This window comes from Fontibacillus phaseoli (assembly GCF_003337355.1).
In the GTDB taxonomy this organism is placed as follows: domain Bacteria; phylum Bacillota; class Bacilli; order Paenibacillales; family Paenibacillaceae; genus Fontibacillus; species Fontibacillus phaseoli.
In genome coordinates this window covers 403,700-461,370 of record NZ_QPJW01000001.1, presented here as the reverse complement: position 1 = coordinate 461,370, position 57,671 = coordinate 403,700, and the positions used below count along the sequence as shown (strand labels likewise).

At 50.3% G+C, this 57,671-nt stretch carries 50 protein-coding genes (2 of these 50 running past the window's edge); 5 read left to right on the top strand and 45 right to left on the bottom strand.

Annotation, left to right across the window (positions count from 1 at the left end):
• The 31 genes from sigG to DFP94_RS01980 all read right to left on the bottom strand — a co-directional run.
• Positions 1 to 196: the start of an RNA polymerase sporulation sigma factor SigG gene (gene sigG / locus DFP94_RS02135; protein ID WP_114494790.1), read on the bottom strand. It extends 587 nt beyond the left edge of the window; 196 of the gene's 783 nt are visible here — the first part of the coding sequence; it begins with the start codon at positions 194 to 196; the stop codon falls past the left edge of the window.
• Between the two features lie 89 nt (positions 197 to 285).
• Entirely contained in the window at positions 286 to 1,008 is a 723-nt protein-coding gene (gene sigE / locus DFP94_RS02130) for an RNA polymerase sporulation sigma factor SigE (protein WP_114494789.1), read from the bottom strand.
• A gap of 42 nt (positions 1,009 to 1,050) precedes the next feature.
• Entirely contained in the window at positions 1,051 to 1,995 is a 945-nt protein-coding gene (spoIIGA, locus tag DFP94_RS02125; RefSeq protein WP_114494788.1) for a sigma-E processing peptidase SpoIIGA, read from the bottom strand.
• 220 nt (positions 1,996 to 2,215) lie between these two features.
• The gene (locus DFP94_RS02120) at positions 2,216 to 6,820 is read right to left on the bottom strand and encodes a pullulanase (protein ID WP_114494787.1); all 4,605 of its coding nucleotides are present in this window, start codon (positions 6,818 to 6,820) and stop codon (positions 2,216 to 2,218) included.
• Positions 6,821 to 7,051: 231 nt separating this feature from the next.
• Positions 7,052 to 7,876 (bottom strand): MerR family transcriptional regulator, encoded by an 825-nt coding sequence (locus DFP94_RS02110; RefSeq protein WP_114494785.1) that lies wholly within the window; start codon positions 7,874 to 7,876, stop codon positions 7,052 to 7,054.
• Positions 7,877 to 8,009: 133 nt separating this feature from the next.
• Positions 8,010 to 9,125 (bottom strand): cell division protein FtsZ, encoded by a 1,116-nt coding sequence (gene ftsZ / locus DFP94_RS02105; protein ID WP_114494784.1) that lies wholly within the window; start codon positions 9,123 to 9,125, stop codon positions 8,010 to 8,012.
• Between the two features lie 57 nt (positions 9,126 to 9,182).
• Positions 9,183 to 10,430, bottom strand: a complete 1,248-nt coding sequence (gene ftsA, locus DFP94_RS02100) for a cell division protein FtsA (RefSeq protein ID WP_114494783.1) — start codon at positions 10,428 to 10,430, stop codon at positions 9,183 to 9,185.
• Positions 10,431 to 10,617: 187 nt separating this feature from the next.
• The gene (locus DFP94_RS02095; RefSeq protein ID WP_114494782.1) at positions 10,618 to 11,385 is read right to left on the bottom strand and encodes a cell division protein FtsQ/DivIB; all 768 of its coding nucleotides are present in this window, start codon (positions 11,383 to 11,385) and stop codon (positions 10,618 to 10,620) included.
• A gap of 90 nt (positions 11,386 to 11,475) precedes the next feature.
• A complete protein-coding gene (gene murA, locus DFP94_RS02090; RefSeq protein ID WP_114495738.1) occupies positions 11,476 to 12,756 on the bottom strand; it encodes a UDP-N-acetylglucosamine 1-carboxyvinyltransferase in 1,281 nt (426 codons plus the stop codon).
• Between the two features lie 16 nt (positions 12,757 to 12,772).
• Positions 12,773 to 13,678 (bottom strand): UDP-N-acetylmuramate dehydrogenase, encoded by a 906-nt coding sequence (murB, locus tag DFP94_RS02085; protein WP_114494781.1) that lies wholly within the window; start codon positions 13,676 to 13,678, stop codon positions 12,773 to 12,775.
• 233 nt (positions 13,679 to 13,911) lie between these two features.
• Entirely contained in the window at positions 13,912 to 15,027 is a 1,116-nt protein-coding gene (murG, locus tag DFP94_RS02080; protein WP_114494780.1) for an undecaprenyldiphospho-muramoylpentapeptide beta-N-acetylglucosaminyltransferase, read from the bottom strand.
• A 4-nt stretch (positions 15,028 to 15,031) separates the two neighbouring features.
• The gene (gene spoVE, locus DFP94_RS02075; RefSeq protein WP_114494779.1) at positions 15,032 to 16,129 is read right to left on the bottom strand and encodes a stage V sporulation protein E; all 1,098 of its coding nucleotides are present in this window, start codon (positions 16,127 to 16,129) and stop codon (positions 15,032 to 15,034) included.
• A gap of 51 nt (positions 16,130 to 16,180) precedes the next feature.
• Positions 16,181 to 17,605: a UDP-N-acetylmuramoyl-L-alanine--D-glutamate ligase gene (murD, locus tag DFP94_RS02070; protein ID WP_114494778.1), complete on the bottom strand. Its 1,425-nt coding sequence runs from the start codon at positions 17,603 to 17,605 to the stop codon at positions 16,181 to 16,183.
• A gap of 2 nt (positions 17,606 to 17,607) precedes the next feature.
• Positions 17,608 to 18,573 carry a phospho-N-acetylmuramoyl-pentapeptide-transferase gene (gene mraY / locus DFP94_RS02065; RefSeq protein ID WP_114494777.1) on the bottom strand — a complete coding sequence of 322 codons (966 nt, stop codon included), beginning with the start codon at positions 18,571 to 18,573 and terminating at the stop codon, positions 17,608 to 17,610.
• Positions 18,574 to 18,597: 24 nt separating this feature from the next.
• On the bottom strand, positions 18,598 to 19,995 hold the full coding sequence (locus tag DFP94_RS02060; RefSeq protein WP_114495737.1) for a UDP-N-acetylmuramoyl-tripeptide--D-alanyl-D-alanine ligase: 1,398 nt from the start codon (positions 19,993 to 19,995) through the stop codon (positions 18,598 to 18,600).
• Complete coding sequence (locus DFP94_RS02055; RefSeq protein ID WP_114494776.1) at positions 19,995 to 21,485, bottom strand: UDP-N-acetylmuramoyl-L-alanyl-D-glutamate--2,6-diaminopimelate ligase; 1,491 nt, start codon at positions 21,483 to 21,485, stop codon at positions 19,995 to 19,997. The genes DFP94_RS02060 and DFP94_RS02055 overlap by 1 nt, the downstream gene beginning before the upstream one ends.
• Before the next feature lie 72 nt (positions 21,486 to 21,557).
• Complete coding sequence (locus DFP94_RS02050) at positions 21,558 to 23,516, bottom strand: stage V sporulation protein D (protein WP_114494775.1); 1,959 nt, start codon at positions 23,514 to 23,516, stop codon at positions 21,558 to 21,560.
• Between the two features lie 78 nt (positions 23,517 to 23,594).
• Positions 23,595 to 25,823, bottom strand: a complete 2,229-nt coding sequence (locus tag DFP94_RS02045; RefSeq protein ID WP_114494774.1) for a penicillin-binding transpeptidase domain-containing protein — start codon at positions 25,821 to 25,823, stop codon at positions 23,595 to 23,597.
• Between the two features lie 20 nt (positions 25,824 to 25,843).
• Positions 25,844 to 26,263, bottom strand: a complete 420-nt coding sequence (locus DFP94_RS02040) for a hypothetical protein (RefSeq protein ID WP_114494773.1) — start codon at positions 26,261 to 26,263, stop codon at positions 25,844 to 25,846.
• A 1-nt stretch (position 26,264) separates the two neighbouring features.
• Positions 26,265 to 27,239: a 16S rRNA (cytosine(1402)-N(4))-methyltransferase RsmH gene (gene rsmH, locus DFP94_RS02035; protein ID WP_114494772.1), complete on the bottom strand. Its 975-nt coding sequence runs from the start codon at positions 27,237 to 27,239 to the stop codon at positions 26,265 to 26,267.
• Positions 27,240 to 27,312: 73 nt separating this feature from the next.
• Positions 27,313 to 27,750 (bottom strand): division/cell wall cluster transcriptional repressor MraZ, encoded by a 438-nt coding sequence (mraZ, locus tag DFP94_RS02030; RefSeq protein ID WP_114494771.1) that lies wholly within the window; start codon positions 27,748 to 27,750, stop codon positions 27,313 to 27,315.
• A 273-nt stretch (positions 27,751 to 28,023) separates the two neighbouring features.
• A complete protein-coding gene (locus DFP94_RS02025) occupies positions 28,024 to 29,289 on the bottom strand; it encodes an adenosylhomocysteinase (RefSeq protein WP_425459223.1) in 1,266 nt (421 codons plus the stop codon).
• 12 nt (positions 29,290 to 29,301) lie between these two features.
• Complete coding sequence (gene bshC, locus DFP94_RS02020; protein WP_114494769.1) at positions 29,302 to 30,939, bottom strand: bacillithiol biosynthesis cysteine-adding enzyme BshC; 1,638 nt, start codon at positions 30,937 to 30,939, stop codon at positions 29,302 to 29,304.
• A 183-nt stretch (positions 30,940 to 31,122) separates the two neighbouring features.
• On the bottom strand, positions 31,123 to 32,061 hold the full coding sequence (locus DFP94_RS02015; RefSeq protein WP_114494768.1) for an ABC transporter ATP-binding protein: 939 nt from the start codon (positions 32,059 to 32,061) through the stop codon (positions 31,123 to 31,125).
• Complete coding sequence (locus DFP94_RS02010; RefSeq protein ID WP_114494767.1) at positions 32,058 to 33,053, bottom strand: ABC transporter ATP-binding protein; 996 nt, start codon at positions 33,051 to 33,053, stop codon at positions 32,058 to 32,060. Before DFP94_RS02010 ends, DFP94_RS02015 begins: the two co-directional genes overlap by 4 nt.
• An 11-nt stretch (positions 33,054 to 33,064) precedes the next feature.
• Positions 33,065 to 34,027 (bottom strand): ABC transporter permease, encoded by a 963-nt coding sequence (locus DFP94_RS02005; RefSeq protein WP_114494766.1) that lies wholly within the window; start codon positions 34,025 to 34,027, stop codon positions 33,065 to 33,067.
• Between the two features lie 3 nt (positions 34,028 to 34,030).
• Positions 34,031 to 34,963: an ABC transporter permease gene (locus DFP94_RS02000; RefSeq protein ID WP_114494765.1), complete on the bottom strand. Its 933-nt coding sequence runs from the start codon at positions 34,961 to 34,963 to the stop codon at positions 34,031 to 34,033.
• A 206-nt stretch (positions 34,964 to 35,169) separates the two neighbouring features.
• The gene (locus tag DFP94_RS01995) at positions 35,170 to 36,879 is read right to left on the bottom strand and encodes a peptide ABC transporter substrate-binding protein (RefSeq protein ID WP_114494764.1); all 1,710 of its coding nucleotides are present in this window, start codon (positions 36,877 to 36,879) and stop codon (positions 35,170 to 35,172) included.
• A gap of 221 nt (positions 36,880 to 37,100) precedes the next feature.
• Positions 37,101 to 37,484, bottom strand: coding sequence for a DUF3397 domain-containing protein (locus tag DFP94_RS01990; protein WP_114494763.1), 384 nt, complete (start codon positions 37,482 to 37,484; stop codon positions 37,101 to 37,103).
• Positions 37,485 to 37,606: 122 nt separating this feature from the next.
• Positions 37,607 to 38,584 carry a ketopantoate reductase family protein gene (locus DFP94_RS01985; RefSeq protein WP_114494762.1) on the bottom strand — a complete coding sequence of 326 codons (978 nt, stop codon included), beginning with the start codon at positions 38,582 to 38,584 and terminating at the stop codon, positions 37,607 to 37,609.
• 159 nt (positions 38,585 to 38,743) lie between these two features.
• On the bottom strand, positions 38,744 to 39,397 hold the full coding sequence (locus DFP94_RS01980; RefSeq protein WP_114494761.1) for an RsfA family transcriptional regulator: 654 nt from the start codon (positions 39,395 to 39,397) through the stop codon (positions 38,744 to 38,746).
• A gap of 346 nt (positions 39,398 to 39,743) precedes the next feature.
• On the opposite strand from DFP94_RS01980, the gene DFP94_RS01975 reads away from it, so the two are divergent.
• Both DFP94_RS01975 and DFP94_RS01970 read left to right on the top strand, forming a co-directional pair.
• Positions 39,744 to 39,980 (top strand): DUF2626 family protein, encoded by a 237-nt coding sequence (locus tag DFP94_RS01975; protein WP_114494760.1) that lies wholly within the window; start codon positions 39,744 to 39,746, stop codon positions 39,978 to 39,980.
• A gap of 141 nt (positions 39,981 to 40,121) precedes the next feature.
• On the top strand, positions 40,122 to 41,207 hold the full coding sequence (locus tag DFP94_RS01970) for a coiled-coil domain-containing protein (RefSeq protein ID WP_245954416.1): 1,086 nt from the start codon (positions 40,122 to 40,124) through the stop codon (positions 41,205 to 41,207).
• A 40-nt stretch (positions 41,208 to 41,247) separates the two neighbouring features.
• Here the strand turns inward: DFP94_RS01970 and DFP94_RS01965 are convergent, their stop codons facing one another.
• Positions 41,248 to 42,501: an extracellular solute-binding protein gene (locus DFP94_RS01965; protein ID WP_114494758.1), complete on the bottom strand. Its 1,254-nt coding sequence runs from the start codon at positions 42,499 to 42,501 to the stop codon at positions 41,248 to 41,250.
• 169 nt (positions 42,502 to 42,670) lie between these two features.
• Positions 42,671 to 44,002 carry a PhoH family protein gene (locus DFP94_RS01960; RefSeq protein ID WP_114494757.1) on the bottom strand — a complete coding sequence of 444 codons (1,332 nt, stop codon included), beginning with the start codon at positions 44,000 to 44,002 and terminating at the stop codon, positions 42,671 to 42,673.
• A 121-nt stretch (positions 44,003 to 44,123) separates the two neighbouring features.
• Here DFP94_RS01960 and DFP94_RS01955 point away from each other — a divergent pair, with 121 nt between their 5' ends.
• Positions 44,124 to 44,789, top strand: coding sequence for a YhcN/YlaJ family sporulation lipoprotein (locus tag DFP94_RS01955; protein WP_114494756.1), 666 nt, complete (start codon positions 44,124 to 44,126; stop codon positions 44,787 to 44,789).
• 39 nt (positions 44,790 to 44,828) lie between these two features.
• Here the strand turns inward: DFP94_RS01955 and DFP94_RS01950 are convergent, their stop codons facing one another.
• The 6 genes from DFP94_RS01950 to DFP94_RS01925 form a co-directional block, all read right to left on the bottom strand.
• Positions 44,829 to 45,281, bottom strand: coding sequence for a pyridoxamine 5'-phosphate oxidase family protein (locus DFP94_RS01950; protein ID WP_114494755.1), 453 nt, complete (start codon positions 45,279 to 45,281; stop codon positions 44,829 to 44,831).
• A 108-nt stretch (positions 45,282 to 45,389) separates the two neighbouring features.
• On the bottom strand, positions 45,390 to 46,469 hold the full coding sequence (locus DFP94_RS01945; RefSeq protein WP_114494754.1) for an LCP family protein: 1,080 nt from the start codon (positions 46,467 to 46,469) through the stop codon (positions 45,390 to 45,392).
• 89 nt (positions 46,470 to 46,558) lie between these two features.
• Positions 46,559 to 46,873: a YlaH-like family protein gene (locus tag DFP94_RS01940; protein ID WP_114494753.1), complete on the bottom strand. Its 315-nt coding sequence runs from the start codon at positions 46,871 to 46,873 to the stop codon at positions 46,559 to 46,561.
• 40 nt (positions 46,874 to 46,913) lie between these two features.
• Positions 46,914 to 48,755, bottom strand: coding sequence for a translational GTPase TypA (typA, locus tag DFP94_RS01935; protein WP_114494752.1), 1,842 nt, complete (start codon positions 48,753 to 48,755; stop codon positions 46,914 to 46,916).
• A gap of 161 nt (positions 48,756 to 48,916) precedes the next feature.
• The gene (locus tag DFP94_RS01930; protein ID WP_342768204.1) at positions 48,917 to 49,414 is read right to left on the bottom strand and encodes a hypothetical protein; all 498 of its coding nucleotides are present in this window, start codon (positions 49,412 to 49,414) and stop codon (positions 48,917 to 48,919) included.
• Between the two features lie 162 nt (positions 49,415 to 49,576).
• A complete protein-coding gene (locus DFP94_RS01925; RefSeq protein WP_114494751.1) occupies positions 49,577 to 50,233 on the bottom strand; it encodes a TerC family protein in 657 nt (218 codons plus the stop codon).
• Between the two features lie 147 nt (positions 50,234 to 50,380).
• Between DFP94_RS01925 and DFP94_RS01920 the strand changes: the two genes are divergently transcribed.
• Positions 50,381 to 51,091 carry a TerC family protein gene (locus DFP94_RS01920; RefSeq protein WP_114494750.1) on the top strand — a complete coding sequence of 237 codons (711 nt, stop codon included), beginning with the start codon at positions 50,381 to 50,383 and terminating at the stop codon, positions 51,089 to 51,091.
• Between the two features lie 88 nt (positions 51,092 to 51,179).
• Here DFP94_RS01920 and thiI read toward each other — a convergent pair whose 3' ends face one another.
• From thiI to DFP94_RS01890, 6 genes are all read right to left on the bottom strand, one after another.
• Positions 51,180 to 52,415, bottom strand: coding sequence for a tRNA uracil 4-sulfurtransferase ThiI (gene thiI / locus DFP94_RS01915; protein ID WP_114494749.1), 1,236 nt, complete (start codon positions 52,413 to 52,415; stop codon positions 51,180 to 51,182).
• On the bottom strand, positions 52,412 to 53,566 hold the full coding sequence (locus DFP94_RS01910) for a cysteine desulfurase family protein (RefSeq protein ID WP_114494748.1): 1,155 nt from the start codon (positions 53,564 to 53,566) through the stop codon (positions 52,412 to 52,414). Before DFP94_RS01910 ends, thiI begins: the two co-directional genes overlap by 4 nt.
• Before the next feature lie 162 nt (positions 53,567 to 53,728).
• Complete coding sequence (locus DFP94_RS01905) at positions 53,729 to 54,460, bottom strand: lytic transglycosylase domain-containing protein (RefSeq protein WP_114494747.1); 732 nt, start codon at positions 54,458 to 54,460, stop codon at positions 53,729 to 53,731.
• Positions 54,461 to 54,631: 171 nt separating this feature from the next.
• Positions 54,632 to 55,027 (bottom strand): hypothetical protein, encoded by a 396-nt coding sequence (locus tag DFP94_RS01900; protein WP_114494746.1) that lies wholly within the window; start codon positions 55,025 to 55,027, stop codon positions 54,632 to 54,634.
• 29 nt (positions 55,028 to 55,056) lie between these two features.
• Positions 55,057 to 55,284: a DUF1540 domain-containing protein gene (locus tag DFP94_RS01895; RefSeq protein WP_114495735.1), complete on the bottom strand. Its 228-nt coding sequence runs from the start codon at positions 55,282 to 55,284 to the stop codon at positions 55,057 to 55,059.
• Between the two features lie 144 nt (positions 55,285 to 55,428).
• The gene (locus DFP94_RS01890; protein ID WP_114494745.1) at positions 55,429 to 55,947 is read right to left on the bottom strand and encodes a DUF3907 family protein; all 519 of its coding nucleotides are present in this window, start codon (positions 55,945 to 55,947) and stop codon (positions 55,429 to 55,431) included.
• Between the two features lie 183 nt (positions 55,948 to 56,130).
• On the opposite strand from DFP94_RS01890, the gene DFP94_RS01885 reads away from it, so the two are divergent.
• Positions 56,131 to 57,671, top strand: partial view of a S8 family peptidase gene (locus tag DFP94_RS01885; RefSeq protein ID WP_114494744.1) — the 5' portion only. The gene runs 337 nt beyond the window's last position; the window shows 1,541 of its 1,878 coding nt (coding positions 1–1,541); the start codon lies at positions 56,131 to 56,133; its stop codon lies off the right edge, out of view.

Below are 57,671 nucleotides of genomic sequence, written 5' to 3'. Positions count from 1 at the left end.
CCACATACTCCCCCCGATTGTTGAATCGCTGGATGACACTCAGTACGAGTCTGAGGTTGCCATTCACTAACTTTTCTCTGGCTGATCTTACGTGGTCCTGCTGCAAAGAGTGGAACAATTCACGCATTTCCGCATTGGTTAGAACGGGCAATTTTGCGGTGTCTACCCCGCAAATCTCGACTTTGTTTCGGGTCATCAAGTCTTACCTCCCAAGGAGAAACATTAATGATCATTATCTCCCGGGACTGTATTTTTATTCCTGAATTTACTCCATGCCCACTCCGCCTACACCATCTTGTTGAATTCCTTACGGAGCCGCTTGATGATCCGTTTTTCCAGCCGCGAAATGTAAGATTGGGAGATCCCGAGAAGATCCGCCACGTCTTTTTGCGTTTTTTCGTCGCCGTCGACGAGGCCGAATCGAAGCTCCATAATCATCCGCTCCCGTTCGCTCAGCTTGTCGAGCGCCTTGTGCAGCAGCTTGCGATCAACCTGCTCCTCGATGTTGCGGTAAATGGTGTCATTCTCTGTGCCGAGCACGTCGGAGAGTAGCAACTCGTTGCCGTCCCAATCGATGTTCAGCGGCTCGTCGAAAGAGACTTCCGTCCGGATTTTGCTGTTCCGGCGCAAATACATCAAGATCTCGTTTTCGATGCAGCGGGACGCATAGGTCGCCAACTTGATTTTTTTCTCCGGATCGAACGTGTTCACGGCCTTGATCAGCCCGATCGTACCGATCGAAACAAGATCCTCGATATTGATCCCCGTATTCTCGAATTTTCGGGCAATATATACAACCAGCCGAAGATTCCGCTCGATCAGCATCGCCCTGATCGCGGCATCCCCGGTAGACAGCCGCTGCAGCAAATATTCTTCTTCCTCACGCGTCAATGGAGGCGGCAGCGCTTCGCTTCCGCCGATATAATAGATTTCTTCGCTTTTCAGTCCGAATAAAAACAATATCCGGTAGTACTGCAGCTGCAGCATCAGTTTCCATTTTACACGCATGGCTTCTTTTTCCTCCCATATTACTTTCCCGTATTTCCGGCCTTAGCCGGCCTGTTGCGCCCCCATGGCATCACCCGTCAATGAAGGGTGTATGATAGCCCGGTAAGCACCCTCCGACGATAATATCCCCCCGTCCAATCCGATGAGCACGCGTGAGGTGCTGATTTCCCGGCTTTCGAGGGTAACGATCACTTCGTCCGGCTTAAGGGCAAGCATAAACTGCGAGCCTTTGTTCACCCCGCGGTAAGGGACGAGCCGCAAACGGTCCCGCCAGGGAAAGGACTCATCCTCCGACCATTCCAGAATAAGGTTGTCCGCCTGATTTCCCGACTCTGACCCGGATGAAGCATCCGGCAAAAACTCATGCCATAACGAGGTCTCCATCACCATTACCGGCAGCCGACTCAGCGGATCGGTTAATTGATTGCCGGTATCGATCAGCCCGGTGCAGCAAATCTCCGCTTCCCCGATCCGGACCTTCACGTCAGCAAGATAAGAAGAGATCAACTCCTGCCTTCTACGCGAAGACATGACCAGTTTGAACCAAATCAATACGGCAAAAAATGCGGCCAATGTAAACAAGGTTCCGATTTGCAGCGAGAACCCCATGCCCCCCGAGGCGGAATACCAGATTCCGTTCCAAAGCTCTCCGGAGTTTTGCAGTAAGTAATGGATTCCCAGAATACCTCCCGCTGCCGCAAAGTTGACGATGTAGAACGCCCCTAAATTCCGCAAATAGTTTTGCAGGCTGCCAAAGCCGAATGCGATCCATAGCATGACGACGGAAAACAGGAACTTGACTAAAAAAGTAAACAAAAATGTAAGTTCCGGCAAAAACATCATTACTACATAAGACGCTCCGACCGCCGCGGAAAGGACCAGCCGCCAAACGACAACTTTCCGCTTCCTCATCCATGCGGTTACAGCCAGAAGGCTTCCATCGATCAGCAGGTTCATTAAAAAAATAAGATCCAGATATACAACCAAGACTCCATCACCCGCCTGAACCCGTTCTCTACTAGAATCTATTTGCCTATGACGTGGAGATGGTTCTCAGTATAAAGACTTCCATATGTAAAGTCTGTCTAAAATTGAAGGCGGGAGTCCACTAATTTTGTCGAGCGCGAAAGATAGAGCGGCGCAAAAGGAAGAACCGGCCCAAGGTTCTCCTTTATCCTTGAGCCGGTTCTCATTCACTTATGCTTTTTTAGAATTGTCCTGTTATTTCCATAAGCATGGTCAACACTTTCGCCATCTGATCCCGGGTCGCTGTATCCTGCGGAGCAAATTTGCCCTCCGGCGTTCCGCTGATCAGTCCGAGTTCCCTTGCCGCTTTCACGAAGCCAAGCGCAAAATTACTGATATCCCCTTCGTCCGCAAAGGATGCGGAAGATGGAGTCGCTATCGGCAGGCCGGCAACATTTTTTTCTTTAGTATATTCGTGAGCTTTCATCACCATGGTAAGCATTTCTTCCCGGGTCACTTTTTGATCCGGCCGGAAGCTGCCGTCTTCATAACCTGCGAGAATCCCGGCCTGCTTCATGGCAGCTATAAAGCCGTGGTAGTAGGCATCGGGGTCCACATCGGTAAAAGTTACGTTCCCCGCGCTTGCTTCGTCGAGCTTCAAAGCCCTGCCCAGGAAGACCGCCATTTGTCCCCTTGTCACCGCCGCTTGCGGGGCAAAGTGCTCCTTATCGATTCCTGTAGTGATGCCTCTGGCCACTGAAATCTCAATATACTCTTTTGCCCAGGTATCCGCAGAATCCTTGAACGTTTTGACTGATTCCATGACGGTATAATAGCCGGTGTCCAAAATTTCAGAGACGAACCCACCGTTCTCGAACTTGCCGCCGCGGAATTGAACGAAGCCGTCATCGTCCATCTGATATAAGCCGGATTTTCTCTTATCGCCGAGACTTTTCATCTCCTCCGCCGTCATCGTCAACGACAGTACTACAGGCCCGTCGAATGCCGTAATTGAATTGCCATTGCCGGAAGCATCAACGGTAAAGCCTGTGAAAGAGATGATCTTTCCGGCCGGCTTCAGAGCCCGATCACCGATTTCCGCGTTTGATAGCAATCTTTGCGATTCCGTCCCGCTAACCGGAGCAAACCCGAGTGTCATCTCCTGCAATTGGGAAAGATCCATTCCGGTCGCTCCCGTGCCTGCGGGAATACTGATCATCGCGTTCGCTGTCCGAACTTTCAGGGCAATTCCGGCGTCCTTCAGCTTCGCAAGGTAAGGACCCGGCAGTGAGAGTTCCACCGTATCCGTCGTCAGTCCCCCGATGTCGATGACCATGCCCGCAGCCGATTTAATGTTATTCAACAACCCGGCATTTCCACCTAAATGTTGCTCTGCCAAATCCAAACCTTTCGTCAGTCGGTCTAATGCGGACTGAAATTCTACCGCTTTCAAGCCTATGATTTTCTTTCCGTCTTTATCGGTTCGCTCGAGGGAAGCAACCGTACCAAGTTTATCAAGCTCTTTCACAATTTTTTCCGCTGCCTCGGCTGTGCCCGAAGGCAATGCGTCAAGTTGCTTCTTTAAGGATTCCAGTGCACTATCCTTTGCCGTCTGTGAAGAAGAAGCAGAGCCTGAGGACGTCGTCCCGGTTCCTCCGCCTCCGTTGCCCGGGTCCGGATTCCCCGGATTGCCGCCCCCGGAATCCTGTTTATTAATCACAACCGCCGTCAGAGGCTCAAGAGTGATGGAGCTCGAGGTAAGCCGGAAACCGGAAGGTTCCGTCACCCCAATGCTACCGGCTTCATCATTATCGACAAGAACTTTACCCTCGGTTAAATTTACCTGCAAGGTCAGCGTTCGTGGCACGCTGTCCGCGTTCACGAATACATAATAGTTTCCGCTGCCGTCAGTGGCTTTGTTTTTGTAGGCGATGATCTTATCGCTCTCAGCAATTTCCGGCGAGTCGATCAGCGTGATATTTTGATCCACAAGACCGGCATTCCCGAGAGTGAAGGCATTCGTTGACTTTCTCAACGAGATCAGGCCGCTGGTATACTCCCGGGTAATATGATTGACAGGGTACGTCTTCGCATCCGTCGCTTTGGCCCAGTCGAACATATTGATCGCATCGGAAGAATCGTAGGAGTCGTGCACGAAATACCCAAAGGAATGTCCTGATTCATCTTTCAGTTCATGATATTTTTGCTCCGGCGCCCCATCGCCTTTCCACTGCTTGGTCCGGCCGTATTCTTGCCCTGCATGAAGGAAAGCACTTCCCTGGGAAGTCATAATCAGCAAATTCCCCAGCCGGATACGCTTGTGGATTTCCAGGTCATTGGCCGGTACCGCCGGATCTTTTTTGATCGACTGAGCGATGACATCATAGAGCGGCAGGTTGTCATGCGCCTCGATATAGGAAACCATATCCCCCGGATCATCCGCCGGCGTATTGGAAGGCTGCGCTTTGATGTTATTGAAGATACTCTCAATCGGTCTTGCTCCGCCCGTAATAAACCGGGGTTCACCTTCAGAGCCGTAGCCGGACTTCAATTCATTGCGAATTTCGTCGGAGAAAACGCCGACGTTATCCGTTTGATTCATCCAGTCCTGGGTGGCGCCATGTCCGTCAAGTGCAGGTTCCGCGATCCCCCCGCTGAACGTCCGCCAGCCTTCCCCAATAAAGAGGGCATCCGGATTGATCTTGGCCGCTTCGTCGTAAGCGTGCTGAACGGCTTCATAAGTAGCATCGCCCATCATATCCCAGCGCATGCCGTCGATTTTATATTCGTCGAACCAATACTTCACGGAATCTACCATTAATTTTTCGGCCATTTTGTGGTTCGTCGCCAGGTTATTCCCAAAGCCCCCCACATTGTTTCCGTTCGCATCTTTCCAAGCGTAATAACCCGGCACAATATCGTTCAGGAAATCGGCTTTGGCCATATGCGTATATACCACATCAAGAATAACGCCCATGCCGGCATCATGTACCGCATCGATTAGCCCTTTCAGTTCTTCGATCCGCAGTTGCGGGTCGGCAGGGTTTTCAGAATAAGCTCCATCCGGAGAAAAATAGTTATGCGGATCATACCCCCAGTTGTATTCGTTCCCTTGAGCCGAATAGTCGAGTTCTCTCTCCCCTATGCTCGTCTCGTCACCGTAATACCATGCCATGACGGGCATCAGCTGGACATGGGTAACTCCCAGGGATTTTAAATAATCCAGTTTATCGCCAAATGCCTTATAGGAGCCCCATCTTCCATTCAGGTCCCCTTCAACCGATGGGTCGGAAGTGAAGTCCCGGACGTGAATTTCCCAGATGACGGCATCCTCCCGCTGCTCATAACCGTCGATTTGTGCGTAGCCGTATTCATCAGGATCGGTACCGTTCAAATTCACAATCGCTGCTTTCCCTACGATATCTCCATCGGAACCAGCTTTCCCGCTCGTATCCACCCGGAATGGAGCCATTGACTTGGCATATGGATCAAGCACGGCTTTTGTTACTCCCTGATTTGTGACATAGTACTGATAAAAGTATCCCTTCAAATCGGAGATCTGAAAGTCGGACGGGACTGCCTCGGCCGTCCATACGCCCTGCTCGCCTAAACTCAGGTCGATGCTGCCTATGTAACGGGTCGCATCGTCTTTGTCATATACGCTTGCCGTAACTGAGCTGGCCGTCGGGGCCCAGAGCTTGAAGGCGACGCCTCCGTCATGATAGGTCGCCCCCAGATCGTTCCCGTCATAATAAAACACCTCATCCAGCATCCGCCAGCCTGTGGTAGCCGCAACCGTTCTGCCGGAGTAGGTCACACTAAGCGGAAGATGAGCAAGCAGGCTGCTGCCGGAAACTTCCACTTCCACCGCGCTGGCGCTGACAATACCCGCCTGCACGGCAGGGATTTCGTTCCCCTGGATGTCCTTGATCGCCAATTCATTTTTCAAGGATTCCGGATCCAAGCCGTCAGTCATCGTAAAGCCCAGCAATAATTTGCTTTCGGACAAGACTTCCGCCGATACGAGCCCCACCGGAACTTCTCCATAAGGAGAGACGTAGACATTGTTGTCGCCCTGCTTAATCCATAGGCGGTTGTAGCGGTCGGCAAGACTGAAAACTTTGTCACCGCCATCCTTCTCGTCTCCGTTATTGCGGTTGACGACCAGGAAACTGATCTTTTTGGCATTCGGTTGAAGCGGAACATCCACATAAGCGCCATATCGGTCGGTTTGCTCTGCCACAAATGGAGTTGCCCCGCCGGGCCAACCATCGGAGGGCATCGCTACATCTCCCCAGAGCCAAAGGCCATAGATATCATAATTCTGGTCATCGCGAGTGTAGTGAATCCTTACAGTGTTCCCCGGCAAATCCACCGGCTCATAAGAAAAAACCTGGTCCGAACCGGACTTAATCCATACCTCGTTCACATCCGGAGATAGCAGCGTCAGATTCTTGTCTCCGCCTTCCTTCTCACCCGTAGTCCGATGCACCACCAGAAAACCGACCTTCTTCGCACCTTCGCCAAGTCGGACGTCAACATAGTGTCCATATAAATCGGCTTGCGCAGGGTCGAAAGCGCTTGCACCGGAAGACCACCCATCCGACGGTTCCGCTACATCCCCCCAGAACCATAACCCCATGCCTTCGATATTCCCATTGTAATGAATGCGCAGAAATCCATCCGCTATCGCGATCCCGTCGTCAGCCGAGGAGCTCTGACTTTGATCTGCGTCGGCAGAGGCCTGTTCCGCGGATAATCCGAATCCAAAGGAACCAAACATCAACGAGATTATCATAAAAAATGAAAATATAGCCTTTCCTTTTAACTTCAATTTCACATTCATACCAACTTGCCTCCCTTGACGTTGCAAATAAAATCGAATTTTAGCGCAAACGATTGCACAAGTGAAAAATATTCTCCTCCTTCCTTAGCAACAATTAATACTTTCCAAGTTCGTAATTCCATGAAACCGTTTGCATTTCTTATACCATATGAACTGAAAATCGTCAATTGCTTCAATCTCGTCCTTCATAAAAAGGCTTCCCTTTTGGGGAAGCCTCGCACTTAATTACTTTTATTTCTCGCCCGGCGTCACCGGAATTTGCACTTCCGTCAGCCATTCGTCCGGATCATTTTTGTTCCAGATTCCGTCGATGTACGATTCTCTCGGCAAACCGGTCACGTCATATCCGTTCCCTTCGATCCATTTGAACAGCGCACCATAAGAGATCCCGATGGTTTCGTACGAACCCTGATGCAAAATACAAGCCGCGGTTTCGACCGCATCGATTTTTTTGAATTTGATCTGTTGTGAATCTTTACCGTATTCGGTTACGGCTTCGCAAATTTCGACATCGATGTCTTGATCCTTGTATTCCCCGTCATGAAAAAGCGTAAAGCAGTAAGCTGGTTCGGCACACTTCACTTTTTGGGAAGTCATATAGGCCCCCATCTCCGGATACAACGAGTTAAATGCCTCGTAGTTCGCCACCGTTCTTCTGAGTGAAGCGACGATGACCTCCGGCAATGCTTTGATAATCACATTATTCATACAGTTATCCTCCTTTTGCAACATAGTTAGGTGGTGCTGAATCCGCCGTATCTTTTGCTGCTCGGCTATCAAAGTCTGAAGCACTTCGGAGCGCTTGTTCTCAAGCAGTGCTACCATTTGCTCGTTAGTCGCCGAAGGTTCCAACGCCTGTTTTATTTCCTGAAGCGATAACCCGACTTCTTTCAAAACCAAAATCTGATGCAGGCGCGGCATTTGATCGGCCGAGTAATACCTATAGCCTGTAAATTCTTCGACATAGGCGGGATGTAACAGCCCCAATTCATCGTAATGACGAAGCGTCTTAATCGAAACCCGGTTCATTTTTGAGAAAACCCCGATTTTGTACACTTCAAATCCTCCTGTGCGCACATTGGATTCTGAACTAAGCATAAATGCTCCCCTAACCGGAGAGTCAAGAGTGAAAAAAGACCTTGCTCCTGGACAGGGGCAAGGTCTTCGGGGAAGACATATGGAACAGCATCTATTCGTTATTTCGGCGGTTCCGGAGAAAAGTCGGGATATCCAGTTGGTCTCCGCTCGGTTGATTACCGAATGGACGGAGCGCAGAAGACGACGTATTGCGATTCTCTTGCGGCTCGGATGTCCCGGCGGCAGGTTTTCTGCCCGGAATCATTGGAGGCGCCTTATGCTCAAATCCGGTCGCAATCACCGTAACCTTAATATCTTCCTTCATGTTCTCGTCAATGATGGCACCGAAGATCATGTTTACTTCCGGATCGGAAGCGGAGATTACGATTTCGGCAGCTTCATTCACTTCATACAACGACAGGTTCGCACCGCCGGTAATATTCATGATTACGCCGCGGGCGCCTTCGATCGACGTTTCAAGCAGAGGACTCATAATCGCCTTACGCGCAGCTTCGGCCGCGCGGTTCTCGCCGGTGGCAAGTCCGATGCCCATGAGTGCGGAACCCCGCTCCGTCATGATGGTTTTCACGTCAGCAAAGTCAAGGTTGATGAGTCCCGGTACGGCGATCAAGTCGGAAATGCCTTGTACAGCCTGACGGAGTACGTTATCCGCTTCACGGAACGCTTCCAGCATCGGCGTTTTCTTATCGACGATTTCCAACAACCGATCGTTTGGAATGACGATGAGGGTATCTACTTTTTCTTTCAGTGCTTCAATGCCCAGGTCGGCTTGCGAAGAACGCTTGCGTCCTTCAAACGTGAACGGACGCGTTACGACTCCGACGGTAAGCGCTCCGCATTCTCTAGCGATTTCCGCGATGACCGGCGCGGCACCGGTACCGGTTCCGCCGCCCATTCCGGCTGTTACGAACACCATATCGGCGCCCTTCAGTGTGTTCGCGATCAGATCACGGGATTCCTCCGCAGCCTTCTTGCCCACATCAGGGTTGGCACCGGCACCGAGGCCGCGCGTCAGTTTATCGCCAATTTGCAGTTTATGTTCGGATTTGGCCAAATGCAGTGCCTGGGCGTCCGTGTTCACCGTAATGAACTCAACCCCCTGAACACCGTTTTCAATCATCCGGTTTACGGCATTGCTTCCGCCACCGCCGCAGCCTATGACTTTAATTTGAGCCAAGCTCTCCATTTCAAAATCAAATTCCAACATACTATTCCATCTCCCCCTCATTATGCATGGATGGCCCGTCCATCGTAATATCCCTGATTATATAAATTCGCTGAATAATTTCTTAAGGCGTTCCATAACGCCTGTCTTCCGTGCCGTTTCCTGTGTTCCCGTTGATTTAGGGCGATTTGCCGTCTTCTTTGGTCCCGCATTGCGGATTCGGATATTTTTGATCACCTTATACAGGATACCTACGCCTCCGGTGAAGCCTGGATCGCGGACGCCAATATAATCGGGAACAGCGACACGAACGGATGCCGCCAGTTCTTCCTGGGCAATTTTCAGCAATCCCGGCATGGAAACGGTGCCTCCCGTAAGTATATAACCCCCAGGCAGTTCATTGTAACCAAGTCGCTTCACTTCCTGCCCGATCAATTGGAAAATTTCCTGTACCCGAGGCTCCGCAATCGCCGCGAGGTCCTCCTGGGTAAATTCCTTGTCCACATTACTGCCAATGCGGGTTACTTTAAAGGTGACGTCTGGCGCCGCATCCTCTATAGATGCGCAGCCATACTTCAACTTCACTTTCTCCGCCTGGTCAGTCAGCGTACGAAGACCATACGCAATATCATTCGTTATAAATTCTCCCCCAATCGGAAGCGTGGATGTAGCTACAATCGTGCCGCTTTCAAATACCGCGATTGTTGTGGAACCGGCGCCAATATCGACCAGCACCGAGCCCATAGTCTTTTCGTCCTTGGACAGGGCCAATTGACCTGCACCTAGAGAAAGGAGCACAAGGTCGCGCACCTTCAGTCCCGACTTTTCCACACAGCGAAGTAAATTATGTATCGCCGTTTTGGTACCGGTAACGATGGTTGCTTCCACTTCCAGGCGGACTCCGATCATACCTCTGGGATCCTGTATCCCTTCTAGTCCGTCAACCACATATTGCTTGGCGACGACGTCTAATATTTCCCGTTCCGGAGGAAGCGCAATTACCTCGGCTGCCTTCATTACCCGATCGATATCGTCTTCCCCGATTTCCCGGTCTTCATTTTGAACGGCTACAACTCCATGGCTCGTTTGGAGTCCGATATGATTTCCCGAAATGCCGACATACACTTCCGATATTTGAATACCCACCATACGTTCCGCGTGATCCACTGCACTTCGGATCGATTGAACGGTCTGGTCAATATCTACAATCGCGCCTTTGCGAATTCCTTCCGAGTCGGCAGATCCAACCCCAATAATATTAAAGGTTCCATTACTAATTTCCCCAATAATAGCACGAACTTTGGATGTACCGATGTCCAAACTAACAATGATGTCATTGTTGCTCAAGCCCCTGGCACCTCCTATTTCCCATAAAAATGTGATGTAGCAGTAAATTTCACTCTCTACATATTCAACGCCGACTAACCTTTCCCTCTTTTTTCTACAAATTTTTTGGTTTCCAAGTTTTGCATTGAAATCAGAAAAAAGAGGTACAAAGGGAACTAGCCCATAAAATGTATTTTATCATTGTTTGTCAATCGTGAGTAGTATCATTTTCATCGTCGGTTTCATCTTCGATTGGCGTATAAGGCACGTAAGTATCAGCTTCGAGCAAAGTCAGCGTCCCCGGATCCTGTGAGTCCATGATCATATTCATATACTCCGCCTTATCGGGCAACACGGAAATCGCTGAAATGATTTCAAAATGCGATCTCGTATACATTTTGATCCGATCCGGGTAGGAAACCGAAGGCGAAGGTGTTATCTCTGAAATCTCCGAGGTTAAGGATTCCGGAATTTTAGCCAGCGTGCCGCATAATTTTTCAAAATAGGGGTCGTCCACGGACCAACCGGTCAATATCGGCTTCTCAATTGGTATCGAGCCGTTCTTCAAAGGAATTTTCGTTCCGTTCGCCAGCAGCCCGTTCAAACGCCCCTCTTCCGTGAGTTCGTAAGCGACCACCGGAAACTCATGTACGGTAATCTCGATGCTTCCGGGAAAAGACTTGTCCACCGTAACTTCCTCTATCGACTTCACACCGGATAATCTACTTTTAATTTTGGAGGCGCTTGTCCCAAAAAACGGGGCTCCCGTCTTCAATCCGCTGATTTCCAGCAGCTCCTTGTCCGACTGATACGTATTGCCTTCAAAAGTAATCACCGAAATTTTGCTCAATGAGGAGCGAAAAAACAACACACAAAGCAAGATCAGTACCAGAAGAAAAAGAACTCCGGCTACTTTGCGGCTGCCTTTCTTTCTCGGCTTAGGCTCTTTAAGAACAGGCACATTTGCTTTTGGCATAATCATTCTCCGATAAAGTGAAAGTCAGTTTTTGAAACTTCCGGCGGTTTACAATAAAGCCTGTGTCCCCTCCATAGGAGGGGACTTAGCTCAGGCCAAATCCAGTTGTTTCAGGGCCGGGTTTTCCCGGTACATGACGCCGCCAAGCCGCTGAAACATCAGTTCAATCCGGTCGTAACCGCGATCAATATGATGAATTTGCTCGACAACCGTCCTCCCCTGTGCAGCCAATCCGGCGATGACGAGCGCGGCTCCTGCCCGCAAATCCGTGGCTTCCACGGTTGCACCGTATAATCTTGGCACCCCGCGGATGAAGGCCGAATTCAGATCCACCGAAATGTCGGCGCCCATCCGAACCAATTCATCCACATGTTTGAATCTGCCTTCAAACACCGTTTCTTTCATTAAACTTAGTCCGTCGGCCAGTGATAGCAGCACCATCACCTGGGACTGCAAATCGGTTGGAAAAGAAGGATACGGAGAAGTCACGATCCGCTCGACGGCCTTCGGACGTCCGCTACTGCTTACGGTTATTATATCATCGCACGTACCGATTTGAACACCGGCCCGGCGCAGCACATGGAACAACGAGGTTAAATGCGCAGGATTGCAGTGGGTCAGCGTTACCGTTCCCCGCGTTGCGGCGGCGGCTATCAGCGCGGTGCCGGCCACGATCCGGTCGGGTATGATTTCGTAGTCGCAAGGTGCCAGCGAATCGACTCCCCGGATCGTGATCGTATCCGTTCCCGCTCCTATGACGTCGGCTCCCATGGCGACCAAAAAGTGCTGCAGGTCCTGAATTTCAGGTTCACGGGCGGCATTAGTAATCACCGTGGTTCCCTCAGCCAGCGCCGCAGCCATCATAATGTTCTCCGTGGCCCCGACGCTGGGAAAATCGAGATGAATGTCGTTTCCCCTCAGTTTCCCCGCCCTGCACCAAATTTGATGATCATTCTCTTCGATCACGGCTCCCAGAGCCTGCAAACCTCTCAGATGCAGATCGATCTTCCGTTCTCCAATCGCGCAGCCGCCGGGCTGGTAAATGCAAACTTCGCCAAACCTAGCCAGAAGAGGACCCATAAGAAAAATCGAAGAACGCATCTGCTTCATCAAGTCTTCCGGAACATGGCTGGAATCCGCCCCTCCCGAATCCACGATAATCGTATCGTCTCTATGGGACGCCGTGCAGCCTAAACGGTTCAGAATGCCTAGCATGACGTCAATATCGAGCAGACGGGGGACATTTCGAAGTTGCATTTTGCCTTCAGCCAGCAGGCTCGCCGCCATGATCGGCAGTGCGGCATTTTTCGCTCCATGGATACGAATGGATCCTGATAGGGGTCTCCCGCCTTCGATCACCAATTTGTCCAATGTATCACCTCCGAGTTTACCGTTCACCCACGAAGAAGACCTCCGGCACCAGTGCGACTTCATATTTGGAAGCGATGGTGGTTTTGACTTGCTCCATGAGCCTAAGAACGTCCTCTGCTGTCGCTTGCCCGGTATTGACGATGAAGTTGGCGTGCAATGTGGATACTTCGGCGCCGCCTACGCTCAGACCTTTTAATCCTGCGGCTTCTATCAATCTGGCCGCATGATCGCCAGACGGATTACGGAATACGCTCCCGGCGCATGGCTGTTGAAGCGGCTGGGTCTTGCGCCGCCGGTCCTTGTAGGCCGCCATGGCTGCCGCAATCTCCAAACGATCGCCCGCCTCAAGCGAAAAATGAGCCAGGGCCACAATTCCGCGCCGCTCGTGCAGCATGGAATGACGGTATGCAAACTCCATATCCTCAGCGCTGCAAGTTACCAATTCACCTGTCTCCAGAACAATTTCAGCGGATTTGAATATGCGTGACACATCGGACCCATGTGCGCCGGCATTCATATACACGGCTCCCCCTACTGTTCCGGGTATTCCGCCGGCAAATTCCAGACCGGTTAACCCCTGTTTTCCGGCCATAATGCTTAATCTTACGAAGGATGCGCCTCCACCGGCCTCAATCTCCGCTCCGTTGAACTCGATCTTCTCCAATTCGTGTCCCAGCTTAATGACGGCGCCGCGAATGCCCTTGTCTGAAACGAGCATATTGGAACCTTTGCCGATCATCATCCATGGAACCTGCTCTTCATTTAGCAGGCGGATGAGGGTTGCCAACTGGATTTTATTCTCGGGAACGATCAAGGCATCAGCGGGACCGCCGATTTTCCATGTTGTATATTTCGACATCGGCTCGTCTGGCATTACCGTTCCGACTTCTTGGTGTGTTAGTTTCGATATCCACTGCTGCATCGCAAAATCCCTCCCTGATAAACATGCCGGATCCATATCCAGCCCGTGAAGGCATGGAAAGTCCGGTAGTGCCGCCCGGCTGAAAGCCGGCGCCCGGGTCCGCGAAAGACCAAGGAAGAAACGCGTCCTTCTTCCCGATCCTCATAAAATTAAGAATGTCACGATTTATAGGGTATCTTATGCCTTCCCTATGGAGAGTGTGACAATCGCCCAGCCCGGAGCTTGCCAGCAGGCTATGAATGAACGGACCCGGCAAGCCGCCGCATTTCCTGAACCATCAGATGAGCGGCTTCCGGTTTGCCGAGCCGTCTTGAAGACTCCGACATGGAGTCATGCCGGGTCTTGTTCTGCATGATTTCTTTTACCGTCTCAAAAAGAATATTTCCGCTCAGATCCGGTTCCAAAATGACTTGGGCCGCACCCGCTTGTTCCATCGTTCTGGCATTCTTCTCCTGGTGGTTGTTCGTCACATTCGGCGACGGGATCAGGATCGATGGAATTCCCAGCGAGGTCATTTCGGCCAAAAACGAAGCGCCCGCACGATTAATGATCAAGGATGTGGCGGCCAGTACTTCCGGCATGTTGTGCACGTAAGGCAGCACCTGCAAATTTCGCGGGATTCCCCCCAGATTGGCGGTGATCGCCTCCAGGGTCGGTGTAAAGTAATTGTCTCCGGTCACATAAACAAAAGAAAGTTGATCCAGTTCCTGCAAATATGGGGCCATTTCAATCATCGCCTCATTGATGGCTTTCGCTCCGCGGCTTCCTCCCACTACAAGTACAATAGAACTGCCTTTAGGCAGTCCAAGGGATTCAAAGCCTTTATTCTTATCCGCTTCGAACACGGTGGTAGCCCGCGGATTGCCCGTATACAAAATATGTTTTGCTTCGGGAAATGCGGCCTCCGATCCTTCAAAACTAACCGCTACCGTCGAGACATATTTGCTTAGAAAACGGTTCGTCAAACCCGGCACCGCATTCTGTTCGTGAATGATGCTTGGAATTCCGAGCTTGGCCGCGGCATAAACCACCGGTCCGCATACATATCCGCCCGTTCCGATCACCACGTCAGGCTTGAATTCGCGAAGCATTTGCTTGGAACTCCGCACGCCTTTCAGGAACCGCATGACGGTTTTCATATTTTCAAATGAAAGCTTCCGCCGGAAGCCGGTAATGTCAATCGCCTTAAAAAGAATGCCCTCTTTCGGAACCAGGGAGCTTTCCAGTCCTCTCTGTCCGCCGATATATAAAACCTCAGTTCCGGGAATTTCCTCGGCACATCTGCTTGCAACGGCCAGCGCGGGATAAATGTGTCCGCCCGTGCCGCCGCCGCTCAGTACGACGCGCATATACTCACCTCGCATAACGGGATAAATTTAGTAGAATACCAAGTGCCGTCAGCATCAAAGTCAGGGAAGAGCCCCCGTAACTGATGAGCGGCAGGGTGATGCCCGTGACAGGCATGAGGCCAATGACAACGCCGATATTGATGACGACTTGAACGCCGACCATGCCGACGATACCGACCGCCAGCAAACTGCCGAACATGTCGTCAACCGTCATCGCTACCCTCATGCCGCGCCACACAAGAATCAAAAACAACATAAGGACTAACAGACCGCCGATAAAGCCAAGCTCTTCCGCCAGTATCGAGAAAATAAAATCCGTTTGCGGCTCCGGCACATAACTGTATTTTTGCCGGCTCATGCCCAATCCCAATCCGGCCAGACCGCCCGGACCGATCGCATACAGCGATTGAATGATTTGATATCCCGCCCCCAACGGATCGGACCAAGGATCAAGAAATGCCGTGATCCGCTGCAGCCGGTATGGTGCAGCCAAGATTAACCCGACAAAACCCAAAGCGCCCACAGCGGCAAGTCCCGCCAAATGCTTGATCTTCGCTCCGGCTGTGAAAACGATCAGCAGCGCCGCTCCGAGCATGACCGTACCCGTACCCAAATCCGGTTGCAGCATGATGAAGCCGAAAGCGGCGCCGATGACGCCAAGCGGTGGCAGCAAGCCTCTCGTAAAATGCGTGATTCTATAATCTTCTTTACTCAGCCAGTAGGATAGAAACAGGATCATGCCCAGTTTCATGAATTCGGAAGGCTGAATGCCGAACGAACTGATGCCGAGCCAGCTTCGGGCACCGCCGCGCACAACGCCGATGCCGGGAATCAGCACGATGACGAGCAAGCCGAAGCAGATCAAAAGCAGAACTTTGGCGTATTTTTTCAGGATCCTGTAATCCACGTTCATCGTAAAAAACATGGCAACGAGGCCCAGTACGGCGAACAGAATCTGGCGTTTTACAAAATAAAACGAATCGCCGTAATCATGGAAGGCGAGTACCGAACCCGCGCTGTAAACCATCACGATTCCGATTGCCAGCAAGCCGAAAATGCTGGCCATTAACCAAAAATCCGGTGCAGAACGGCTCTTGACCATCGTGGAAGCCACCTCTTGAATAAGAAAGTAGGGGCTTTTCCACCCCTCTACTTAAAGGGTATGCACCGCCTCTTTAAAAATGCGTCCACGCTCTTCATAGGACGAGAACATGTCCCAGCTCGCGCAGGCCGGAGAGAGCAGGACGATGTCGCCTTGCTTCGCCAGACCGGCGGCCTTCCTGATCGCGGTGCGCAACGTCTCGGCGGCACTGTCACCAGTATCGACCAGCACGATCTCGGTTAGACCCGCAAGCGCGGCTACCTGCCCGATTTTCTCCTTCGTTTGTCCGATAGCTACTACGGCTTTTACCTTCTCTTTGAAAACGGGAAGCAGCTCCATGTAGTCCGAACCCCGGTCGAGCCCGCCGGCAAGGAGAACGATCGGTGAATCCAACGCGCCGAGCGCCATCACGGTAGCTTTGGAGTTGGTAGCTTTGGAGTTATTGTAGTAGGTTACGCCGTTTTTCGCCTCCACAAACTCAAGGCGGTGTTCCACGCCGCGAAAGAGGCGTAGAGGCTCTGCCAGCGCCTCAGGAGCAGCTCCGGCTGCCAAAGAAGCTGCCACCGCCGCCAGCGCGTTCTCCACGTTAAAGCGGCCGGGCAGGCCGATTTCAGCCGTATCGACAATCACGTGCTCCCGGTCTTCTCCGTCGCGGTAAACGATGCTTCGGCTCAATCCATCCTGCACATCCGGAATATAAGCGGGCTGAACGTATACACCCGGCGTACGCAGTTCCTCCGTCATGGAGAACGGGAGAAGTCTGGCCTTGATGTAAGGGACCAGTTCCCGGCAAACGGGGTCGTCCCAATTGATGACGGCCGTGTCGGATGCCGTTTGATTAGCGAAGAGCTTGGCTTTGGAGGAGATATAGTCTTCCATCGTCCCATGATAGTCCAGATGCGTCTCGGCTACATTGAGCAGAACCGCCACGGCAGGCCGGAATTCCTGAGTCCCTTTAAGCTGGAAGCTGCTGAGCTCGACGACCAGTCTGTCGTCCGCTTCTGCCGTTTCCGCTGCGGCACAAAGCGGCGTGCCTATGTTACCCGCTACGATCGGCGAAAGTCCTGCACCTTCAAGCATTTTACCGATCCACGTCGTGGTAGTCGTTTTGCCGTTGGAACCGGTAATACCGATGATCGGCGCTTTTGCCAGATGATAGGCAACTTCAACCTCGGTTACGATATCAATCCCCAGTTCCAGTGCCTTAGCTATAGGAGAGGCGCTATACGGAATGCCGGGATTTTTGACGACCAATTCCACGCCAGGATGGATCAGCCCGTCGGGATGCCCCCCGCATACAACAGAAATTCCCAAAGCCTCCAGTTCGGATGCTTCGGGACTGTCTTCCCTCGCCTTTTTATCATTGACCGTGACGACCGCGCCGCTCCGGTAAAGGGTTTTTGCGACCTGTACGCCGCTTTTTGCAAGACCGAGAACAACCACCTGACGTCCCCGGTATTCATCTGGATGTTTCATTTCTACAGCCCCTTGTTCAAATAAAGTCCAATTCCCGCCAGCAGCAGGCCGACAGCCCAAAACGTGACGACAACGCGCCATTCCGACCAACCCGACAATTCGAAGTGATGGTGGATCGGACTCATTTTAAAGATTCGTTTCCCACGGGTTTTAAACGATGCGACCTGCAGGACGACAGACAACATTTCAATTACGAAAATCCCGCCGATGACGAGGAACAGCAGTTCACTCTTGGTAACGATCGCGATAGCTGCTATAGCCCCTCCGATCCCGAGCGAGCCAGTATCGCCCATGAACACCTTGGCCGGATGCGCGTTAAACACGAGAAAGCCCAGCACCGCCCCGATCATGGCCGCCGCACAAACCGCAGCCGGAAGAGACGTGGCCTGCATAGCGATTACCGCGTAAGCCCCCAGCGCAATTGCGCTAACGCCGGAGAGCAATCCGTCCACCCCGTCGGTGAAATTAACCGCGTTGCTGATAGCAAGCATCATCACAATGATAAACGGATAGTAGAACCAGGCCCCCCAGTCAAAAGATATTTGCGTTCCGGGAATGCCGATAGCCGTACTGTGTCCTTCCGAAATCAGCAGCGCGCAGACAATTCCGGCGAACAACAGTTGTCCGAACATTTTTTGTTTGGGCGTTAATCCCAGAGATCGCTTAAACACGATTTTGATATAGTCGTCCAGAAACCCGACCAATCCGAAACCAAGCGTGGCTACAAGCAATACATAAAAATCCGTGTTGATTACGGAAAATTTCAGGAAAGCCAGTGTAAACGCCAAAATAATGACGATACCGCCCATTGTCGGCGTTCCCGCTTTTTTTTGGTGGCTCTGCGGCCCCTCGCCGCGAATCTGCTGTCCGAATTTCATCCGCCGCAGCAAAGGAATCAGCAAAGGGGCCGAAATCACCGCTAAAATGAAAGATACGCCGATCGTTAAAAGTATAAGTCCAAAGTCCATGGGATCACCCCCCTTTCGCCGGTATTATCGCTCTAGACTGCTATTTTTGACTGCGTCGACGACTTCTTCCAGCTTCATTCCGCGCGAAGCCTTCACAAGCAGTACATCCTTGGAATGCAGCATGGAAATCAGCATTTCAATCAGCTCACTTTTATCATGATATGCAAAAATAGTGCCTGGTTCCAATCTTTCCGCGGCGCCTTCCGCGATTTTCTCGGAAAGCGGGCCGTAAGTAAACAATAGATCCACCTTCTCCGGCGTAAGAAATCTGCCGACTTCGCGGTGAAAATCCTCCTCTGCTGCGCCGAGCTCCAGCATATCCCCAAGAACGGCAATCTTTTTCCGGTAACCGCGTTTTTTCTCAAGAACGCCAATAGCGGCTTTTACCGCGATCGGACTCGAATTGTAAGCATCGTTCAGAATCGTAATCCCGCTGGTTCCGACAACCGTTTCAATTCGCATTCCCGTCAACTTGACACGGCTTAGTCCTTCCGCAATATTCGCCTCGGAGACTCCATAATGACGTGCTACCGCTAGGGCCGCCAGTGCATTAACCACATTATGCTCGCCAAGCAGCGGCAATTCGAGCGGCGTGCTTCCGCCCGACCGGGAGGTAAACACCGTTTTGTCCTCCATGAACATGATACCGCTAGGATAATCGTCATTGGCGCCGCCGAGACCGAAGGTCATCATTTCCAAGCCGTCCGGCTTTACGGTAGCGGGCTCGGCCAATACCTCCTTGATAAGAGGTTCGTCCCCATTATAGACAAACAGCCCTCCCTGCTTCATACCCGACAAAATCTCAAGCTTGGCACGGGCGATTTCCAGCCTGGAGCCGAGTTGAAGGAGATGCGCCTCCCCTATATTGGTGACGATGGCGGTTTCCGGTTCAGCCAACTTTGACAGCAGCTCGATTTCGTGCCGCCCGCTCATCCCCATCTCCAGCACAGCTACGTCGCTATCCTTGGGCATAGCCAGGATCGTCAGCGGCAAACCGATATGATTGTTAAAGTTCCCTTGCGTTTTGTGGACTTTAAACGTCGTGGCAAGCAGCGAGAATACGAGATCCTTGGTCGTCGTCTTACCGTTGCTGCCCGTGATGCCCACCACTTTTGTTCCGCAGGCGGCAAGATAGCTCTTCGCCAGCGCCTGCATCGCTTCAAGCGTATCCTCGACGATGATGCCCGGACCCGGCGGAGTCTCTTTGGGCGCAGCCCATAAGACGGCAGCCGCGCCGGCCTGGAGACAATCGCCGGCAAAGTCATGTCCGTCAAACCGTTCGCCGGCCAGCGGGATGAACAGACATCCCGGCGTAATTTTGCGCGAGTCGGTAACGACTCCTTCTATGATGAGATCGGAATCGCCGGCGTTTGCGACGTAGCCTCCGCACATGGCGGCAATTTCCGCTAATTTTCGTTTTATCACTTGTCTAAACCCCTTATCGCTTCTTTAGCCACGATCCGGTCATCGAAATCGTGCACTTCTTTCCCGATCAACTGGTAGGTTTCATGGCCTTTCCCCGCAATCAATACTACATCTTCGGGGCTTGCCATTTCAATAGCCTTTTGAATGGCTTCGCGACGGTCCACGATGAGCTCATAACGGTCGCCCGGCACCTGATCCTCTTTCAATCCATCTTCGATATCTTTCAAAATAAGATCCGGATTCTCCGTCCGCGGATTATCGGAAGTCACGATCACGTGGTTGGATAAGCGGGCGGCAATTTTGCCCATAATCGGGCGTTTCGTCCGGTCCCGGTCTCCGCCGCAGCCGAAGACACTAATGACGCGGCCCTTCGCAAACTCGTTTACCGTGTTCAGGACATTTTCCAAGCCGTCAGGCGTATGCGCATAGTCGACAATGACCGCAAAGTCCTGGCCTTCATTCACGGCCTCAACGCGGCCTTCCACGCCTTGGATCGATTCGAGACTGTCCTTGATCGCAGCAAGCGGGATTTCTTCCAGCAGTGCTGCGCAGATCGCTGCCAGCGCATTGTAAACATTAAATTTCCCGACCATTTTCAGCATGATGTCGGCACTTCCCCGAAATGTATCCACATGGAAGGAAGTTCCTTTTGCGGTGATCGATATGTTCGATGCCCGTATATCCGCTTCATGCTCGACTCCGTAAGTGATCGTCTCCGCCGCCGTCTGCTTGGCGAAATAAGCCGAGGCCGGATCGTCAGCGTTTAGCACCGCATAGCTGCGAAGATCGGAAGAAGGATCATAAGTGTTGCCGAGCCGCGAAAAGAACAGTCCTTTGGCCGCCCGGTACTCCTCCATCGAATGATGGTAGTCCAGATGGTCTTGCGTCAGGTTCGTGAAAATTGCCGTTCGGAATCTCGTTCCTTTTACGCGCCCCTGTTCCAGGGCATGCGAGGAAACTTCCATGACGCAATACGCCGCTTCGGCTTCCTGCATTTCATGAAGATAACGCTGAAGGTCAAGAGATTCCGGTGTTGTACCCGACATCGGAAATGTCCGGCCGGCAAACTTGCGCTGAATCGTGCCGATCAGGCCGGTATTTTTCCCCTGATCTTCAAGAATCCGCTCAATTAAATAAGTTGTTGTCGTTTTTCCGTTCGTGCCCGTAACCCCGATTACTTTCATCCGCGAGCTTGGCGAACCGAAAAACACATTACCCAGCACCGCCATCGCAAGCCGGCTGTCCTTCACTTTAAGTTGCGGAAGCTCGACGTCCTCCAGCCACCGTTGTACTACGAGCGCAGCAGCGCCTTGGTCGGATGCCTTCTGGGCATAGTCATGTCCGTCTACCGTATGCCCCGGCAGGCAAAGAAACAAATCGCCGGACTGGATTTTTCGTGAATCAATGGAAATGCCGCTGCACTCGACTTCTGCGTCCCCTTGTATTTCCGACGCTATGATATAATTTGCTAAATCTTTAAGCCGCATAAGTTACCCCTCCGTCAATATTCAAAACGCCACTATCCATATTATCACCAAAAAAGGCGAAGTTCAGGAATTTTATTCACTAGTTTCATGATTATGACTTTGTTCCGCATCCGCTTCGCTGCCCATATAAATCCGGATCGTCGATCCCTTATCCACCCGCGTGCCGGCTTTGGGTGCCTGATTGATCACCACATTGCCCGCTCCCGATCTGGCGAGGTTAAAATTCATATTCATATCCTCGTAAATCTCCTGAGCCGTATGCCCGATCAAATCAGGCACTGTAACGACCGGAGTTTCGCCGTATTTATACTTCTTGGCAACCTGGTCTTTGCGGGGCGGAATTTTCATATATTCCAGGGCGTCCTTCATGATGTTGCGGACGATCGGAGCCGCCACTACACCGCCGAACTGTATGCCCTGAGGATTATCCACCGCCGTATACACGACAATTTGGGGATCGTCTGCCGGTGCAAAGCCGATGAACGAGACAATATGCTCATTTTGCGAGTAACGTCCGTTGATTACCTTCTGTGCGGTCCCCGTTTTCCCGCCGACGCGGTAGCCGTCGATAAACGCATTGCCCCCGGTTCCGTTAGCCACTACGCTTTCCAGCGCTTCCCGGACCTGTTTGGACGTATTTTCAGAAATAACCTGCCGGACCATTTCCGGTTCATTGGTGTAAACCACTTCTCCGGTGTCCGGGTTGGTCCATGACTTGGCTACATAAGGCTTATACAGCTTCCCGCCGTTAATCGCAGCCGACACGGCTGCAATCTGTTGAATAGGCGTTACCGAAACCCCTTGACCGAATGATGTCGTGGCCAGTTCCACCGGACCGACCCGGGAGAGTTTAAACAGGATGCCGTTCTCCTCGCCGCCAAGATCGATGCCGGTTTTGGTACCGAACCCAAAATCCCGGATATATTTGAACAAAGTTTCTTTACCCAGCCGCTGGCCTAGCGCCACGAATCCGGGGTTGCAGGAATTCTCCACCACCTGCAGAAAAGTCTGGCTGCCGTGCCCGCCTTTTTTCCAACAGCGAAGCGTAGCGCCTCCTACCTTAACGAATCCGGGATCAAAAAACCGCTCGTGCAGGAGACTTACTTTCTTCTCTTCCAGGGCGGCTGCCAGGGTGATGATTTTGAACGTAGAACCCGGCTCGTAGGTCATCCAAATCGGCAGATTGCGATTATAAACCTCTGCCTCGACCTCCTGGTACTCGGCAGGATCATAACCCGGTCTTGCCGCCATCGCCAGGATTTCCCCGGTTTTAGGGTTCATCGCGATGGACAGGGCAGAGTTGGCCTGAAGTCTGGCCATCGCCTGATCCAGTTCACGTTCCATGATGCTTTGAATCGATTTGTCGATTGTCAGCGTAAGATTCAGACCGTCTTTCGGCGCGGCATATTTTTCCGATGAGCCTGGCATCAGCCTGCCCCCGGCATCCGACAAATAAGAGACACTGCCGTTCATACCGCTCAGTTCGCTCTCGTACTTGCTCTCTACTCCTGTGAGTCCCTGGTTATATCCCCCCGTAAAGCCGAGGATATGGGCGGCAAGCCCTCCATAAGGATAATACCTTTTATTGTCCTCGGCAACGACAATACCCGGAAGAGCCAAATCACGAATTTGCTGCGCCTTTTCCATCGTAATTTTGCGTCCGCCGGGTTGCAGCCTGACTATGGATTGTTTTTTGGTGATCGCTTTTAAAACGGTTTCCTCGCTCATACCGAGCAAAGGCGCCAGACTCCGAGCCGTGGTTTCCGGTGTTTTTACCTGAACCGGAATCGCCATAACCGTCGGCGTCGTAATATTGTAGGCCAGCACACTGCCGTTACGGTCTGCAATTTCGCCCCGCTTGGCAGAGTAAGGAATATTGCGCCGCCATGAATCTTCCGCCTTGGCCGACAATTCGGCGCCCTTGCCGATCTGTACGTACGCAAGCCGGACGGCGAGAGCCGCAAACAGCAGACAAAGCAGCGTGAGCAGCAGCAACAACCTCCGCCGGACAATTACTTTGGATATTCTCATCGATTGCCCCCCTGTTCCATCCTGACACATGGTTATCTCATCACATGAATATTCAGGACAAACAGGGGTTAGAACAAGCTATGGAGAAGACCCGGAAGCTTCGTCGGCATTTTCGTCTCCGGCTTCCTCTTCGCCGGATCTGTCCGGGTCGTTATCTCCGGCTTGCATGAACGGAGGCTCCAGAACCAAATGCACCTTTCGTTGGCCGCCTTCTTCCGAGGCAGTTTGCGAGACGACATAACCTTCTCCTTCCGCCGTCACCGATACCTGGAGCGCGGAGAGAAGTTCCATCGCTTCACGAAGCGATTCTCCTTTGAGATTCGGAATCGTCATCGCTTTCCCTTCCTCGGTCAGGAGATACATATGCTGGCCTGCCTTTAGCGTACTTCCCGCCTTTGGAAACTGGGATACCAGTTCTTTTCCGCTCCCTAACGTTGCATAGGAAATCCCTTTACTGCCGAGCAGGTTCTTTGCTTCCTGCAGGGACATATTTTTTAAATCAGGCGTTTTTTGCCCGCTACTGCTTACTTGCCCGCTTTTAGCCGCCGTATTTTCCGTTTTTTTAGGTACGCCCAAATACTGAAGCGTCTGATTGGCGATCTTCTGGAACACCGGCGCAGCGGCAGCCCCGCCGCCAAGCTCCGAGTCTTTCGGTTCATCGATCAATACTAGGATGGCGATTTTGGGATCATCTACCGGAGCGTAGCCGATAAACGATATAACCTGTTTGGTATAATCATATACCCCTTTCACCGGTTTTACCGCCGTTCCCGTTTTCCCCGCAACCCGATACCCTTCGATATAGGCATGACGTCCGGTCCCGATTTTCCGGTCGGATACAACCTGTTCCAGATAGTCTCCGACTTCCTTTGCCTTATCCGGGGAAAGAATTTGCCGGATCTCTTTGGTTTGAGTCTTAACCGTTTCGCCGGTTTGCGGATCGGTAATCGACTTCACGATATGCGGCTCCAGCAGCTTTCCTCCGTTTGCCACAGCCGCGACCGCAGCTACTTGCTGCAGCGGAGTAACCAGCAGCTTACCGTGACCATAGGCCATCGCCGCAAAGTCCGCCTGCTGCTCCGGAGTTACGACGCCCTTGGCTTCTCCGGGAAGCTCGATTCCGGTCTTTTGTCCGAAGCCGAAGCTATCGACGTATTCCTTAAGCCGATCCGGTCCAAGCATTTCATAGCCTAATTTGACGAAAGCAACGTTACTTGAACGCTTAACCCCTTCCATATAACTGATTTGGCCCCATCCGGAGCGTTTAAGGTCATGGATTGTTTGCCCCGGCACCCGGATGCTCCCCGAGGTGTACGTGGCGTTCGGATTGAACAGTCCTTCCTGGACGGCTCCGGCCAAGGTGACGATCTTGAACGTCGAGCCGGGCTCATAGACCGACTTGATCGCATGATTGTAGAAATTTTTCTGGTCCACATCAACCCAGTATTCATTCGGATTATAAGTGGGCAGATTGGCCATCCCCAAGATATTCATCGTCTTCGGATCGGCTGCGATGACCGTCATACTGATCGGCTTCAACTCGTCGAATGCTTCCTTCATAGCTTCTTCGATATAATACTGGATTGTATAGTCAATCGTCAGCTGGATGTTCTTGCCATTCTTTACGGGGTTATAGATTTCGCTAGCTTTGGGAATCTCGATTCCCCTGCCGTCGCTCTTATATTCGATCGAGCCGTCTTGCCCTCTAAGCTCTTCATCATAGTAGGCTTCAAGCCCGGATACTGCATTGCCTTCCCGATCCGTATACCCCAGCACATGTGCTGCGAGATTATTTTTAGGATAATAGCGCTTTTGTTCTTTGACCAGGTAAATGCCCGTATCGTCCAGTTTATGCTTCTCCTTCAATTCCTTGGCGAAAGCCTCCACCTGATCCCGCAACTCCTGATCGATCTTCCAGCCTTCATTGCGGACTTCGCGCTGGGAGTAAAATTGGCCGTCCTTCTTCTTGGCCGTTACCAGCTCTTCCAGCTCACCCTTGTCTTTTCCGAGCAGCTTATTCAACCCGTCGACTACTTCGTTTTTCAGATCCAGCTCATTGATTAACTTGGGATTGATGGCCACCGTATAAGCAGGTGCATCCACCGCCAGAACATCTCCGTTCCGGTCGGTGATCATTCCCCGAGTAGCCGGGAGAATTTTCTTTTTGGACCAGAGTTCTTCGGCGTGTCCCTGCCAGAAATCAGCTTCAACGACCTGGAGCCAGAATACTCTCCCCATCAATACAGCAAAAAAGAGGGTTATACATCCCCCTATCAGCAGCGTCCTAAGTCTTATTCTCTTGATCATCGCTAAACCTCTTTAAATCCTTATTTTTTTGCGGTGGTCACTTCATCCACCGGTCCGGTTGCTTGCGAATTTGAAGGAACTTGAATATGGAAACCTTCTTGCTGCTCCACGTAACCAAGCGCGGCTGCCTTTGCCGGAATCTCTTCCTCCAGCTTTTCCTTCTGTACGGACAATTCCTTCACTTCTACGGTCATCGTCTGCATTTCGGTATCCAAATTGTACATTTCTCGTTTAATACTATAAAGATTAGCGTTTTGCCACAAAAGGCCGCCCATGACGGCCACGCAAAAAAGAATGGTCACCATATAGAGCAACTTCTCCTTAACGGGAAGAGACGAACGCCGTGTTACTACTTTCGTCGTTTCACGGTACCGTGGATTCTGATGCCCGCGTTCCGCTGTTTTCTCTTTTACTGCCAAATTCCCCCGTGTATAAGCCATTTCACATGTCCTCCGCTTTAGATTGCAATTTCTCCGCTACGCGCAGCTTTGCCGAGCGTGCCCGCGGATTTTGTTCCAGTTCCTCATCCGAAGGAACCACAGGTTTCCGGTTAATCAGTTTTAATGATCCTTTGCCTCCGCACACGCACATCGGAAAATCGGGCGGACAGGTGCATCTTTCCACATAGCTTGCAAAAATCTGTTTGCATATCCGGTCTTCGAGCGAATGAAAAGTAATGACCGAGACCCTTCCTTCCGGAGCAAGACAACGGACAGCCGCATGAAGCCCCTCTTCCAAAGCGCCCAGTTCATCATTCACCGCGATCCGTAAAGCCTGAAAGCTGCGTTTGGCGGGATGTCCGCCGGTTCGCCGCGCCGCTGCCGGGATACCTTCCTTTATCAACTCGACCAGTTGGCCCGTCGTCTCGATCGGAGACGACTGTCTTTTCTCCACGATGACCTTCGCGATTCGTCTCGAGAACTTCTCCTCGCCATATTGAAACAAAATACGAGCAATTTCACGTTCCGCCCATTCGTTAATGATTTCCTTTGCCGTCAGCTTCGCGGATTGGTCCATCCGCATATCTAACGGAGCATCCGCATTATAACTGAACCCGCGTTCTCCCTCATCAAACTGGGGAGACGAAACGCCGAGGTCGTACAAAATGCCGTCCACCTGCGGGACCCCGTCATGCTGCGGAACTCCGTCCAGTTCCAGCAATTTCTCCTGCAAATGGCGGAAATTGCTTTTTACTAGAGTGAGTCGGTCACCGTAAGAACCAAGATGTTCCTTGGCATTGTCGTGCGCCCAATCATCCTGATCAAAGGCGATTAACCTGCCGCCTTCGCCAAGCTGGGACAAAATGACAGCACTGTGACCGCCGCCGCCCAATGTGCAATCCACATAAATACCGTCCGGCTTAATGCGCAGCCCTTCTGTCGCTTCTTTCTTAAGCACCGTGATGTGATGAAACAAGACTGCAGCCCTCCAGACCGATCCGGGTCAAGCGTTATGTATCCGATACTTTGAGCTTCCCGGTTTAAAAGTTTTATAAGTCGAAATTAAAGTCAACCAGCTTCTCTGCAATTTCGTTAAAAGTATCTTCGGATTGCTGGAAGTACTGCTCCCACGTATCCCGGCTCCAAATTTCTACCCGGTTCGACACGCCGAGAACGACGCAATCCTTCTCCAGTTTGGCGTACTGCCTTAAATTGGAGGGTAAATTTACCCTTCCCTGTTTATCCCACTCGCATTCCGTCGCCCCTGAGAAAAAAAACCGGGTAAACGCGCGCGCGTCGGATTTCATCAGTGGCAAAGCTTTCAGCTTCTGTTCAAGTACTTCCCACTCTTGCAACGGGTATACGAAAAGGCACTGATCCAGGCCGCGGGTAACGACAAAAGAGCTTCCGAGGAGATCACGAAACTTAGCCGGGATAATAATTCGGCCTTTCTCGTCAATGCTATGTTGGAATTCCCCCATAAACATCGGTTGCTCACTCCTTACCTCTTTCCCCCACTTTGACCCACTTTCCACCACTATGAATAGTTATTATTCTGCATCCAAAGTCAAAATCCTTCTATTGTTCAAACTTTTTTTATTGGTAAAATCGCCCTGTCCTGAATGCGCATTGTTCTGAAGTATGTCCGAACGCCTGCGAAACTCCAATGAGGACGCAAAAAACCCCTCCCTCTATGTTGAAGGGAAGGGCCATGTACGTATGTTTATATTACAACAGAAGCTTAATAAAGATCTTCTATCTTAATGCTCTTGCCAACTGTCAAGATACGCGCGCTGTTCATCGGATAATGAATCGATACCCATACCCAGGCTTTCCAGTTTAAAGCGGGCCACCTGCTCATCGAGCTCATAAGGCACGTTGACCACCGTTTTGCCGATTTGCTCGTACTGCTCGTTGACGTATTTTAACGACAAAGCTTGCAGCGCAAACGTCATATCCATGATTTCAGCCGGATGTCCGTCCCCGGCGGCGAGATTGACGAGACGCCCTTCCGCAAGAACATACATCTTACGGCCGTCCTTCAGGTGGTATTCCTCGATGTTGCGGCGTACCGTCCGAACAGCGCTGGAACGCTCCGCAAGTTCCGGCTTATTCACTTCCACATCGAAATGTCCGGCATTGGAGAGAATCGCACCGTCCTTCATCACATCGTAATGCTCGCCACGAATCACATCGCGGTTGCCGGTAACCGTCACGAAGAAATCGCCAATCTTGGCCGCTTCGAGCATCGGCATGACGCGGAAGCCGTCCATGTAGGCTTCAACCGCTTTAATCGCATCTATCTCGGTTACGATGACGTTGGCGCCAAGCCCTTTGGCCCGCATGGCTACGCCTTTACCGCACCAGCCATAGCCAACAACGACAACGGTTTTACCGGCTACAACCAAATTGGTGGTCCGATCAATTCCGTCCCACACGGATTGTCCCGTTCCGTAGCGGTTATCGAACAAATATTTGCAATAGGCATCATTGACGGCAACCATCGGGAATTCCAATTTTCCTTCTTTATCCATCGCCTTAAGGCGCAAAATCCCGGTCGTAGTTTCTTCGGCACCGCCGCGGACATTTTCCAGCAGATCGGGACGCTCGGAATGTAAAATCGTGACGAGATCACCACCGTCGTCGATAATCAGGTCCGGCTTGGTTTCCAGCGCGCGGACCATAAGCTCTTTATACTCAGCAGGGTCCGGATTATATTTTGCAAAAACGGTCACCCCGTCCTCCACAAGTGCTGCGCACACATCATCTTGAGTAGACAACGGGTTGCTGCCCGTAATCGTTACTTCGGCGCCGCCCGCTTGAACTACCTTCGCCAGATAGGCGGTTTTGGCTTCCAGGTGCAACGAAATTGCGACTTTCAAACCTTTAAAAGGCTGCTCCGCCTCGAACTGCTTCCGGATGCGTCCAAGCACCGGCATATGGGCTTCTACCCAGTCAATTTTCAAATGCCCTTCCGGGGCTAATTTCAAATCCGCAACAATGCTGTTTTGAAGCGCAGAACTCATGATTCATTCCTCCTACAAATATATAATCCGGTGCTTTCCCGTTACATCATAAGGAATTACAGCCAAGTCGTCAATCCAGTCAGCTCCGTAACGATTCAAATAATAGAAAATGTTATAAACCCGTTCCTGCGGTTTACCGAGCGGGAAGAGCGAGAGTTCAATTCTGTCGAAGTGACGAAGCCCCGCTTCATTACTCTTTTCAAGCGCATCCTTGGCTTTTCCGCGCAAATAATCGATCTGATCGATGATTTTGTCCCGGTTGGCGTTGCCGAGCTTGGTCAAACCGGCTTGAATGCCGCCCAATTGTTCGATCAATGGATCATACATGCCGGTAAATGCCACCTTGATTTCATCGAATCGTTCCGAGAGATGAAGCGCATCCTGTCCGGAGAGCCAGGTCTCGCGTTTGGCTTGAAATACCTCACGATCCTTGACATCCTCCCAGCGGAGACTGTATTTATCCATATGCTTCTGAAGCGTACCTTCCAGGAGCGTAAAAGATTCCCGGGGGAGCAGGATCGGCATTTGCATATCCAGACGGCGGAACGCCCCGCGGGTCAAGCCCCAGTATGCTATTTCACCGGCTCCCAGCACCGTGCCAAGGACCGGCAGCAAGGAATCCTGCATAAGAGGCCGGGTCAACACATTGTTGCTGAAACGCTCAGGATGATCATGTAGCCGTTCAAGAAGTTCCTGTTTAGTCAGAACGACCTTCTCTTTCCGGTCGCAGAACTTGCCTTCCTGCTTAAACAGCAGCAATCGCTCACCCTCGTGTATGTAAAACAGATTGGCCCCGTTCTCCCGGGCATCCGCTTGAAGGGAGTGGCCGAGACGAAGCATATCGTGCGCCGCCTCCAGGTAAGCTTCTTCAAGTTCGTCGTTACGCGTAATCATCGTTTCGAATACAGGAATTTCAAGCCGTCGCAATTCCGTAGCTGCGGAATCCAGCAGGATGAGTCCGTATTTCCCAAACCAGTGCCCCATGAGCTTCGCAAAGGACTCGCTCAGCGTGACCGATGAAGTCGCGCTGTGTCGATATAATTCCAGCAGGCCCGATTTGAACTCGGTCTCCGGAAGCAGCTGTTCCAGCTCCCCGGCAACTTGTTCCCATGACTCGGCACTCAACTCGCTCCAGCTAACCGGCAAGCCTTGTTCATGCTCATGCGCAATCCGGATCCGTGTTACTTGCAAATCTTGCGACAAGACATAAGTATGATTGACTTCGTCCCAATCATGATCTTCCCCGGCGATCCAAAACACGGGTACGACCGGACGGTTCAATTTCAAGGCAGCTTCTTTAGCCGCCTTAATAATTGTTACGGCTTTATAGATGACGAGCAGCGGGCCTGTGAACAGACCGCTTTGCTGTCCCCCCACGATGACCGCCGTACCCGGTTGTTCCAGCTGATCGAGATGACGGGTAACCGCTTCATGCGGATTATGCTTCAGATTGAATTCGCGTAGCTGGGTCACAAGCTCCTTTCGACCCACACGAAGCCGATCGCTTTGATCCAGCCATTTTAGTCTTTCGCTCCAGCTGTTATCGTCAGCCGGATTATATTGATAGAGATGACTTACTTGTGAAAAATCCTGAATGAGCGCTTCCGCCAGCGGTTGCCCGGTTGGCAGCGGCTCCTGAACAATATTCATCAGAGTTTCGATCCTCCTGTCTCTTCTCAAAGGTAGACTCTTTAAAAATATAGCACACCCTGCAAATAATCGCTAAACAGGAATAGCCTTTTTGATGCTACCTTATTATAAAAAGGCTCCCGCACCTCAAGAAACGGTGCGAGAGCATCTTATGATCTGAATCCGGCTTATCCGGAAACAAAGTTATTTGTTCGGCATCGATACCCAGTGGCCTTTGGAAACTTCCACGAGTTCCGAATTGTCGAGATCAAACGCGCCACCGCTTGAAACCCCGTCTTTGGCCGAAGCAATCGGACCGTTGGCGCTGTCCTCTAGCAAAATCCGCTTCTTATTGGCTTCCACTTCCGGGTCCGGAATCGGAATCGCAGACAACAACGTTTTGGTGTAAGGATGAAGCGGGTTGGCATACAATTCTTCGCTCTCCGCCAATTCTACGATTCGTCCCAGGTACATAACGGCAACACGGTCACTGATATGTTTGACCATAGACAAATCATGGGCAATAAACAGATAGGTCAAGCCGAGGCGATCCTGCAGATCTTTAAGCAGGTTGACGACTTGGGCCTGAATGGATACGTCGAGTGCGGAGATCGGTTCGTCGCAAATGATGAACTTCGGATTTACCGCAAGGGCGCGGGCAATCCCGATCCGCTGGCGTTGTCCGCCGGAAAATTCATGGGGATACCGCGTTGCATGGTCCGGGTTTAACCCTACCATATCAAGCAGTTCCTCCACGCGTTTTTTCCGTTCGGCACGCGATCCGGCAAGCCCGTGAATATCCAGAGCTTCACCGATAATATCGGTAACCGTAAACCGCGGATTGAGCGAAGCGTACGGGTCTTGGAAGATCATCTGCATATCGCGGCGCATCGCCTTCATTTTGCGCGGCGACAACTGATTGATGTCCGTTCCGTTAAAACGTACGCTTCCGCCTGTCGGCTCGTACAAACGGAGAATGGTCCGGCCGGCCGTCGATTTACCGCAGCCAGATTCGCCCACAAGGCCAAGCGTTTCGCCCTCGGCAATCGAAAAACTGATATTGTTGACGGCTTTAAGCACGTTGCCTCCGCCGACATTGAAATATTTCTTCAATCCTTCAACTTCGATCAGGTTTTTGCTCATGACGACTGTCCCTCCTTGGCCATCGGGTGAAGATCCCAGCAACGGGCCATATGGGTGTCGCTGAATACAGTCGCCCCCGGATCGATGCGTTCGCAAATCTTCATAGCCTGTTCACAGCGTGCCGCAAACGGGCAGCCGATCGGTGGCTTGATCAGATCCGGCGGAGTCCCGATGATTGGAATCAGCGGCTCCCCCTTCTTCTGGTCAAGACGCGGCATCGATCTTAGCAAGCCTTTTGTATAAGGATGCTGCGGGTTTTTAAAGATTTCCCATTTCGTGCCGGTTTCCACTACTTCACCGGCATACATAACGATAACCCGGTCACACATGCCGGCAACTACGCCCAGGTCATGCGTGATCAGAATGATGGATGTGCCGAGACGCTGCTGCATCTCCTTCATGACATCCATGATTTGCGCTTGGATCGTAACGTCCAACGCGGTAGTCGGTTCATCCGCAATCAGCAGCGCGGGACGGCAAGCCAGCGCGATTGCAATCATCGCGCGCTGCCGCATACCGCCGGAAAATTCGTGAGGGTATTGGTTAAAGCGGGCTTCGGCATTATTAATGCCGACAAGCTTCAACATTTCAATAGCCTGTTTTTTCGCTTCGCCCGCTGACATTTTCTGATGTTTGATGAGTACTTCAGTAATTTGTTTGCCTACTTTAATAGTAGGATTCAAAGAGGTCATCGGATCCTGAAAAATCATGCCAATATCTTTACCGCGAATTGCTTCCATCTGTTTGATGCTTTTTTTGAGCAGGTCCTGTCCCTGGAACAGGATTTCACCTTGCTTGATGATTGACGGAGGGGACGGGATCAGGCGCATGATCGTTTGGGCCGTTACGCTCTTGCCGCTGCCGGATTCACCTACGATCGCAACCGTTTCTCCTTTACCTACTTCAAAGTTCATGCCGCGAACGGCTTTCACTTCGCCGCCTTTCACTTGGAAAGAGACGTGCAAATCTTTGACTTGTAAAATCGGCTCCATCATTCCACCTCCTATTTCTTCAGTTTAGGATCCAACGCGTCACGAAGACCGTCGCCAAAAATATTAAACGCCAACATCGTCAAACTGATGACAATGGCCGGGAACAGCATACGCCAAGGGTAGTACAACCAGCCTGTGAGGGCATCATTGATCATCGAACCCAGTGATGCGATCGGTGCCTGTACACCGAGACCAAGGAAGCTAAGGAAAGCTTCGGCAAAAATCGCGTTAGGTACGGACAATGTCACCGTAACGATAATCGGGCCTACCGCATTCGGCAGCAGATGGCGGAACAAGAGACGTCCGGAACCGGCACCCATCGAACGGGAAGCAAGCACGAACTCGCGGTTTTTAAGTTGCATAATTTCACCGCGGACAATCCAAGACATGTTAATCCAGCCTGTAATCGTCAGAGCCAGAATAATCGTCCCCAAACTCGGTTCCATTACGACAAGCAACAAGATGGTTACCAGCAAGTAAGGAATGGAATACAGAATTTCGGAAAACTTATTCATGATTTCATCAACACGGCCGCCGAAGTAGCCCATAATACCGCCGTAAATGACACCGATAAACAAATCGATACATGCGGCAGCAAAGCCTACGAGCAGGGATATTTGCGTCCCTTTCCAGGTACGTACCCACATATCGCGTCCGAGATCGTCCGTCCCGAACCAGTGCGTAGCGGATGGACCTTTGTTCGTATTCAGCAGATCATTCGAATAATAGTTATAACCATGTACCCATTTTGAAATCAGCGGACCTACAAAGGCAGTGATCGTAATTAACAGCAACACGACAAGCGCGGTCATCGCCATCTTGTTACTGCGCAGACGCTGCCACGCATCGCGCCAAGCGGAAATACTTTCGCGCTGGATCACTTCGGCTTCTTTTTCATCGGTACCGATTTTTCGGAAATCATCGGGAGTCAAATCGGCCGGAGTCGTCATCACTTTAATTGAATTCGTATCCATCCTTTATCCCTCCTTCCCTTTCGTAAGCTTGATCCGCGGATCAACGAAGACGTAAGCGATATCCGTAACGAAACGCGCCAACATCAACAAAATGCCGTAGAAAATCGTAATCCCCATAATGAGCGGATAATCGCGAACGCTGATCGCTTGCACAAACTGCTTGCCGATCCCGCCGATACCGAAAATTTGCTCAATGACAACCGAACCCGTAACGATGTTTGCCGTCATCGGTCCAAGATAAGTAACGACCGGCATAATTCCATTGCGGATAACGTGACGGAACAAAATCGCCATCCAACTCAAACCTTTTGCCTTCGCGGTCTTGATATAGTCGGCATGCAAAACTTCCAGCATGCTCGAACGCGTCAAACGAGCGATAAAAGCAATCGGCTGTGCGGTCAAGGCCGCAACCGGCAATACGTAATACAACGGCCCTTTAAAACCCATCGTGGGCAGCCAATGTAATTTTGAAGCAAAGACATATTGCAGCAATGAGGCTACCACGAAGCTTGGGACAGCAATGCCCAATACCGCCAGCACCATGGCCACGTTATCGATAAGCCGGCGATGATACAAGGCGGCAAGCATTCCCAAAGCCACCCCGACGATAACGGCAACGACGATCGCCACAACGCCTAGCTTCAAAGAAGCCGAGAAAGTTTGACCGATAATTTTGGATACATCTTGATTGATCATTTTCATCGAGATGCCAAAATCCCCTTGGACAATATCACCTAAATATTTTACATACTGCTGAATGACGGGCTTGTCGAGTCCATATTGCTCATATAGACGCTCTTGAATCGCAGGCGGCACCTTTTTCTCCGATGTAAAAGGATCGCCTGGAATGGCTTTCATCAGAAAGAAGGTGGCTGAAATCAAAATAAATAGCGAAACCAACATGAAAAAAAACTTATTGGCTACATAACGTACCATGCCCGTTAACACCTCCTCCTAATAAAATTTCGACATATTTCGATTTTAGGTGAAACAAACCGCTTTGTCTATTCCATTTGATTGTATAATCATGAAATCCTTGGGGAACTGCCGCACACAAAAAAAACGGGATATATATGGAATACCCACATATATATCCCGAAGTTGCTATTCGCTTCGTTCTTGCATATGCCTGCTGATTGGAATTACTTTTCAGTCAGATAAGCGCGAGAGTAGTCAACGCCGCCACTGAAATCAAGCACTACGCCTTTCAGATAAGGCTTCTCAGCCGAAACGTTAGTGTAATAGTAGATTGGCATCAAAACTTGATTGTCTTTAATCAGAATTTCTTCTGCCTTCGAGAAGTTAGCGTCGCGTGTCTCTGCTTTATCAGTAGATTTCGCTTCAGCAATCAATTTATCGTATTCTGCATTGGTGAAACCAGTGTCGTTGTTACCGCCGCCGGTTACCCACATATCCAAGAACGTCATAGGATCGTTGTAGTCGGCAGTCCAGCCGGCACGAGCCACCTGATAGTTCAGGTTTTGACGGTTTTCGATAAATACGCCCCATTCTTGGTTTTCCGTTTTCACGTTAATGCCAAGATTTTTCTTCCACATGTCTGCAACAGCAAGCGCAACTTTCTTATGCGCGTCACTGGAGTTATAAATCAAAGTGATTTCAGGAAGTTTTGTATAGCCTTTTTCTTGCATACCTTGTTCGAGCAATTTTTTGGCTTCTTCCAGGTTTTCCGTGAAGTAGTCGTCTTTGTGTTCGTTACGATATTCGTCGTTAACGCCTTTGATGCCCGGAGGAACATAACCGAATGCAGGAAGTTGTCCGCCGAGAGTTACATTATCGACAATCGCTTGGCGATCGATGGCCATTGCAAAAGCTCTACGGATATTTACGTTATCAAACGGCTCAGCCGTCACGTTAAATTCGTAATAGTACGTACTTGCGATCCCTTTAATCCCCAATTCATCTTTCAATTGATCTTTAAGGATCGGAATTTGGTCGGTTGGAATTTCACCGTTAGGATGACCTACGCGATCCAACTCGCCGTTTTGGTAACTAGCCAATTCAGTTGCGCTGCTGTTTACCAAAGACATAGAAATTTTGTTAAGCTTGATGCTGTCTTTATCCCAATAGTTTTCGTTTTTGGTCACTTCGATCGTTTGGCCTTTAATCCAGTTAGTCAGAGTAAATGCGCCGTTTACGATCATTTTGCTAGCGTCAACAGCCCATTTGTCATCATCCTTAACGGACGAGTGAACAGGATAATACGTATAGAAAGAAGTCAGACCCAGGAAGTATGGAGTAGGAGCTACGATTTCCACTTCAAGCGTGTAATCATCGATCGCCTTTACGCCGACTTGGCTGAAGTCCGTAACTTTTCCTTCATTATATTCTTGAGCATTTTTAAGGTAATACAACTGATAAGCGTATGGAGCGGCCGGTTGTGTGTTCGGGCTGAGTACGCGTTCCCAAGCAAATACGAAATCCTTCGCGGTTACAGGGTCGCCATTGCTCCATTTAGCATCTTGACGAAGATGAAAAGTGTACTTGGTTCCGTCAATTTCCCATTTCTCGGCAGCAGCCGGTTGCGGTTCACCGGAATCATCCATGCGCGTCAAGCCTTCGTACATGGTTTTCAATACCGTGTTGGCTTGGCTGTCTTGCGCTTGAGCCGGGTCGAAAGTAGGCGGCTCTGCACTCAGGTTGATTCTAAGCGTTTGATCTGCGGCCAACTTCTCATCACCGCTGTTAGCAGCCTTTTCGCCACTGTTGGAAGTTGCGTTGTTACCGCCGTTTGAGGCACTATTTTTCTTGTCGTTCGATCCGCATGCCGCTAGCAGCGTACCAACCGCAAGAACTAGTGTCAAAAGCAGTAATAGACTCTTACTCTTCTTCATCTTGCAGTGTCCCCCTTAAAAATTGTGGTATATGTTTTTAGATTATACAACCAGCGGTCAAAAAAATCCAACATAAATTTTCAGAAATTTAATCATTGGTTAATAAAAAGGACTATTTATTTAACAAAATAGTCCATTATACAATATTGACTTTTTCTAAGCTTAACAATTAACCAAACATGTCATAATTTTATGTAACAATTTTTTCTCTTTAGCGCGACCTATGCTCCGCTAATATATGTAATGAAGCTAATGAGAAAAAGCAGGATATAAGCGACGCCGGTTCCGGCGAAAGTCAGTCTCCATACTGCCCTTACCAGCCTGCGCATATCCACCTTGCCTTTCAAGCGGTTTTGCGCCCCTCCGATTAATCCGGTCGCAATCAACAGCACCAGTAAGATAAGATAAAAACCGAATTTGGAACCGAAGACGTTGTTAAACAAGGCAGAAACGGACAGGATCAAAAACAGCGTTGTCACATCCATAGCCAGTTTTACCGCAGCCTTTTTATCTTTTTTTACATAAGAAGCAATAAAATAAACAAGCACAAAGGGAATGACGGGTATGATGGCGAGAATGATGACAGACGTGAGCAAAATACTCAAATTTCCACCTCCTCAATGTATTTACCGGGTTTACTTGCCGGATAATGGTCCTCATTCTTCAAGACCGTATGCAAAAGGTTACTTGCTCGGTGAGTTACTATAATATTATATCTCTTCTGAGTCTAAAGAGCGCTGATCAGCCGCCAGAGCGTTTCATGTCCAGGGATATGAAGATTTACCTTTCGGGCCATTTCAACAAGACGGCCATTAATGAAGTCAACTTCCGTCGGGGAACCCTCGAGAACATCTTTTAACATGGATGAAGTATTCGCAGCAGTAGAATGGCAAACCGCCGCGATCGTGCCGTACATATCCGGATCAACGGAAATTCCATAGGCCTGGTAGACCGCCACCCCTTCATCGCAAAGCTGGCGCATCAGATCCGTACGCTCATTTCTTGCCAGTAATTCTCCATTAGGGATTCGCAACAGGGCGGTTAAAGGGTTTATAACGGCATTGATCAGCAGTTTTCTGTAAATCTCCTTATCGATGTCATTCGACAAAAAGACGGCGAATCCTGCCTTTTCAAGTCCAAGAATCAAACTTTCCGCGTTTTCTCTTCCAATTCGGTCCAACTCCGCCAGACTTCCTTGCTCCCTTTTTTTCAAACCCGCAGATACCGGGATCCCTACTTCCGTCTTTCCCAGTCCTGCGCGTTTCACATTGCCTCCGCTTGTCCGTTTCGCTCCTTCGGTAGTAACAACCGCATAGAGATATCTGTCAGGGAAGGCCGTCTTTATTTTTTCAAGATGTCCGACTCCGTTTTGATAACAAGCGATTTTCGTCTTTGGCCCCATAATTTCACCCATAGCCTTCAACAGCCGATCATCGATATGCCGCTGCTTCACGGTCAGTAAAATCCAATCCGGAGCGCGGTCTCTCCCATGTTCTGCCGCCTGATGTAGCGTATGCGCCGCAAAGCTGCCGGAATCAATAAAAAACTTTGATTCTTTGGGCCCCTCCACTTCAAATCCTTCCCTATTCAGCATCTCTGCCTGTTCGGGAGTTCTCGTCCAAAAAGCAACCTGTTCGCCGGCGCCCGCCAGCATCCCTCCAAACAACATGCCGAGAGCACCCGCACCGATAATATCTATTTTCATACTTTCTTTCTTCCTTTCCTTAAAGCGACCGAAGTTCCCTACTTCTTTTATACCAAACCTCCCCCCAAAAATACAAAACAACTCGCGAAGGGACTTTCCGGCCAAAATTACACAAAAAAAAAACCTGCCTCAGAGGCAGGATTTTAATTTGAAGCTTGACTATTCGATTCGTTCCAAATTCCCATTCGCATCCATTTTGAATCTCGTTTTTGCATCCTCTTCTTCTTCATTAAGAAAAGCCAAACGGCGGGCACGATCCATAATCTGAATTAACGCTTTGTAATCGTCATTAACCACCCGGTAGTCGGTCTGCACTTCATTTACTTGCGTGGATAAATGTTCATTTTCCTCGCGAAGTCTGGCAAGCAGATCTTCCTTTTCCCTCAGTTCTTTCTCAAGAGATTTAACATGCCGGCTCGTATCCTGAATCGTGCTTTTCCAGCCGCGCAAAAACCGGATCACGGCGTCGATCGAAATGGTCTCTTCCGTTACCCCTTCACTTCTGTAATTCCCTTCATCCAGTTCGACCGGAGCCAGCGAGGATATCGCCGGATTTCCCGCAATAGATCCTTGCTTCTTTAAATAACTCCGTTTTTGCCGCTGAGCTTTGGCAATGCCGATCGCCGCCTCATACTTTTTGCGGACGCAACTGTTCCACCGGAAGCCGCACGCTGCCGCCGTTCTCCCGATACGCTCTCCCACTTCCTCAAAGGCAGTCAATTGAGTGCTGCCCTCCCGAATATGGCGCAGAGTCACTTCCGCCAAAATCAAATCATCTTCCGCACTCCACGCATCTTGTCTCACCGCTGTCATGCTATAAAAACCTCCTAACGACATCCTAATATAACCGTCTTCCGGCCGGCTGTTCCGGCAGGCGTGCTGGTAAAAAACTTCTTACTCCATTTCTATGCCTCTCATAGAGTTCATAGAATCTATTTGATACTAAAATGTATTGCCAAATTAAAGCGCCTCCATACCTCATTTTAAAAAAACTAAATAAGCACACATCATTCACAAATATCAGGCAATAATATAAGTCACACAACAAGCCTAAACTTTCTAATTATTATCGACTTTTCGTTTACACTTGTTGGGGGAGCGGGTATAATGAGGTATAGAAATCGGTAGACGTGTATACATAGGAAAGGGGGATTTTCTCTTGGCACGCATGTTCCGCGTTCTTGGCTTTTTTACACTGGCCATCGGACTAATGGCTTTTGCCGGCAACCTGATTGAAATGGCTTTGCTGTTCTTCCTGCAAACCGCCTTCTTCGTACTGTTCGGTTACCTGAAGTTCACGGAAAGAACGTATATCTTGCTCTTCTGGGGATATATGATTGTAGCCTTTACAGGCTTCAGCTACTGGACAATCTTTCAGATGGGAATGCCGCTATAATCCCCTCTGTTCCAAAACTAAAGGCGATCCGGCTCATCCGGAGCGCCTTTTTTCATTTTTTGCGAAAGTTTAAAAATAAATAACATACTGATATTTGATTTACTGATATCATATATATGGATGAAATCCTATATGGGGAGAGTGGATCGAATTAACAGAGTAATGTCGGCATTTTTCCTCTCGATATCGCTAACGGTCGCCCTCTTGCTGCCCGCACGATTAATGGCCGCCCCGATGTCGGACGAGGAGTTGAAAGTGCTGCAAGAAAGCTTATCCATCGTAGAGATCGACAGGGAAATTGCCCGAATCGAGAAAGAACAGCAGCTAACCGAGCAGAACATTCAGCAGCTTGAGCTGCAACTTAAGGATAAGAACAATCAGATTCGCGGAAATCAGGAACAGGCGGGCAAGCGACTTGCTGCTTATTATATGGGCGAACGGGAAACACTGCTCTCAGCACTGCTATCCGCTAACAGTCTGAAGGATTTTTTCTCCATGCTGGACTATTATCAGTTGATCGCGGAAAGAGACCGGTATATTTTGAACAGCTATAAAACGGAATATGCCGATTTGGCAAAGACGAAACGCAAGCTCGACAAATTATCCTCCGATCTTGATCAAATGAAAGCAGGGTTGCTGCAACAGCGCAAGCGCGTCGCCCTCCTGCAACAAAGCGTTGACGGATCACTCAGCGCAAGTGTAGACCCCGAGAAATTGAAAGAAATGATTCGGGAGCTAACCGTTTATTGGGAAAATGTCGGTTTGTATGAAGTCCGCCGGTATTTCCGGGCACTTTCAGCGGCAATGTCCGGATTTCCCGACTTTTTGAAGGATCACGAAGACAGCCTATCATCCGATAAGGAAGGTTATATTTTAACGGTTAAGGAAGAGGATTTGAATAATTTCCTTCACGGCAGAAACGAACTTTTGAAGAACATGTCCTTCGTCTTTGAAGACGAACGAATTGTCGCGCAAGGCCGCAGAGAAGGTCTTGAACTGAAAGTGGAAGGCCATTATACCGTTGAGAACGAGCCGCAAAACTCGATTACGTTCCATGTGGACCGACTTCTGTTTAACGGTCTTGAGTTGCCGGATACTACCCGGCTAGAGCTTGAGAAAGACTTCGATCTCGGATTTTATCCCAAAAAAATAGTTCCCTTCGTCGAAGCCACCGAAGCGGAAATTCGTAAGGGAACCCTGATCATAAAGTTAAAAATCGCTCTATAACCTGAATATTGTCTATCGTAATTATAGGAAGGAAAAGTACTCATAATTGATTTAACTCGTTCAAATAAGATTTGGAATTGAGTTTCCCGTAAAAAAAAGTGGATGATAGCGCGGCATACTTTTCTATCAGATTGGGAATTCCGGAGCCCACGGGCATCGGAATTCCCTTTCCGTTTACGAGGGATGCCGGAATCCATGAGGGAAGCCCGTTTCGCGACGCCTGGTAATACATTGTTTTTAAGACGGGCAGATGACCAGTCAATTCATACCACCGGCGCTGCTGCAACTGCGATGTCATCGCCGAAATCCATAGCCCCGCCGCCTCTTTATTGTTTGATCTGGCCGAAACGGCAAAACTTCTTCCCTCGACCCACATCCCTGCCGAGTATTCCAGATCAGGGTATTTTATTAGGATATTGGGGTTCTGATGACGGTTTGCATCGCTCCACCTCACCAAGGCGAGAGGGATTTCCCCGCTGTAAAGTCGGCTCCAGGTTTGCTCTTCTTCTCCCGACTCCCGGAAATCCTTTAAAAACGGCCGTAGTGCATCAAGCTGTTGAACAGCTGCTTCAAGCTCTCCCGTCGTTTTGAACAAGGAAGCTGAGACTGGTGGCTTGGACTGCCCCGTCAACTGCCACATAAGGGACATGGCGGCATACGGATCGTTAAAATCCAAGGCAAACAAAAATGGTGATGTCGGTTGTTTTATAAAAGTACTAATGAGTTCTTGCCAGCCGTTAGCGGATGAAGGAAATTCCGTTCCCATTTCTTTTAGCTTGTTAGAATGATACACCCAAACATAGGGATCCGCATCCATCGGAACCGCCCATACATATCCGTTCCATTCATTCTGGCTCAAGGAAGCGCTTAACACTTCACCTGTTAAAGATCCCGAATAATAACTTTCCGTTGGCAGCAAATAACCGCCGGCCGCAAATTTCCGAACCCATATATTATCGAGCAGCAATACATCCGGAGAATCACCCAGTTCCAGCTCTTGCCGCACCGTGGAGTAATCTTTCCCGGCAATAAGGTTCGACAATTCGACTTCAATATGATATTCATCCGCAACCTCCTCATTCAGTTGCTGCAGACGAGAAAAGTCAGATTCGGGCAATTGAACCGCGACCGATATTTTGCCCGGAGCTTTCTCCTTCTCCAGGTTTTGCGGCGTAATCGGTTCCCTCTCTCCCTGGTCTTCGGATTTCATCAAAGTCGATGTTTCGCTCGGCGACAAATTGATTAAGGCTAGCAAAAGGATGGCAAAAAGCACCCAATGGTTTTTTCGCTTCACAACCTGTTCTTCCTCTCCGCTTGGTAAACCCCATAACTCAATCCCCTCTATTGTAACAAATCTCCCTGAAGATTGTCCTTACAAATCATTACAAAAAGACTACTTATAAATTACAAGGGGCCGGAGGCTTGCGCCTTCGGCCCTTATCGTCAACTGCAATTTCCGCCGATTACAGCAGGTCCGCCGCCAATTGGGCCAGCTTGGAGCGTTCTCCTTTTTCCAATGTAATATGACCGCTGATTCCCTGTTCCTTAAATCGTTCCACCAGATAAGTCAGCCCGTTGCTCGCCGAATCCAGATAAGGATGATCGATTTGTTCCGGATCGCCCATCAAAATGATTTTGCTGCCTTCACCCACCCGTGAAACAATCGTTTTTACTTCGTGACGGCTCAAATTTTGAGCTTCATCCACGATGATAAATTGTCCGGGAATGGAGCGGCCGCGGATATAGGTCAATGCCTCGACCTGAATGCTTCCCAGCCCCATCAGAATCTTCTCGATGTCACCGGATTTTTTCGTATCGAATAAATACTCAAGATTATCGTAGATCGGCTGCATCCAAGGGCGAAGCTTCTCCTCCTTTTCTCCAGGCAAATAGCCGATATCCTTGCCCATTGGCACAACCGGGCGGGCAATCAGCAATTTTTTATATTTATGGTCATCTTCCACTTTCAATAACCCGGCCGCCAAGGCAAGCAGCGTTTTACCCGTTCCGGCCTTCCCTGTAATGGTCACCAGCGGGATATCGTCGTTCAGCAGCAACTCCAGCGCCATCCGTTGTTGGGCGTTTCGGGCGCTGATTCCCCAAATCGGATCATTGCTTAAATACAATGGCTCGAGTCTTGAACCATCCCCATTGACCCGGAGCAAAGCGGACTTCCCGGTCCCCATTTCATCTTTTAAAATAACGAATTCATGCGGATACAAAGTATAGGGAAGACCTAGCGGCTTCACCGGCAAATAACGGTACGAATAAAACTCATCGATGACGGAAGGATGCACCTTGACTGTCGAATATCCACTATATAAATCGGTTGGACCGACGGTCCGATCGGACAAATAATCCTGCGCGTTCAATCCAAGAACATCCGCCTTGATTCTGACAAGGACATCTTTGCTCACCAGAACGACCGGGCGGGAATCATGTTCCTCTTGCTGTTCGAGGTGGTAGTTCAGCGCAACCGCTAAAATCCGATTGTCATTCGTTATTTCAACGAACATCTCCTGCACTCTGAGAAAGCTGCGATGGTTCAGTTCGACCTTCAGCATGCCGCCGTTGTCCAGTTGAACTCCATCGTGCAAATGTCCTTTTTCGCGAAGGCCATCCAATAATCGCGACACCCTGCGAGCATTTCGCCCGATTTCTTCGGCATTTCGCTTCTTGGAATCAATCTCCTCCAGAACTACCGCAGGAATGATCACCTCATGCTCCTCAAAAGCAAAAATCGATCCCGGATCGTGCAACAAAACATTGGTATCGAGCACATAGATTTTCTTCACGGATTATCCCCTCCACCGAAAATCGTCAGCCTCTAATTCGCATACATACTTTTCTCCGTCCGGGAAATGTTAAAACGTATAGTTTCCCACAAGATTTCTATGGAAAGGACGGTAGCAGTTCATGCGAATATGGCTGTGTTTGTTGTTGACAATATTCCTGCTTACCAGTTGCGCTACAGCAACTAAAAAGGCATCACCCTCTCCTCAGGATCAAAACAACAATGGTCCGCGGGTTCAAAGTACGAATGACGGGATTAGGAATATGAACGATACCGGTGCCGGTGCAATGTCGCAAACCGAACGCCAAAACCATCTGGAAGAGCTTGTTAAACGCGTGCCAGGTGTCAAAGGGGCCCACTGCGTCGTTATGGGCAAGACTGCAGTTGTCGGTATTGATGTGGACGCAGGGCTTGAACGGGCCAGGGTCGGAAGCATTAAATATACGGTAGCGGAAGCGCTCCGCAAAGATCCTCAAGGCGCAGGAGCGGTGGTCACTGCCGATATCGACCTGAACCAGCGGATCGCGGAAATCGGACAAAAGATTTCCGGCGGCCATCCGATCTCCGGTTTTGCTAATGAGCTTGCCGACATTATCGGACGCATCATTCCGCAACTGCCGGGCGATACGGTTCCCAGGGACACCAGACCTGCCGGTAATAACGGAACAGGCAATCTTAACGGCAATACCGACAATGTACCAGACAATAACGTAACCGGTACACCTCATGAGAACATCCGCAATAACCAACGCGGAACCAAAGAGATGCAAATCGCGCCAGGCAGATAACAGGGATGTCCCAAAAGAAAAAGCCCAGCGAAATATTCGCTAGGCTTTTTTCATGGCGGCAAACACTTGGTTGTCCAACAGTTCCGCCGCACGCTGATCATATACTTTGGCATAGGACGGCGCGGATGCGAGCTGTGCTCCATAAAACAGAGCATTTCGCACCGCTTCAATCTTCATGTCGAAGCAGCACATTTTGAAGGGAACCCCTTCAAGCGGGTCCTGAACGACTTCGGCTTTGCCGTTAATAGCGTAAATCGTCTCATCGCCGAAAACGGTAACCGTAATTCTTGGATGCGCCTTGATATTTCCGACCAGCCTCGAACGATGATCGATCGCAAAGCGCAGGGTGGAATGATCCACGGCATAAATCCATGAAACAGCGCTTGAAGTCGGTCCGCCGGACTCTTCGTCAACCGTACTCAACAGCACAAAAGTTTCGGACTGGAATGCAACGTACAACGGTTCAGACAATTGAGTAACGAGTTCAGACATAGCGCCAGCCCTCCTGTAGTACATATCATCCTGATACATGTTCAAACTATTTTCATATAGCTAATAACTAATTGTATTATACCATGGCCGAAAACTTGCCTTCAATCGTCAGTTGCCTGCTTGTACCGAACTTTCGTCGGTCTGGGGCGGCGCTTTCGTCCCGGCAAGCTCATTTTTGAGCGCTTGCTTGGCCTGCTCCAGTTCGTTGTCGTTCAAGTAAACGTATGGGTTTTTCCATTCCCCGGTTACCGGCACGAAATCAACGTTTTCTTTGGAAATATTCCAATAAGCGGAAATGATATTTTTCATCTGTTTGGATTCCAGGTCGGTCTCCATGTTTTTGCCGACCGACTCGATCACCTTGCCTGCGCCGAGCACCCCGTTTAACGATTTCGCCTGATCGATCAGGGCATGCAGCACTTCGTTCTGGCGGCGATTGCGGTCAAAATCGTCCGAAGCCTTCGTTTTCGGTTTGCAGTTGGTCTTCCGGTAGCGGACATAGCCGAGTGCATCCTCGCCGTTCAAATGCTGCGGCCCCGCGATCAGGTTGATATCGGTCCCGTCGGCCGTATCGCGGTAACACATGTTGGCATCCACATTTACGTCAACGCCTCCGAGTGAGTCAACGATGTCGCGGAAGCCCTGAAAGTTCAGGACGGTGACATAATCGATCGTCAGTCCGAAATATTTGCCCATCATCGTCTTCATTTCCTGTTCGGCGGAGTTACCCGATTTCTTCTCCGCCGCCAGGAATTTCGGATAAAAGGCGTTCAGTTTGTTCGTCTTGTAGCCGTCCATTTCAAAACGGGTATCCCGAGGTAAAGAAACGACGGTAGCCGATTTCGTATCCGGGTTCATGGAAATCACCATCATAACATCGCTTAGATGCGTCCCGGTTTCAGGCCGATAATCCGTCCCGAGCAGCAGCATCGTGAGCGGTTTTGTTTTCGCTGATTTCTCCGGCGCTACATTTGCAGAAGTCCCTGTATCGTCAATCACCTTGTCCACCGTGAGCCATAAAAATCCTACGTACGCGCCCACGCCGACAACCGCTAAAATTATAATGCTTAACAGTACCTTCAAAAAGGTTTTGGCACCGGATTTCTTTCTTTTCTTTGAACTTTTACCTTTAGGAGCTACTCCTTGGTTCTTTCCCCGTGGGGGCAAACCGCTGCGATTAGAACTCATGAAATCTAACACCTAATTTCGTCTGGATTAAGTCGCATGAATTATGACGAATAAAGTATCCGGAAAGTTACAGGATCTGTATCCTGGGCCTACTCCTGCTTGTTCACAGTGGACGGCGCAGGGGATGACTTATCCTTCCGGTTCCGGCGTCCTTCCACAAAATAACGGATGCGCACCATCAACATCAAAACTACGGCTACGAGAAGACATTGAATAATCGGCAGCTTGTCGATCTGGAAAATAAGCAGAAGGAAAGAACCGATCGCCATAAGCAGGTACAGAATGATCTCCTTTAGAAGCGGAAGCTTCTGCTGGGTGCGGAACACTTTGTTATACACGAAAATCACAAGCACATAAATGACGATGTAGGATATTACCGGATTTTGCGCAAACCAAGCCTGCAAGACGGGTCCCTCCTTCAATATCTTTATTCTTTAATCATTATTATAGATTGGCTTCAGCATTTTTGCGATGCTTTTCAGCACGTTCGCGTTCGCTCTTGTTCAAGATTTTCTTGCGGAGACGCACCGATTTCGGCGTAATTTCGCAATATTCATCATCGTTCAAATATTCAAGCGCCTGCTCCAGCGAGAAGAGCCGCGGCGTTTTCATTTTAACCGTTTCGTCTTTAGTCGCCGAGCGAACGTTCGTCAATTGTTTTTCTTTACAAATATTAACCACGATATCATTGTCACGGGTATGTTCCCCTACGATCATGCCCTCATAAATCTCCGTTCCCGGCTCCAAGAACAGAATACCGCGATCTTCGATGGACAAAATACCGTACAGCGTCGAAACGCCGTTTTCGCTTGAAACGAGAACACCTTCATGACGTCCGCCAACCTGGCCGCCGATCAGCGGTCCGTAGCTGTCAAATGCATGGTTCATGACGCCGTAGCCGCGAGTTAATGTAAGGAAGTGCGTGCTGTATCCAATCAGGCCGCGGGCCGGAATCAAGAATTCCAGACGGACTTGGCCGGTTCCATTGTTGACCATATTGACCATTTCGGCTTTCCGGGATCCCAAGCTTTCCATCACGGCGCCCATGCTTTCTTCCGGCACGTCGATCAGCAAACGTTCAACCGGCTCCATTCTCATGCCGTCGATTTCTTTGACGATAACTTCCGGCTTGGATACTTGAAGCTCATAGCCTTCACGGCGCATGTTCTCAATCAGAATGCCAAGATGCAACTCACCGCGTCCCGATACGATAAACGCATCAGGGCTGTCCGTTTCGTCGACGCGCAGCGAAACGTCCGTTTCCAATTCTTTAAACAACCGCTCGCGCAGCTTACGGGAAGTGACCCATTTTCCTTCGCGCCCGGCGAACGGGCTATTGTTGACCAGGAATGTCATCTGCAGGGTCGGTTCGTCAATCTTCAGAACCGGCAATGCTTCCGGCTGATTTGGATCCGCGATCGTTTCACCGATATTGATATCCTTGATCCCTGCGATCGCCACGATATCGCCGGCCCCGGCTTCTTCGATTTCCACCCGGCGAAGCCCCTGGAATCCGAAAAGTTTTTCAATCCGTGCCGTTTTCTTGCCACCATCGCGCGTCATGACCGCCACCGGCTGACCTTGACGAATTACGCCACGGTTGACACGGCCGATTGCAATCCGGCCAAGATATTCGTTATAGTCCATCAAAGTTACGAGAAATTGGAGCGGTTCGTCTACTTCTTCCGTAGGAGCGGGAATATGGTCGATGATCGTTTCGTAAAGAGCCAGCATGTTTTCGTCCTGTTTTTCAGGGTCCATGCTGGACGTTCCGTTCAGGGCGGATGCATAAACAACGGGGAATTCGAGCTGTTCATCGTTTGCTTCAAGCTCGATAAACAGATCAAGCACTTCGTCAATAACTTCCGCAGGACGGGCTGCCGGACGGTCAATCTTATTGACGACTACAATCGGAGTTAATTGATGCTCAAGCGCTTTGCGGAGCACGAATTTGGTCTGCGGCATGCAGCCTTCGTAAGCATCGACGACAAGCAGCACGCCGTCGACCATTTTCATGATCCGTTCCACTTCGCCGCCAAAGTCGGCGTGTCCCGGAGTATCCACGATATTGATCAAATAATCTTTATAAGTGATCGCTGTGTTTTTCGCCAAAATAGTAATTCCGCGTTCGCGTTCCAAATCGTTGGAATCCATCGCGCGTTCTTGGACGGATTCATTTTCCCGGTAAATACCGGATTGTTGAAGCAATTTGTCGACCAGTGTCGTTTTACCGTGGTCTACGTGAGCAATAATCGCAATGTTGCGGATTTGATTTCTTTCATGCATGTGTTTTCTCCATATCCTTTCGTCTCTGTTTCTTATTCTGAAAAGCTTTAAACAGCCTGAATCGCCATAAAACAAGCGTCGGACGATTTTTTACCCCGACGCTTGGACATATCCCTTATATTATACGCAAAATCAAAAAAAATTCAAGAACTTGCCATACATCACCAACCGCGCCGGCTTTTCCCCCTCGCCGCAATCAACCAGATGCCCCCAATGATAAGTACGGCGGCAACTAGATAAATGAGCGCAAGCGAGAACAACGTAACACCCAGCAATACGACCGATACGGCTCCGAGTATCACGGCAGCAATCAGAACGCCCTTCTGACGGACGGGAGAGAAAAATTCATACTCGTAAAGCCCGACCGCGATCCCGAGAATAAATCCGGGCCAGGTGTACTTCAGCGTGCTCCAGCCTCCGATGTTGGCGATGATAAACAAAATGCCGTATACCATCAGGATACCTCCGGGAAGCAAGAGCTCGGAAGGCCCTTTTCTCCAAAAATGCCACAGATGAAATATAATGCCCGGTATCAGTAACAGTAGTGGCCACAAGGCCTTTCCAAGAAAACTGAATACCCCGAGTTTCCCAAGCAGGATGATGATCCCGGCAGCCAGAATCAAAATTCCGGTCATGAGCTTGTTGTTATCGGACATCATATCACACACCTTCCAGTTGACAATGAGGGACAGGCCGCAGCAAATTACGACACTTCCCTTCTGATCTCAGTTTAAATGAAAACGTCACAAAAAACCACTCTCTCGTATACCAAGAAAGTGATTTTTTGTCACCCGTGTCCGAAGGGCCGGACGAAATCACGGTCAACGTTTCAAGTGATATTTATTTATCCAGCCGAACATAATAACGAGCACGGCAAGAACCACAGGGAGCAGGTTTGCGAAGCCGGGAAGAATCGCCGAAATCATGATTCCAAGCTGCGGATCGTGCAAAAACATGCCGCCGGCGGTATAGCCGAGAATCCCCGCTCCTGCGTAAGTCAGCACCGGCAACCGCTGCAGCCAGTCGGCAATCAAATTGCTGCCCCAAACGACAATAGGGATACTGATAGCGATCCCGATGACCAAGATGGCCAGGTCTCCTTCGGCCAGCGCGGCTATGGCAAGCACATTGTCGAGGCTCATAATAAAATCCGCCGCCAGGATCGTCTGTACCGCGCGCCACATGGTTCCCGCTTCTTTTACGCGGGAAGATTCTTGATGAGGCATAAGCAATTTAAAGGCGATCCCGGCAAGCAACAGACCCCCGGCAGCCTGAATAAAGGGGATCTGCAGTAACACAACCGCAATCCAGGTCAACAGGCAGCGGAGCAGCACCGCCCCCAGCGCTCCCCACCAGACGGCTTGTTTGCGTTGCTTCAGCGGCAAATCCTTGCTCGCCATCGCGATAACCAAAGCGTTGTCCCCGCTGAGCACCAGATTTATAATTAAGATTTCCGATAATAAAATGAACTGGTCCACGCTGATCCCCCTTTGTACAACCTCTTTTCATTTTTATGAGGCAAAGGGGCAAGCTATGCTTTTTTGTCCGCTATTAAAAATAATCTGGACAAATGAATCCATTTGGTTAATTAATACGTATATACGTCTGAAGAGGAAGTGACACACGTGGAATTTTTCAGTGCAACTTTTTTCCTGTCTCTGCTCAACATCATATTCATCGATTTGATATTGGCCGGGGACAATGCAATCGTTATCGGAATGGCGGCAAGAAAGCTTCCCAAAACAGTTCAGAAAAAAGCGATATTATACGGTACGGCTGGTGCCATTATACTTCGCATCGTCGCTACGCTCGTTGTCGTCTGGCTGCTTGGCATTCCCTGGCTCCTCGCCGTGGGCGGACTCATGCTTATCTTTATCGCTTACAAAGTGTTGGCTGATGAAGGGGATCACGATTCCGTAGATGCCAAAGACTCGCTTTGGCCCGCTGTGCGGACAATCGTCATCGCCGACGCGGCAATGGGTCTGGATAATGTGATCGCCGTAGCGGGTGCGTCAGGACAGCATACGATTCTGGTTATTATCGGTCTCTTGATCAGTGTGCCTATCGTCGTTTGGGGAAGCACTTTATTCATCAAGCTGCTCGGCCTATTTCCCTGGATCGCCTACGTTGGCGCCGCCGTGCTGGCTTATACCGCAGCCCACATGATAACCGAGGAACCGCATTTTCTTTCCTTTTTTGAGGACAACCCTTTGCTGCGGTACCTGTTTATCGCGCTCGTCATGGCCGGTGTTCTCTTTGCCGGTTATCGGAAGAAGAAACAGCATCAACGCAATGACGAAGAGAACAAGACCCAATCGCATCCGGCGACCCGGTGACAGACTGAGGTACGATATTCGTTATCAAACAAAAGATCGCTCCCAGGGCTTAACGCCTTTTGGGAGCGATCTTTTGTTTGAACACCTATTAAAACCAATTTTCCTGGATAACCTCGTCTTCGGCCGATGTTCTCTCCAACTTCTCGTTCGGCCTGATTATGAGACTCTCCGTATCTCGTACCGCGGTCTCGATTTGACCGGCCAGGTCACTCAAGCCCGCCTCGATTTTCTCGATTATCCGCAAATTCGGATTTGTCGTGGGCGATTTTGGGACAAATAAAGTACAACAATCCTCATAAGGCAAAATGGACAAATCGTAGGTCCCTATTTTCTTGGCCAGATGAATGATCTCATTCTTGTCGCTCATGACCAGCGGCCGCAGCAGCGGCAGTTCGGTAGCCCGGCCGATCACGTTCATGCTTGGCAGCGTCTGGCTGGCAACCTGGCCCAGGCTGTCCCCCGTCACCAAAGCAAGCGCCCCGTTCCGTTCGGCTAATGAAGAGGCTATTCGCAGCATCGCTCTGCGCATCAGCGTAATGATCAAATTATCCTGGCCGGTACCCGCCAATGAAGTTTGAATGTCCGTAAACGGAACGAGATGGAGCTTAATTTGGCCCGCAAAGCGCGATAACACGCCGGCAAGTTCAATGACTTTCTCCTCGGCCTTTTTGCTTGTAAACGGATAACTGTGAAAATGGATGCATTCGATTTCCAGTCCCCGCCGCATGGCTGACCAGCCTGCTACCGGGCTATCGATGCCACCGGAAAGCAATAGCATGGCTTTGCCGTTGGTGCCGAGCGGAAAACCACCGGCAGCGGGAATAACCTCTGAGTACAAATAGGTGACCTGCTCGCGGATTTCCACGCGCAGGTCAAGGTCAGGATGATGGACGTCCACTTTTAAATGGGAACATGCTTGGAGGATCGGTCCCCCCACCAATCTGTTCATTTCCTGCGAACCATATGGAAATTGCTTCCACACCCGGCGAGCGCTAACTTTAAATGTGGTTGGCTTATCGGAAGGCATGCTTTGGATAAAGGTCTTTGCCGCGTTCACGATGTCCTCTAGTCTGGAGGGAATCATTCGAACCGGGCTGATCGAAGTGATACCGAACACCTGTTTAAGCGATTCGCTGACCACATCCCAAGGTTCACCGTTCAGCACGACATAAATCCGCCCGTATTCCCGGATCACCTTTGCCGCAGGAAACGGCAAGAGCAGCGATTTCACGTGCGAAATCGCCGCTTTTTCAAACCTGGACCGGTTCTTTCCTTTGATCGTTATTTCTCCAAAGCGAAGCAGCAGCATATCATAGGATGTCATGATTTTTTCTCTCCCTTTAAATGCCGGACGCGCGATATTGACTTTCGCAACGCCTCGAGCAGACCTTCAATATCCTCTTCCGTATGTTCATCTCCGAGACTGATCCGTATGCCGGAAAGTGCCGCCTCCGCACTTTTTCCCATCGCCTGCAAAACCCGGCTAGGTTCGGAACGCCTGGAGGAACAAGCCGATTGGGTCGAGACCAGATAACCTTCTTCTTCCAGCATGTGAAGCAAAGCTTCCGCCTTCATCCCCGGGTATGAAAAATGCACGATATGCGGCGCACCGTCAAGCGTTGAGTTTAATTCCAGCTCCGGCATCGCCGAGATCTCCCCGATCAATCTCTCTTTGAGCCGTTTCATTTTCAGGGTAGTATTCCCCTCGCCTTCCTTAGCCAGCCGGACCGCTTTGGACATGCCGACGGCAAACGGAATATTTTCCGTCCCGGAGCGTCTTCCTTCCTCCTGACCTCCGCCCGCCAGCAAGGGTTGCAGGACGATTCCTTCACGGACGAAGAGCATCCCGATCCCTTTCGGTCCTCTTAGTTTATGCGCGGACAAGCTATATAAATCAATGCCGCTTTCATTAAGGGGCAGCCCTACTTTGCCGAATCCCTGTACGCCGTCCACATGAAAAAGAACGCGCGGATATTTCAACTTCAGCATCTTTCCGATGTCCGCAACAGGCTGGACAATTCCCGTCTCATTATTGACATGCATGACGGATACTAAGACGGTATCGCTCCTTACGGCATCTTCGACCTGCCGAACCGATATTTCCCCCGCTTTATTCACCGGCAAAAAAGTGACTTCCCACCCCCATCGCTCCAGTTGCCTGCAGCTCTCAAAAACGGAAGGATGCTCCGTAGCCGTAGTAATCAAATGCTTGCCGCGGCTTTCATACTGCAGGGCAGCACCCTTGATCGCCAAGTTATTACTTTCCGTCGCGCCGGAAGTAAATACGACCTCACCCGGCTTTACGCCGAGTGCTTCGGAGCAGACTTCCCGCGCTCTGCGCAGCAATTTGGCGCTTTCTTCGCCGAACCGGTGCAGTGACGAAGGGTTTCCGTAATGCCGGGCCATTACTTCTGCAATGGTCCGGGTTACTTCCTCATAGGGAGGGGTGGTGGCAGCGTGATCAAAATATTTCATACGATCCCTCCTGAACCAAATCCAATCATAATATTCACTTCAAAAAAAGACCAAAAGAAAAAACGCGAAAATCCGAGTGACCGGTGCGTTTTCCCATTTGATCTTTCACGGAATGATCCCGCTCTCCCAAGCGGTTCAGTACAATCTTGTTAAAACCAAGACTTACAATTCGTACTTTGAACGGGCAGCAGCAATTTTGGAGATATACTTCTGAGTTTCCTGAGGAAGCAGATGCAGCTTCTCCATCAATTGCTGATCATTAGTGATCCCAAGTCTCTGGAGTCTCCCCGGTCCCGCATTATAAGCCGCCAGCGCCGTGGTCTCCTCGCCGCCAAACCGTTTAAGCTGATAAGACAGGTAACGCGTGCCTCCATCGATATTCTGGGCAGGATCAAACGGGTTGCTTACGCCTAAACCGTTTGCAGTTCCGTCCATCAGCTGCATCAGTCCTTTGGCGCCTGCCGATGAAACCGCTTCGGGATTAAACGACGACTCGGTCTCGATCACCGCTTTGATCAGACTCTCCGGCACGCCATACTCCAAACTGGCTTGAGTTACCAGATCATCCATCTCTCCGCGAGTTTTGCCGATCGTAGCCGACCCCAAGGAGGAAGATGACCCCACCTGGAATCCTCCAACAACGGCATCCGGCAACATCTGTGGTAGCAAACCGTCATAAGACTCTCCGTAGGTAAGCGCAGATAATGGAAGCTTGCCCACCAAGTCTTCCGACTCAGAGCGTCCTTCCGACATCATCATTTCCTGTAGCAATATATCAAACAAGGAGCCTTCGTTTTCCGCACCGATGCGGGTGGCCGTATTCCCTTGCAGATCGATATCGGTTTTGGTTTGAAGCTGAATCAGCTGCGTCATAGTACGTGGATCAATTTGCATACTCGCTTGCCCCTCTTCTTGGTCCAAAGGTGTTATACCCTGTATTTTACACTTGAAGTGAAAACTTGACCACCCATTTATCGAAAATTGTAAAAAAAGCAAGTCGTTTCTTAGGGTAAAAGACCGACGTCATCGACGCCGGCCTGGGAATGGGTGACCTTGAGCAAGCTTTTAACGGGTAAAGGGAATGAGAACGAAATAGCTTAGGGTAGCGACAACTCCGAGGCCGATCGCCCAGGCACCGGAAGTTTTATTTCCCTGGCTGTAGGCGTAAAATCCCATTACGGCTGCCAGTGGCCCCAATATAATGGACCACATAAACAGCGCGGCGATCCCGAATCCGACTCCTATATACCCGACCGTTCTCCCCGCCGTCGCTGTTCCGCTGTCAGAGCGTTCGATGCGGGTATCGTCAGATTTCCGCCGTTCTCTCCGGACATCCCGGTTCACAGTGTTCATCGGCACTACTTCGGCCGCATACTCTTCCTGGTGGGTTTTTCGCGGATAATCGACTCGTTTCTTTGAGGACACGGGATGGTTTCGTTTTTCCTTGGTACGATCAGTCATCTCAGCACCTCCTGATTTAGGTCTCCGTTTTAAGACGATTTCGCCTTAAAGGTATGACAGCAAGTTGCGGAAGACGAAGCGGCAGTGTCCTTATGCTCGGTATCAAAAGATTCTCCTGCAAATTCGGCGTTATAGCTCTTGTCGGCGTGCTGATCGATGTCGATCATGATCAGGTCGGCTTGGCAGACGTTCTTCTCGCCCCAATAGGTACAATTCGATACGCTGCATTTGACTATGGGTTTGTCGCCATTTGGCATTTTGATCACCTCACAATTCATTTTCTCCGGACCTCAGTAACCGTATGCGGGTTACGCATTGTCAAATCGAAGCAAATCCCCCTCAAAGCGGGACCCAAGAAAACAAAAAAGATGCCATTTGGCATCCTTTGAACTTTGAACTATTTATTGGTTGTAAGCGGGTTTATCCTGACTTTTCCGCATCCGAAGCTGCGTTAAATAATCGCTTTCGTAATATGACAATGCGTCACGAAGTTCTTCGAACTCCCCGGTGATATCCAAAATCAGGTCCCTTGCCGCACGAACCGGCTTTTTGCGGAATCGGATGGCGTCCTGGCCCGTATAAGCATACCGCCCGTCCTCGGAGTAACTTTCATTTTTCGGATAGAAAAAACGGTTCACGCAATCATGATAAACCTGGTAGAGCACCTTTTCCGCAGATTCCTGGTCAAAAGTCCCCCGGCGCAGCACGATTCCCAGCTTTTCCTTACACACTTCCGAAAATACAAGCAAATGCCGAAGATCACATAAATAACCCTGGTAAAAAAGAATCGTTTCTTCATCCTGCCCTTCAGCCAGCTGTTGCAACGGAGTATGATTTAAAAAAGTTTCCATTTTACCGATCGCGGTACTTAATTGTTCTTTCGCGGATACGCACAGTTGCTGGATGTTTCGTTGTGACATGAATTACAACTCTCCCTCTTCCGTGAGCCGTCAGATTCCGGCATTTTGTAGTTTGTCCTTTAACGGATTCATCGTAACATAAAACAGCTGAAAGCGGTATCCTCCAGGCAAAGATTCCAGAATAAAACGTCCGGTTTCACCTCATTCTATGCCTATCGTTGTATTCTGCAAAGGAGGAAAGTCATGAGATGGCAAAGATGGGCCGCGCTGGCCCTAATGGGTGCCGCCGCAGCGACGCTTTACACCTTGATACCGGACTCGCCCGAACGCCCTTCCAGCCGGCAAACCGAAATCAATTCCGTTAAAGGAGCGGGGCAGGAACAAAAGCTGAAGCAAGCGATGCTTAAGCGCGATATGACTGCGACTGAACGCCTTGCCAGGCTTGACGCCAAAAAGCATCTCCGCAAGCTTGCCGATGCATATGCTTCCGCACGGCCGGGAGTCATCCCGGAAGACGCGGGCAACCTGCAAAAAGACCATAAGCAATTTCCTTCCTTGCGCTGGTTCTCCGGCGAGAAAGAACAGGAATTCCGGAGTACCCAGTTCAAAATGGAAGCGGGAGAGCAAAAACAATTGGACATTTATTTGAACTTTGCCCGGAAATCGCTCCGCAAAGGACATTCCTACGAATCTCCCGCCTTTCCACAGGGAAATCCGAAATACGTTGTGGCGGCGGAACCCGCCCCGGGAGGGAAACACGGCATGATTGCCGTCATGGATATGGCGATCCTGAAACGGGTACAGGATCATCAGCACAAAAATCTGCGCCTGATCCCGTATCCCAAAGAAGGAAAATACAAAGTGGAATCGGTACATACCGATACCCTGCATGACATTACCGTTAAAACCGGCCATGACAACGAAAAAGCCAGCCATTACTACGAGAACGAAATCGTCGTTACTTTCGCCCAGGCGCCCTCTGCCGCTGAAATGGAAAAGATCGAGGGTGATCTTCGCTGTAAACCTGCAAGAAATATCGGCAATACCTATATTTTCGCTTCTGAAACGATGGACATGAAACAGCTTAGATCCTATTTCAAAAAAAATTGGAAACCGAATTATGTGGAGCCACACTATCTATACATGACCAATGAAGACGAAATGAGTTCGTCCGAAGAAAGCCCGGAAATCCCCAATGATTTGCTGTTTTCCGAATACCAGTGGAATCTGCCGATCATTGAGACCAATCGGGGCTGGAAACTGTCCAAGGGCAGTGACGACGTCATCGTCGCGGTCGTAGACACAGGAGTCGATCTGAAGCATCCCGATCTCAAAGGCAGGCTGCTGCCGGGATACAACGTTGTCTCGACGGGAGACGAGCCACTTGATGACGTTGGACACGGCACGCATGTTGCCGGTATCATTTCCGCCAACGTGAATAATAGCGAAGGTATCGCCGGGATGATGTGGGGAGGCAAGATTCTGCCCGTAAAAGCGCTCGACGGCACCGGGTCCGGAACGACCTATTCCGTCGCGCAGGGGATCATCTGGGCGACCGATCACGGCGCCAAAGTCATCAACATGAGCCTCGGCAACTATGCGGATGCCCAGTTTCTGCACGAGGCGATCAAGTATGCTTATGACCGCGACGTCGTGCTGATCGCCGCGACGGGGAACGACAATACGGAACGCCCGGGTTACCCCGCCGCCTATCCGGAGGTCTTGTCCGTCTCGGCGACGGACTATCATCTTCAGCGGGCATCCTTTTCCAACTACGGCGATTA

What these genes read in the sequence shown, in the direction of transcription:
- sigE (WP_114494789.1), bottom strand. Translation starts at nt 1,008, where the DNA reads ATGCGTGTAAAATGGAAACTGATGCTGCAGCTGCAGTACTACCGGATA.
- DFP94_RS02120 (WP_114494787.1), bottom strand. Translation starts at nt 6,820, where the DNA reads ATGAATGTGAAATTGAAGTTAAAAGGAAAGGCTATATTTTCATTTTTT.
- ftsZ (WP_114494784.1), bottom strand. Translation starts at nt 9,125, where the DNA reads ATGTTGGAATTTGATTTTGAAATGGAGAGCTTGGCTCAAATTAAAGTC.
- DFP94_RS02095 (WP_114494782.1), bottom strand. Translation starts at nt 11,385, where the DNA reads ATGCCAAAAGCAAATGTGCCTGTTCTTAAAGAGCCTAAGCCGAGAAAG.
- murB (WP_114494781.1), bottom strand. Translation starts at nt 13,678, where the DNA reads ATGCAGCAGTGGATATCGAAACTAACACACCAAGAAGTCGGAACGGTA.
- murG (WP_114494780.1), bottom strand. Translation starts at nt 15,027, where the DNA reads ATGCGCGTCGTACTGAGCGGCGGCGGCACGGGCGGACACATTTATCCC.
- spoVE (WP_114494779.1), bottom strand. Translation starts at nt 16,129, where the DNA reads ATGGTCAAGAGCCGTTCTGCACCGGATTTTTGGTTAATGGCCAGCATT.
- murD (WP_114494778.1), bottom strand. Translation starts at nt 17,605, where the DNA reads ATGAAACATCCAGATGAATACCGGGGACGTCAGGTGGTTGTTCTCGGT.
- mraY (WP_114494777.1), bottom strand. Translation starts at nt 18,573, where the DNA reads ATGGACTTTGGACTTATACTTTTAACGATCGGCGTATCTTTCATTTTA.
- DFP94_RS02055 (WP_114494776.1), bottom strand. Translation starts at nt 21,485, where the DNA reads ATGCGGCTTAAAGATTTAGCAAATTATATCATAGCGTCGGAAATACAA.
- DFP94_RS02050 (WP_114494775.1), bottom strand. Translation starts at nt 23,516, where the DNA reads ATGAGAATATCCAAAGTAATTGTCCGGCGGAGGTTGTTGCTGCTGCTC.
- DFP94_RS02045 (WP_114494774.1), bottom strand. Translation starts at nt 25,823, where the DNA reads ATGATCAAGAGAATAAGACTTAGGACGCTGCTGATAGGGGGATGTATA.
- DFP94_RS02040 (WP_114494773.1), bottom strand. Translation starts at nt 26,263, where the DNA reads ATGGCTTATACACGGGGGAATTTGGCAGTAAAAGAGAAAACAGCGGAA.
- mraZ (WP_114494771.1), bottom strand. Translation starts at nt 27,750, where the DNA reads ATGTTTATGGGGGAATTCCAACATAGCATTGACGAGAAAGGCCGAATT.
- DFP94_RS02025 (WP_425459223.1), bottom strand. Translation starts at nt 29,289, where the DNA reads ATGAGTTCTGCGCTTCAAAACAGCATTGTTGCGGATTTGAAATTAGCC.
- bshC (WP_114494769.1), bottom strand. Translation starts at nt 30,939, where the DNA reads ATGAATATTGTTCAGGAGCCGCTGCCAACCGGGCAACCGCTGGCGGAA.
- DFP94_RS02015 (WP_114494768.1), bottom strand. Translation starts at nt 32,061, where the DNA reads ATGAGCAAAAACCTGATCGAAGTTGAAGGATTGAAGAAATATTTCAAT.
- DFP94_RS02010 (WP_114494767.1), bottom strand. Translation starts at nt 33,053, where the DNA reads ATGGAGCCGATTTTACAAGTCAAAGATTTGCACGTCTCTTTCCAAGTG.
- DFP94_RS02005 (WP_114494766.1), bottom strand. Translation starts at nt 34,027, where the DNA reads ATGGATACGAATTCAATTAAAGTGATGACGACTCCGGCCGATTTGACT.
- DFP94_RS02000 (WP_114494765.1), bottom strand. Translation starts at nt 34,963, where the DNA reads ATGGTACGTTATGTAGCCAATAAGTTTTTTTTCATGTTGGTTTCGCTA.
- DFP94_RS01995 (WP_114494764.1), bottom strand. Translation starts at nt 36,879, where the DNA reads ATGAAGAAGAGTAAGAGTCTATTACTGCTTTTGACACTAGTTCTTGCG.
- DFP94_RS01985 (WP_114494762.1), bottom strand. Translation starts at nt 38,584, where the DNA reads ATGAAAATAGATATTATCGGTGCGGGTGCTCTCGGCATGTTGTTTGGA.
- DFP94_RS01980 (WP_114494761.1), bottom strand. Translation starts at nt 39,397, where the DNA reads ATGACAGCGGTGAGACAAGATGCGTGGAGTGCGGAAGATGATTTGATT.
- DFP94_RS01955 (WP_114494756.1), top strand. Translation starts at nt 44,124, where the DNA reads ATGCGAATATGGCTGTGTTTGTTGTTGACAATATTCCTGCTTACCAGT.
- DFP94_RS01950 (WP_114494755.1), bottom strand. Translation starts at nt 45,281, where the DNA reads ATGTCTGAACTCGTTACTCAATTGTCTGAACCGTTGTACGTTGCATTC.
- DFP94_RS01945 (WP_114494754.1), bottom strand. Translation starts at nt 46,469, where the DNA reads ATGAGTTCTAATCGCAGCGGTTTGCCCCCACGGGGAAAGAACCAAGGA.
- typA (WP_114494752.1), bottom strand. Translation starts at nt 48,755, where the DNA reads ATGCATGAAAGAAATCAAATCCGCAACATTGCGATTATTGCTCACGTA.
- DFP94_RS01930 (WP_342768204.1), bottom strand. Translation starts at nt 49,414, where the DNA reads ATGATGTCCGATAACAACAAGCTCATGACCGGAATTTTGATTCTGGCT.
- thiI (WP_114494749.1), bottom strand. Translation starts at nt 52,415, where the DNA reads ATGACATCCTATGATATGCTGCTGCTTCGCTTTGGAGAAATAACGATC.
- DFP94_RS01910 (WP_114494748.1), bottom strand. Translation starts at nt 53,566, where the DNA reads ATGAAATATTTTGATCACGCTGCCACCACCCCTCCCTATGAGGAAGTA.
- DFP94_RS01905 (WP_114494747.1), bottom strand. Translation starts at nt 54,460, where the DNA reads ATGCAAATTGATCCACGTACTATGACGCAGCTGATTCAGCTTCAAACC.
- DFP94_RS01900 (WP_114494746.1), bottom strand. Translation starts at nt 55,027, where the DNA reads ATGACTGATCGTACCAAGGAAAAACGAAACCATCCCGTGTCCTCAAAG.
- DFP94_RS01895 (WP_114495735.1), bottom strand. Translation starts at nt 55,284, where the DNA reads ATGCCAAATGGCGACAAACCCATAGTCAAATGCAGCGTATCGAATTGT.
- DFP94_RS01890 (WP_114494745.1), bottom strand. Translation starts at nt 55,947, where the DNA reads ATGTCACAACGAAACATCCAGCAACTGTGCGTATCCGCGAAAGAACAA.